The sequence below is a fragment of the Pseudomonas lopnurensis genome (genome assembly GCF_015070855.1).
Classification (GTDB): Bacteria; Pseudomonadota; Gammaproteobacteria; order Pseudomonadales; family Pseudomonadaceae; genus Stutzerimonas; species Stutzerimonas lopnurensis.
The window spans coordinates 1-45,590 of record NZ_JADDIX010000092.1 but is presented as its reverse complement, the minus strand read 5'-3'; the positions used below and the strand labels follow the sequence as shown (position 1 = coordinate 45,590).

At 66.0% G+C, this 45,590-nt stretch carries 36 protein-coding genes and 7 pseudogenes; 17 read left to right on the top strand and 26 right to left on the bottom strand.

The annotated features are described in order from the left end of the window. Positions 1 to 189: 189 nt before the first annotated feature. Positions 190 to 399, bottom strand: a complete 210-nt coding sequence (locus IN820_RS19205; protein WP_193682493.1) for a DUF3079 domain-containing protein — start codon at positions 397 to 399, stop codon at positions 190 to 192. A 184-nt stretch (positions 400 to 583) separates the two neighbouring features. Here IN820_RS19205 and IN820_RS19200 point away from each other — a divergent pair, with 184 nt between their 5' ends. Beyond that, positions 584 to 2,530, top strand: coding sequence for a DNA topoisomerase III (locus IN820_RS19200; protein ID WP_193682594.1), 1,947 nt, complete (start codon positions 584 to 586; stop codon positions 2,528 to 2,530). A 119-nt stretch (positions 2,531 to 2,649) separates the two neighbouring features. On the opposite strand, the gene IN820_RS19195 is transcribed toward IN820_RS19200, so the two are convergent. From IN820_RS19195 to IN820_RS23115, 3 genes are read right to left on the bottom strand one after another with little or no spacing between them, the layout of a single operon-like run. Next, the gene (locus IN820_RS19195; RefSeq protein WP_193682492.1) at positions 2,650 to 3,126 is read right to left on the bottom strand and encodes a GreA/GreB family elongation factor; all 477 of its coding nucleotides are present in this window, start codon (positions 3,124 to 3,126) and stop codon (positions 2,650 to 2,652) included. 51 nt (positions 3,127 to 3,177) lie between these two features. Next, on the bottom strand, positions 3,178 to 4,095 hold the full coding sequence (locus tag IN820_RS19190) for an alpha/beta hydrolase family protein (protein WP_193682491.1): 918 nt from the start codon (positions 4,093 to 4,095) through the stop codon (positions 3,178 to 3,180). 57 nt (positions 4,096 to 4,152) lie between these two features. Beyond that, the gene (locus IN820_RS23115) at positions 4,153 to 4,380 is read right to left on the bottom strand and encodes a hypothetical protein (protein ID WP_193682490.1); all 228 of its coding nucleotides are present in this window, start codon (positions 4,378 to 4,380) and stop codon (positions 4,153 to 4,155) included. A 285-nt stretch (positions 4,381 to 4,665) separates the two neighbouring features. Here IN820_RS23115 and IN820_RS19180 point away from each other — a divergent pair, with 285 nt between their 5' ends. The 4 genes and pseudogenes from IN820_RS19180 (at position 4,666) to IN820_RS19170 (ending at position 8,967) form a co-directional block, all read left to right on the top strand. Then, positions 4,666 to 5,892 carry an MFS transporter gene (locus IN820_RS19180; protein WP_193682489.1) on the top strand — a complete coding sequence of 409 codons (1,227 nt, stop codon included), beginning with the start codon at positions 4,666 to 4,668 and terminating at the stop codon, positions 5,890 to 5,892. Between the two features lie 93 nt (positions 5,893 to 5,985). Further along, positions 5,986 to 6,810, top strand: a pseudogene (locus IN820_RS23055) (cache domain-containing protein); the annotation flags it as partial. A gap of 363 nt (positions 6,811 to 7,173) precedes the next feature. Continuing rightward, positions 7,174 to 7,668, top strand: a pseudogene (locus tag IN820_RS23050) (methyl-accepting chemotaxis protein); the annotation flags it as partial. Positions 7,669 to 8,019: 351 nt separating this feature from the next. Next, the gene (locus IN820_RS19170; protein WP_193682487.1) at positions 8,020 to 8,967 is read left to right on the top strand and encodes an alpha/beta hydrolase; all 948 of its coding nucleotides are present in this window, start codon (positions 8,020 to 8,022) and stop codon (positions 8,965 to 8,967) included. Positions 8,968 to 9,287: 320 nt separating this feature from the next. Here IN820_RS19170 and IN820_RS19165 read toward each other — a convergent pair whose 3' ends face one another. The 3 genes and pseudogenes from IN820_RS19165 to IN820_RS23040 all read right to left on the bottom strand — a co-directional run. Further along, positions 9,288 to 10,301, bottom strand: a complete 1,014-nt coding sequence (locus IN820_RS19165; RefSeq protein WP_193682486.1) for an alpha/beta fold hydrolase — start codon at positions 10,299 to 10,301, stop codon at positions 9,288 to 9,290. Between the two features lie 378 nt (positions 10,302 to 10,679). Beyond that, a pseudogene (locus IN820_RS23045) lies at positions 10,680 to 11,483 on the bottom strand (methyl-accepting chemotaxis protein); the annotation flags it as partial. A gap of 51 nt (positions 11,484 to 11,534) precedes the next feature. Further along, a pseudogene (locus IN820_RS23040) lies at positions 11,535 to 12,296 on the bottom strand (MCP four helix bundle domain-containing protein); the annotation flags it as partial. A gap of 418 nt (positions 12,297 to 12,714) precedes the next feature. On the opposite strand from IN820_RS23040, the gene IN820_RS19155 reads away from it, so the two are divergent. Together IN820_RS19155 and IN820_RS19150 are read left to right on the top strand one after the other, a co-directional pair. After that, positions 12,715 to 13,419: a glutathione S-transferase N-terminal domain-containing protein gene (locus tag IN820_RS19155; RefSeq protein ID WP_193682484.1), complete on the top strand. Its 705-nt coding sequence runs from the start codon at positions 12,715 to 12,717 to the stop codon at positions 13,417 to 13,419. 108 nt (positions 13,420 to 13,527) lie between these two features. Beyond that, positions 13,528 to 13,878 (top strand): DUF6746 family protein, encoded by a 351-nt coding sequence (locus tag IN820_RS19150; protein WP_193682483.1) that lies wholly within the window; start codon positions 13,528 to 13,530, stop codon positions 13,876 to 13,878. Between the two features lie 44 nt (positions 13,879 to 13,922). On the opposite strand, the gene IN820_RS19145 is transcribed toward IN820_RS19150, so the two are convergent. Then, positions 13,923 to 14,348 (bottom strand): 3-isopropylmalate dehydratase, encoded by a 426-nt coding sequence (locus IN820_RS19145; protein ID WP_193682482.1) that lies wholly within the window; start codon positions 14,346 to 14,348, stop codon positions 13,923 to 13,925. A gap of 233 nt (positions 14,349 to 14,581) precedes the next feature. Here IN820_RS19145 and IN820_RS19140 point away from each other — a divergent pair, with 233 nt between their 5' ends. Further along, entirely contained in the window at positions 14,582 to 15,430 is an 849-nt protein-coding gene (locus tag IN820_RS19140; RefSeq protein WP_193682481.1) for an AraC family transcriptional regulator, read from the top strand. Here the strand turns inward: IN820_RS19140 and IN820_RS19135 are convergent. Next, complete coding sequence (locus IN820_RS19135) at positions 15,416 to 16,003, bottom strand: LysE family translocator (RefSeq protein WP_193682480.1); 588 nt, start codon at positions 16,001 to 16,003, stop codon at positions 15,416 to 15,418. The two genes, IN820_RS19140 and IN820_RS19135, sit on opposite strands and share 15 nt — an antisense overlap. A gap of 175 nt (positions 16,004 to 16,178) precedes the next feature. Here IN820_RS19135 and IN820_RS19130 point away from each other — a divergent pair, with 175 nt between their 5' ends. Both IN820_RS19130 and IN820_RS19125 read left to right on the top strand, forming a co-directional pair. Further along, complete coding sequence (locus IN820_RS19130; RefSeq protein WP_193682479.1) at positions 16,179 to 16,577, top strand: hypothetical protein; 399 nt, start codon at positions 16,179 to 16,181, stop codon at positions 16,575 to 16,577. 236 nt (positions 16,578 to 16,813) lie between these two features. Further along, positions 16,814 to 18,079 (top strand): DUF445 domain-containing protein, encoded by a 1,266-nt coding sequence (locus IN820_RS19125; RefSeq protein ID WP_193682478.1) that lies wholly within the window; start codon positions 16,814 to 16,816, stop codon positions 18,077 to 18,079. Positions 18,080 to 18,092: 13 nt separating this feature from the next. Here the strand turns inward: IN820_RS19125 and IN820_RS19120 are convergent, their stop codons facing one another. Beyond that, positions 18,093 to 18,530, bottom strand: coding sequence for an HIT family protein (locus IN820_RS19120; RefSeq protein ID WP_193682477.1), 438 nt, complete (start codon positions 18,528 to 18,530; stop codon positions 18,093 to 18,095). A 390-nt stretch (positions 18,531 to 18,920) separates the two neighbouring features. Continuing rightward, positions 18,921 to 19,358: a DUF6306 domain-containing protein gene (locus IN820_RS19115; RefSeq protein ID WP_193682476.1), complete on the bottom strand. Its 438-nt coding sequence runs from the start codon at positions 19,356 to 19,358 to the stop codon at positions 18,921 to 18,923. A gap of 174 nt (positions 19,359 to 19,532) precedes the next feature. On the opposite strand from IN820_RS19115, the pseudogene IN820_RS19110 reads away from it, so the two are divergent. Both IN820_RS19110 and IN820_RS19105 read left to right on the top strand, forming a co-directional pair. Next, positions 19,533 to 19,735, top strand: a pseudogene (locus IN820_RS19110) (cytochrome C oxidase Cbb3); the annotation flags it as partial. A gap of 213 nt (positions 19,736 to 19,948) precedes the next feature. Further along, positions 19,949 to 21,193, top strand: coding sequence for a M20/M25/M40 family metallo-hydrolase (locus IN820_RS19105; RefSeq protein WP_193682593.1), 1,245 nt, complete (start codon positions 19,949 to 19,951; stop codon positions 21,191 to 21,193). Positions 21,194 to 21,254: 61 nt separating this feature from the next. Here IN820_RS19105 and IN820_RS19100 read toward each other — a convergent pair whose 3' ends face one another. Beyond that, on the bottom strand, positions 21,255 to 22,622 hold the full coding sequence (locus tag IN820_RS19100) for a GntP family permease (RefSeq protein WP_193682475.1): 1,368 nt from the start codon (positions 22,620 to 22,622) through the stop codon (positions 21,255 to 21,257). Between the two features lie 207 nt (positions 22,623 to 22,829). Between IN820_RS19100 and IN820_RS19095 the strand changes: the two genes are divergently transcribed. Beyond that, positions 22,830 to 23,384 carry a COG3904 family protein gene (locus IN820_RS19095; RefSeq protein WP_193682474.1) on the top strand — a complete coding sequence of 185 codons (555 nt, stop codon included), beginning with the start codon at positions 22,830 to 22,832 and terminating at the stop codon, positions 23,382 to 23,384. Between the two features lie 302 nt (positions 23,385 to 23,686). Continuing rightward, a complete protein-coding gene (locus IN820_RS19090) occupies positions 23,687 to 24,109 on the top strand; it encodes a VOC family protein (RefSeq protein WP_193682473.1) in 423 nt (140 codons plus the stop codon). A gap of 10 nt (positions 24,110 to 24,119) precedes the next feature. On the opposite strand, the gene IN820_RS19085 is transcribed toward IN820_RS19090, so the two are convergent. Beyond that, positions 24,120 to 24,863, bottom strand: a complete 744-nt coding sequence (locus IN820_RS19085) for a Mut7-C RNAse domain-containing protein (protein ID WP_193682592.1) — start codon at positions 24,861 to 24,863, stop codon at positions 24,120 to 24,122. A 114-nt stretch (positions 24,864 to 24,977) separates the two neighbouring features. Between IN820_RS19085 and IN820_RS19080 the strand changes: the two genes are divergently transcribed. Then, on the top strand, positions 24,978 to 25,952 hold the full coding sequence (locus IN820_RS19080; protein ID WP_193682472.1) for a ribonuclease Z: 975 nt from the start codon (positions 24,978 to 24,980) through the stop codon (positions 25,950 to 25,952). Between the two features lie 59 nt (positions 25,953 to 26,011). On the opposite strand, the gene rarD is transcribed toward IN820_RS19080, so the two are convergent. The 6 genes and pseudogenes from rarD to fadD2 all read right to left on the bottom strand — a co-directional run bounded on the left by rarD (position 26,012) and on the right by fadD2 (position 36,839). Further along, positions 26,012 to 26,905 carry an EamA family transporter RarD gene (gene rarD / locus IN820_RS19075; RefSeq protein ID WP_193682471.1) on the bottom strand — a complete coding sequence of 298 codons (894 nt, stop codon included), beginning with the start codon at positions 26,903 to 26,905 and terminating at the stop codon, positions 26,012 to 26,014. Positions 26,906 to 26,964: 59 nt separating this feature from the next. Next, positions 26,965 to 31,053 carry an ATP-dependent RNA helicase HrpA gene (gene hrpA, locus IN820_RS19070; RefSeq protein ID WP_193682470.1) on the bottom strand — a complete coding sequence of 1,363 codons (4,089 nt, stop codon included), beginning with the start codon at positions 31,051 to 31,053 and terminating at the stop codon, positions 26,965 to 26,967. A gap of 180 nt (positions 31,054 to 31,233) precedes the next feature. Beyond that, positions 31,234 to 31,989 carry a methyl-accepting chemotaxis protein gene (locus IN820_RS23035; protein ID WP_408005251.1) on the bottom strand — a complete coding sequence of 252 codons (756 nt, stop codon included), beginning with the start codon at positions 31,987 to 31,989 and terminating at the stop codon, positions 31,234 to 31,236. Between the two features lie 102 nt (positions 31,990 to 32,091). After that, positions 32,092 to 32,919, bottom strand: a pseudogene (locus IN820_RS23030) (cache domain-containing protein); the annotation flags it as partial. A 315-nt stretch (positions 32,920 to 33,234) separates the two neighbouring features. Beyond that, on the bottom strand, positions 33,235 to 34,926 hold the full coding sequence (gene fadD1 / locus IN820_RS19060) for a long-chain-fatty-acid--CoA ligase FadD1 (protein ID WP_193682468.1): 1,692 nt from the start codon (positions 34,924 to 34,926) through the stop codon (positions 33,235 to 33,237). Positions 34,927 to 35,150: 224 nt separating this feature from the next. Beyond that, entirely contained in the window at positions 35,151 to 36,839 is a 1,689-nt protein-coding gene (gene fadD2, locus IN820_RS19055; protein ID WP_193682467.1) for a long-chain-fatty-acid--CoA ligase FadD2, read from the bottom strand. 327 nt (positions 36,840 to 37,166) lie between these two features. On the opposite strand from fadD2, the gene IN820_RS19050 reads away from it, so the two are divergent. After that, positions 37,167 to 37,637: a MaoC family dehydratase gene (locus IN820_RS19050; RefSeq protein ID WP_193682466.1), complete on the top strand. Its 471-nt coding sequence runs from the start codon at positions 37,167 to 37,169 to the stop codon at positions 37,635 to 37,637. A 117-nt stretch (positions 37,638 to 37,754) separates the two neighbouring features. Here the strand turns inward: IN820_RS19050 and ccoM are convergent, their stop codons facing one another. From ccoM to IN820_RS19035, 4 genes are all read right to left on the bottom strand, one after another. Then, positions 37,755 to 37,868, bottom strand: a complete 114-nt coding sequence (ccoM, locus tag IN820_RS22890; RefSeq protein ID WP_313026498.1) for a cytochrome c oxidase subunit CcoM — start codon at positions 37,866 to 37,868, stop codon at positions 37,755 to 37,757. A 270-nt stretch (positions 37,869 to 38,138) separates the two neighbouring features. Continuing rightward, positions 38,139 to 38,300 (bottom strand): hypothetical protein, encoded by a 162-nt coding sequence (locus IN820_RS19045; protein WP_193682465.1) that lies wholly within the window; start codon positions 38,298 to 38,300, stop codon positions 38,139 to 38,141. Next, a complete protein-coding gene (locus IN820_RS19040) occupies positions 38,297 to 38,905 on the bottom strand; it encodes an alpha-ketoglutarate-dependent dioxygenase AlkB family protein (protein WP_235989200.1) in 609 nt (202 codons plus the stop codon). The genes IN820_RS19045 and IN820_RS19040 overlap by 4 nt, the downstream gene beginning before the upstream one ends. A gap of 16 nt (positions 38,906 to 38,921) precedes the next feature. Continuing rightward, positions 38,922 to 39,218, bottom strand: coding sequence for an aspartate-semialdehyde dehydrogenase (locus IN820_RS19035; RefSeq protein ID WP_193682463.1), 297 nt, complete (start codon positions 39,216 to 39,218; stop codon positions 38,922 to 38,924). Between the two features lie 143 nt (positions 39,219 to 39,361). Here IN820_RS19035 and rapA point away from each other — a divergent pair, with 143 nt between their 5' ends. After that, positions 39,362 to 42,211 (top strand): RNA polymerase-associated protein RapA, encoded by a 2,850-nt coding sequence (gene rapA, locus IN820_RS19030; protein ID WP_193682462.1) that lies wholly within the window; start codon positions 39,362 to 39,364, stop codon positions 42,209 to 42,211. Positions 42,212 to 42,692: 481 nt separating this feature from the next. Here rapA and IN820_RS19025 read toward each other — a convergent pair whose 3' ends face one another. From IN820_RS19025 to IN820_RS19015, 3 genes and pseudogenes are all read right to left on the bottom strand, one after another. After that, positions 42,693 to 43,598: a CHAD domain-containing protein gene (locus IN820_RS19025; protein ID WP_193682461.1), complete on the bottom strand. Its 906-nt coding sequence runs from the start codon at positions 43,596 to 43,598 to the stop codon at positions 42,693 to 42,695. Positions 43,599 to 43,715: 117 nt separating this feature from the next. After that, the gene (locus tag IN820_RS19020) at positions 43,716 to 44,981 is read right to left on the bottom strand and encodes an Hsp70 family protein (RefSeq protein WP_193682460.1); all 1,266 of its coding nucleotides are present in this window, start codon (positions 44,979 to 44,981) and stop codon (positions 43,716 to 43,718) included. Positions 44,982 to 45,277: 296 nt separating this feature from the next. Further along, positions 45,278 to 45,590 (bottom strand): annotated as a pseudogene (locus IN820_RS19015) (hypothetical protein); the annotation flags it as partial.

Sequence of the window (45,590 nt, the reverse complement as noted above, 5' to 3'; positions counted from 1 at the left end):
GGATAATCCGCGTTCATACCCGGCAGACGCGCGGGCAAGGCTTCGCCGCGCCCGCGGTCGTGAGCATGGCTCGCTCCTACAGGAGCGCACCTTGCCCTTGCAGGAGCCGGCCTGCCGGCGATCCGTGGCCGCACGGAGCAATCGCCAGCGCCCCCTACGAAAAGCCGTGCAGCGCCGTGGATGGCACCATCAGAATGGCTCGCCCCGCGACTTGGCGATCAGTTCCGGCTCGATTTCCCCGGAGCCGTCCAGGTACCAGTCCTCGCCGAACATCTCCACCGGGTGCATGGTCCGGCCGGCGCCGTTGCCGCAAGCCAGCGAAGTCGCCGGGCAGTAACGGTCGCAGCCCCAGCAGACGCGTTCGGGATGCGTGGGATTGAGCGGAAACTTCTTGGCCATCTCGGTGCCCCGGCGCCTGTTTGCGGTAGCGACAGCCTAGGCAATGTGGCCCCTCACGGACTTGATCACGCTCAAGATTCTTCAGGCCGGGCGATTTATCTGTATGGATATACAGATAATGATTGCCTGAACGCACGTTTGTGCACATGCTTCATGCCATCGCGACGATCGAATGACGGCAAGCATGCGGCTCTTCCTCTGTGAAAAACCTTCCCAGGCCAAGGACATCGCCAAGGTCCTCGGCGCCAACCGGCGTGGCGATGGCTGCTTGCAGGGTCCGGACGCGACGGTGACCTGGTGCATCGGCCATCTGCTGGAAACCGCCCCGCCGGATGCCTACGACGTGCGCTACAAGCGCTGGGTGCTGGCCGACCTGCCCATCGTGCCCGAGCGCTGGAAGATGCTGGTCAAACCGAAGACCGCCAGCCAGTTCAAGGCGGTCAAGCGCCTGCTCGGCGAGGCCAGTGAGCTGGTGATCGCCACCGACGCCGACCGCGAAGGTGAAATGATCGCCCGCGAGCTGGTGGAGCATTGCCGCTACCGCGGGCCGATCCGCCGGCTGTGGCTATCGGCGCTGGACGACGCCTCGATCCGCAAGGCGCTGGCCGCGCTCAAGCCGGGCGCCGAGACCTTCAACCTCTACCATGCCGCGCTCGGCCGCTCGCGGGCCGACTGGCTGATCGGCATGAACATGAGCCGGCTGTTCACCCTGCTCGGCCGCCAGTCCGGCTACCAGGGCGTGTTGCCGGTGGGGCGCGTACAGACGCCCACCCTGCGCCTGGTGGTGGACCGCGACCGCAGCATCGCCGACTTCGTCCCGGTGCCCTACTGGGCCATCGACGCCACGCTGCTCGGCGATGGCGTGCCCTTCATCGCTCAGTGGCGCGCAGCGGACGCGCATTGCGACGACCAGGGCCGTTGCCTGGACCGCGAGCTGGCGCAGCAGGCGGCGGATGCCATGCGCGCGGCCGCCAGCGCGCGGCTGACGAAGCTGAAGACCGAACGCCTGCGCGAGGCCCCGCCGTTGCCGTTCGACCTGGGTACGCTGCAGGAGGTGTGCTCGAAGAAGCTCGGCCTCGGTGCCCAGGAAACCCTCGACATCGCCCAGGCGCTCTACGAGACGCACAAGCTGATCACCTACCCACGCAGCGATTGCGGCTACCTGCCGCTGAGCCAGCACGGCGAGGCGCCGGCAATCGTCGCCGCCCTGGCGCAGGCCGATCCGGCACTGGCGCCCCTGCTCGAACACCTCGATACCCGGCGCAAATCCCGCGCCTGGAACGATGCCAGGGTCGGCGCCCACCACGGCATCATCCCGACCGTCGCAGCCAAGGGCCTCGACCGCCTGGCGGGCAAGCCGCGTGCGGTCTACACGCTGATCCGCGCGCGTTACCTGGCGCAGTTCCTGCCCAACCACGAATACGACCGCACCCAGGCCGACTTCGATTGTGCCGGCCAGGCGTTGCGTGCGGTGGGCAAGCGGATCGTCGAACCGGGCTGGAAACGGGCGCTGCCCGAGGCCCTGGCCGCATCCCGCGGCGCTCGCGAAGCGCCCGCGCCGCAGAGCCTGCCGGCGCTGTGCGAGGGGCAGGACTGCGCGGTCCACGACCTGACCATGAAGGACCTCTGGACCCAGCCGCCCAAGCCTTTCACCGAAGGCGACCTGATCAAGGCGATGAAGAACGTCGCCAAGCTGGTGGACGATCCGCGCCTCAAGCAGAAGCTCAAGGACACCACCGGCATCGGCACCGAAGCGACCCGCGCCGGCATCATCCAGGGCCTGCTCGATCGCGGCTACCTGATCAAGCAGGGCAAGGCGCTGGCGGCCACCCCGGCCGCCTTCAGTCTGATTGACGCCGTGCCCAAGCCGATCGCCGACCCCGGCACCACGGCGATCTGGGAACAGGCGCTGGACATGGTGCAGAGCGGCGAGATGCCGCTGGAGGAGTTCGTCGCCAAGCAATCGGCCTGGATGAGCAAGCTGGTCGAACGCTGCGCCGGCCTGCGCCTGACCATCAGCGGCCCGGCAATTCCAGCCGGGCGTGGCGGCAAGCCGTGGAAGAAAAAACGCAGCGGCGCACCGCGCAAGGCGACCGGCCCGCGCACCAGGACGTCACGCGCGGCGGATTGATCGCTGCGTCGAATTCATGCCTGACGCCAGGGCCGTTGGGCTTCGCTGCGCTCAACCCAACGTGCAACGGCTGGTAGGTTCGGTCGGGCGGCGTTCCGCTGAGGCGCCCCACCCAACATTCATTCCACGCCGAGCACCACGAAACACTGCAACCGGCCGTTCACCCGGATTTCCATTTCGTCGCCCGCCTCGCGTCCCAGCAGCCCCAAGCCGAGGGGCGCGCGTGGCGAGATGACGAGGGTCTCGCGGTGCTCATGCTGCACCTTGAGCCCGGCCGCATCGGGGCCGAGAAAGAACCAGCGCTCGCTGTCGTCGTGTTCCAGGCAGAGCAGCGCGCCAACGCGGATACGCCCATCCTGGCATGCGCCAGGCTGCAGGTTGCGGTAGGCGGCGAGCGCCGTCTCGATCTCATGCAGGCGCCGGCGCTGGCCGTCGGCCAGGTAGGCGGCCTCCAGTGCGCGGGTGTCGTACTTGTTCTCGGCCTTGCTCTCGGCATGGGTAGCGGCCTCGTGCGAGGCGGCCAGCGCGGCCTGGGCGATCTGCCGGTCGGCTTCGAGGGTGGCGATGATCTGGCGGTGGATGGCGGTCTTGTTCATGGCCAGGCTTATAGCTCGACGACGCGACGAAGGGAATGGCCGCGCCCGGTGTCATCGCACCGCCGTTCCCATCGGCATGCCCGGCCCGGCGATTTCGGCCGGCGTCCAGGGGCTGCGGCCTTCGCCGATCCAGTCCAGGGTCGAGCGCCAGAATCCCTGGCGATGGCGGTCATGGAACAGATCGAAGTGGCCGACGCGCTCGAAGCCCAGTTCCGCCGGGCTGAGCTGCACCCGCTGGCGCGGACTGTTGCGGTAATAGCCGAGCCCGCGACGCATGGCCGCCGGCGTGGCGAATTCATCGTCGCTGGTGCTCACCGCGAGGATCGGCGCCCGGACCGCGGCGAAGCGCCTGAGCAATTCGTCGCGCTCGTCCACCGGATAGCTGTGCTCCAGCCGTTCGCGACGCCCGGCCCACTCCAGCGCGACGCCGGCCGGCAGGTCTTCCAGCCAACCGAGCCGGCGTCCGGGAAAGTAGCCGCACAAACGCGTTACGGCGGGCATGAACAGGTGCCACTTGCCGAGCATGCGCAACCGCTGCTCGGCGGCATAGTCGCGCCAGTAGGCATACTGGCCGGCGACGTTGAGATAGCGATCGACCAACGGCGCCGCCTCGGCGAAACCCGGCATGAAGCCGCCAACGCTGTGCCCCACCGCCACCAGCAGGCCCTGTGGGTCGCGCTGGCGCATCCAGCGCACGGCGGCGTCGAAATCGTAGTCGCCCCAGTCGCGCCAACGCATCTTCAGCTCGCGCAGCCGCGCCGGGCGCGAGCCGCCGATGCCCCGGTAGTCGTAGATCAGCGTGGCATAGCCATGCTCGGCGAGGAAGGCGGCGTAACGGGCGTAATAGCGCGACAGCACGCCGGTGGCGCTGCTGATGATGACGGCGCCGCGTTCCTGTCCAGTCGGGCGCCAGAGCTGGGCGGCCAATGGGTAACCATCGCGGCAATGCAGGACGAGCTGTTCGGGCATGGGCGGCAGGCCTTCGAATCATTGTCCTGCCACCTTGCCCGCCGGAGATGATTTTTACTAGAACACTCGTGCAGCGAGTTGCCGGTACAGCCCGATATATCCCTTGCGCCGGCACGCCTGGCGGCGAAACGGTCGGCCATGAAGCGGAGCCGTCATCATGCCCGGGGGTATCGAAGCCAGCTGGGCGGCGATATCGACGAACACTCCGATGATGGCCAAGATCTGCCCGGAGCGCTCGCCCAGTTCGGCGACGGTGCGCGCCGATGCTTTCGATGCCACGGTCATCTGCCCGACGCGGTCACCAGCTTGCGCGCCGAATCGGCCACGTGGTCGGACTGTGGGGTGGCGAGGTCGCCGCCGACCGGTTTCTCGCTGCCGTCACGCAGGCTGCAGATGCGGGTCAATCACCGACAGGCGGGCGCCCAGCGAGAGGTAGCCGATCACCGCCAGCAACGCCGCGATGCTCCAGTTAGGCATCCGTCGACCGCCGTCGATGCGCCGGCCCCTTTTATCCGAGCGCCAAGCTGTGAATAATGCCGCCCCCTTTTACCAATCGATCCGAGGTAGAGCATGAGCGCACCGGCCAGTGCAGCGACACCACCGCTTGGCGCACGCGCCGTGCTGCTGATCGAACTGGCCCTGGCCATGGGCGGCTTCGCCATCGGCACCGGCGAGTTCGCGATCATGGGCCTGATGCCGGACGTGGCGCAGGGTCTGGGCATCAGCGAGCCGCAGGTCGGGCATGTGATCAGTACCTATGCCCTCGGCGTGGTGGTCGGCGCACCGCTGCTGGCGATCCTCGGTTCGCGGCTGTTTCGCCGACAGCTGTTGCTGCTGCTGATGGGCTTCTTCGCCGTCGGCAATTTCGCCAGCGCGCTGGCGCCGGACTACCACGCGCTGATGGCCTTCCGCTTCGTCACCGGCCTGCCCCACGGCGCCTATTTCGGCGTGGCGATGCTGGTGGCCGCCTCGATGGTGGCGCCGGACAAACGCGCCCAGGCGGTCGCCCGCGTACTGATGGGGCTGACCCTGGCGATCCTGATCGGCAACCCGCTCGCCACCTGGCTCGGCCAGTGGCTGAGCTGGCGCTACGCGTTCGTTCTGGTCGGCGCCATCGCCCTGCTGACGGTGCTGCTGGTGGCGCTGTTCCTGCCGCGCAACCGGCACGAGCCGCGCAACAGCCCGCTACACGAGGTACGCGCCTTCAACCGGCCGCAGGTATGGCTGGCGCTGGCGATCAGCTCGATCGGCTTTGCCGGGATGTTCTGCGTATTCAGCTATATGGCGCCGACGCTGCTGGAGGTCACCCGCGTCAATGCCGGCTGGATTCCCTTCGCCCTCGCCGCCTTCGGCCTGGGCGGCATCGTCGGCAACATGGTCGGTGGCTGGCTGTTCGACAGGCTGCGCTTCCAGGCCGTCGCCTGGCTCTTGCTGTGGAGCACGCTGGTGCTGCTGGTCTTCCCGTTGGCAGCGCATTCGGCCTGGACGATCTTTCCCGCGGTGTTCGCGGTGGGCACCATGGTGTCGCTGTCGCCGGCGCTGCAGACGCACCTGATGGACGTCGCCGCTGGCGCCCAGACCCTCGCCGCCGCCTCCAACCACGCCGCCTTCAACATCGCCAACGCGCTCGGTCCCTGGCTCGGCGGCCTGGCGATCAACGCCGGTTTCGGCTGGACCTCCACCGGCTACATCGGCGCGGCGACCGCCGTGGGTGGCCTGCTGGTGTTCGCCTGGGCGTGGAAGCTGCGTGAAACGAAAGAGTGCACGGTCGGCGATGGTGTCAGCTGCTGTGACTGAGCGCACAAAACCCAACTGAATACGACTAAAGCATTAAGGTTTATCGCCATTCGGCCGCTCTAGGAGGACTTGTTTCGACTAACGGCCCTTGCGATGTCCATCTCTCTGAAGAAGAAAGTGATCCTGCTGGCGCTGATGCCGGTGCTGCTGCTCGCCCTGGTGCTCTGCGGCGGCACGGCGAAGATCCTCTCCGATCGCGCCGAATCGGAGATCGCCTATACCCGCGAACAGCTGCTGGAGCAGAGCCGCAAGGAGCTGCGGCACTACGTCGAGGTGGCGCTGACCGCCATCGACGATCTCTACCAGAACGCCGCCGACGGCGACCTGAGCGCACGCGCCGAGGCCATCGAGCGGCTGTCGCGCATCCGCTTTGGCAGTGACGGCTACTTCTACGGCCATGATTCGGAAATCATCCGGCTGTTTCGCGGCACCAACCCCGATGGCGTCGGTACCAGCATGAAGGAGCGCCGCGACCAGCAGGGCCGACCGATCAATGCCGACCTGGTGCGCGCCGCCAAGGACGGCACCCACTACCTGCAATACTACTCGTCGATGCCGGGCAACGACGCCGTGCTGATCCCCAAGCTGTCCTACAACCACTACCTGCCCAAATGGGACCTGGCCATCGGCACCTCGATCAATATCGACAACATCGATGCCGAGGTCGCCAAGATCGAGGCGCAGATCCAGGCCCGCATCCAGGCTATCGTCACCAGCACCCTGGTACTGGCGGCGATCATGCTCGCCGTGCTCGGGGTTGCCGGCCTGGCGCTGAGCAACTCGATCCTGCGCCCGCTGCAACGCATGAAGGACAACCTCGACGATATCGCCGCCGGCGAAGGCGACCTCACCCACCGCCTGGCAATCACCAGCCGCGATGAGATCGGCGAGCTGGCCAACTCGTTCAACCGCTTCGTCGAGAAGATCCACGGCATGGTGCGGCAGATGGTGGAAGTCACCACCCAGTTGACCGGCCTGGTCAGCGAGGTGGCGGCGCAGGCGCAGCGCTCGGAAACCGCCATGGCCCAGCAGCGCCACGAGACCGACCAGGTGGCCACCGCCATCCATGAGATGTCCGCCGCCGCCCAGGAAGTCGCCCAAAGCGCGCAGAACGCCGCGGATGCCGCGCGCCAAACTGACAAGGAAGGCCAGCAAGCCAAGCAGGTGGTGGAGCTGAGCATTCAGCGCATCCACGCACTGGTGGCCGACCTCCGCACCAGCGGCACCTCCATGGACAGCCTGCGCCAGGACGTCGACGCCATCGTCGGCGTGCTCGACGTGATCCGTTCGATTGCCGAGCAGACCAACCTGCTGGCGCTCAACGCGGCCATCGAAGCGGCCCGCGCTGGCGAAGCCGGGCGCGGTTTCGCGGTGGTCGCCGACGAAGTCCGTGCGCTGGCCAGCCGTACCCAGCAGAGCACCCAGGAAATCCAGGGCATGATAGACCGCCTGCAACAGGGCACGGCCACTGCCGTCGGCGCCATGGCCCGCTCCAGCGAAGCCGGCGAAAGCAGCAGCGAACAAGCCAACCTCGCCGGCGTCTCGCTGGATGCGATCGCCCAGTTGATCGGCACCATCAACGCGATGAACGCACAGATCGCCAGCGCCGCCGAAGAGCAGACCAGCGTCTCCGAGGAAATCAGCCGCAGCGTGCACTTGATCGCCGTCTCCGTCGACCAGGTCGCCGACCAGACCCAGCAGGGCGCACGGACCGCGCGCGACCTGGAGCAACTGGGGCAGCGCCTGGACGGGCTGGCCAGGCAGTTCCGCATCTGACCGCCCTCCTGTCGCCAGCGCCCCGGCGACCGTAGGCGCTGGCGCGCAATATGCAGTAACCAGCCGCTCGGCGGCCGGTCTTGCGAACAATCATGCTGGCAGGTCTTATTCAGGTGCATAAGCAAGCACCGCGTCCAGTTCCGTGCACGGTCCCGACGTGAGGCGCGCAGCACACGCGCCTGAGCCGGACGGTGCGCGGCCCGCACCTTGAAATGGGCGATTATCGGTGCCAGACATCGCCTCGGCATAGGCTGGGCGGCGACGCTACGCGTCTCGGCAGATCGCCTCCCGACGCCGGCCGGTATTCAGCCCTGCGACACCAACGTTTTCCGCTTGCGAGGTCACGACAGCATGCAGCGTTTCCCCCTGTTTTGCAGCCGAGCACGCCGGCTGTGCCTGCTGCTCGTCGCCGCATTGCTGGCCGGCTTGCCGGTCGGTTGCGCCGTGCTCGAGCAGAAGGAGCGCGAGCTGGTATTCCGCATCGAGCCCGGTACCGCGACCTGGTTCAGCGGCCTGCCGAGCGGTATCGAGGAGCTGCAGCTCACCGCGCCGGCCTTCGGCGAAGAACAGAACATCCATGCCTGGTGGTGGCCCGCCGCCCGCGCCGATGCCCCGGCGCTGCTCTATCTGCACGGGGTGCGCTGGAACCTCACCGGCCACCTGTTCCGCCTCGAGCAACTGCGCGCGCTGGGCTTTTCGGTATTGGCCATCGACTACCGCGGTTTCGGCCAGAGCCTCGGCGACCTGCCGTCGGAGCGCAGCGTCTACGAGGATGCGCGCATCGCCTGGGAACGGCTGAAGGCCCTGCAGCCCGATGCCGACAAGCGCTTCATCTACGGCCACTCCCTCGGCGGCGCGGTGGCGGTCGACCTGGCCGCCGAACTCGGACGCAACGCCGAACGCGACGACACACCGGCCGAAGCCCGCGCGCTGATCATCGAATCCACCTTCACCTCGCTTGCCGATGTCGCCGCGGTAGTGGCCGACACCACGCTGCCGGTGCGCTGGCTGCTGTCGCAGAAGTTCGACTCGCTGGAGAAGATCGACCGGATCGGCATGCCGCTGCTGGTGGTGCATGGCACCGACGACCGCTACGTGCCGGTACGCTTCAGCGAGCAACTGTTCGATGCGGCGCGGCAGCCCAAGCAGTTGCTATTGGTCGAGGGCGCCAGCCACAACAACAGCCTGCGCATCGCCCGCCAGGCCTATGGCAGCGCGCTGCAGGCGCTGCTCGAATCCAGCGGACAGCAACTGGGCGCGGAGCAGCCGCCCATCGCCGACATCTCGAAACGTGGCTAGTGGACTGTCTTGGAATTCGCTTTATCCATGCGTTGCCGCGACGCGGGAGAAGCGCAAGCGCCTTTCGAGCGTAGGAGCCTGGGGGACGCCTGGCCCTTGCTGGCGATCCCGGCCACCATTGCCGATGATCGCCAGCAAGCTGGCTCCTACAACATAACGCCCAGTGAGTTAACACACTAACTAGAACGTTGGGTTGAGCGCAGCGAAGCCCAACGGGACGTAAGCCCATCACACAACCTCGGCTTCGGAGCCACTGGGCATAGCCGCTTCGCAGCTCAACCCAACGGTTCGTCACCGGATGTTGGGTGGGTGGGCCGCCGCTAGCGCTGCGTCGCCAGCCCATCGAGCAAAGCCCGGTGAAATTCCTCGGGCGCCTCGATTTGCGGCGAATGCCCCAGCCGCTCGAAGGCCACCAGGCTCGCCTCGGGAATCATCGAGGCGGCCTGTCGCCCCAGTTCCGGATAATTGCCCAACCGCTGCGCGACGTCCTCCGGCGCACGATTGGCGCCGGGCGCGGTGCGGTCCAGGTCGCCGATCAGCAGCAGCGTCGGCATGCCGATACGCGGGAATTCATGGATCACCGGCTGGGTGAAGACCATCTCCGAGGTCTGCGCCTGGTTCCAGGCGACTCGCTGCTTGCCCTCCCCGGCGTACATGCCGGCGAGCATGCCGACCCAGCGGTCGTACTCCGGCTTCCACCTGCCGTTGTAATAGAACTTCTGCTGGTAGGCCTTGATGCTCTCGAAATCGGTCTTGAGTTCCGACTGGTAGAGCTGGTCGATCGACGCATAGGGCACGCCTTCGGCCTGCCAGTCTTCCAGGCCGATGGGGTTGACCAGTACCAGTTGCTCGACCAGCTGCGGATAGTTCAGCGCCAGCCGCGCGGCGAGCATGCCGCCCATGGAGTGGCCGATCAGCGTCACCCGCTCGATTTCCTTCTCCTGCAGCAGCGCCTGGGTGTTATGCGCCAGCTGGGCGAAGCTGAACTGGTAGCCTTCAGGCTTGGTCGAGCCGCAGAAACCGACCTGGTCGGGTGCGATCACCCGATAGCCGGCCTCGCTGAGCACCTCGATGGTGCGCTCCCAGGTCGCCGCACAGAAGTTCTTGCCATGCAGCAACACCACCGTGCGGCCGTTGGCCTCGCCCTTCGGCGCGACGTCCATGAAGGCCATGTCCAGGGCCTTGCCCTGGGAGGAAAAGCGGTAATGCTGCAGCGGATGCGGATAACTGAAGCCTTCCAGCTGCGGGCCGTAGGCCGTCCGGGTTTCGGCCTGCGCTGGCAGGGTCAGGGCAAGGCCGGCGGCGAACGCCAGGATGGGCAGGGCTGTTTTCACGCAGCGACTCCTTCGTCGGTTCGGGAAGAAAGGACGGATCCGAACATAGGAAGGCAATCGCGCGCCGAGGTTCGCCGCGGACGCGCATTATTCCGCTTGCTAACGAGAGTTCCGGGCGGGTTGCCCTATAGGCCCACCCTCGCGGTGATCGCAGCAAGTAGGGCGGGTTGTAACCCGCCGAGCGGACCAGTCCCCAGCGCCATGATCCGCGGGTTGCACCCGCCCTACGTACTGGGCGGTCCTCGCCGAGGAAGGACAAGCACATCGCCCCGGCCGGCCAGCCATAAGAGCGGCAGCCACGCACCGGACCGGGTGGCAGGCCCGCCGGCGCTGAAGGCGGCGCCCAGCGGGCAGCCCTCGCCAGGCGCATAGGCCCTGTCACAGGCGAAAGCGGCCGACCAGTCGATTCAGCTGCGTCGCCAGGCGCGCCAGCTCGTCGCTGGCCACCGAGGTCTGCTGCGCGCCGGTGGCGCTCTGCTCGGAGATATCGCGGATCGCCACCAGGTTGCGGTCCACTTCGCGCGCGACCTGGGCCTGTTCCTCCGCGGCGCTGGCGATGACCAGGTTCATCTCGTTGATCTGCCCGACCCGTTCGGCGATCAGGCCCAGCGCCTGGTCCGCCTCACTGGCCATGGTCTGGCTGCGCGTGGCGAATTCGCTGCTCTGCTGCATCTCGCGCACCGACTGCTCGGTGGAGTTCTGGATCGCGCCGATCATCCGCTCGATTTCCCGGGTCGAGCTCTGGGTGCGCTGCGCCAGGTTGCGCACCTCGTCGGCGACCACCGCGAAGCCGCGTCCGGCCTCACCGGCGCGTGCCGCCTCGATGGCTGCGTTGAGCGCGAGCAGGTTGGTCTGCTCGGCGATCGAACGGATCACGTCGACCACCTGGCCGATGCTCGCCGCCTCCTCGGCCAGGCGGGTCACGGTGGCGGCGGTCTCGCCCAGCCGGCCACTGAGCTGGTCGATGGTCTCGCGGGTGACCGCCACTTGCCGGCGCCCGGCCTCGGCGACCTTCTCGGCCTCGCGCGAGGCTTCGGAGGTACGGTTGGCGTTGCCGGCCACCTCGTCCACCGCGGCGGACATTTCGGTGACCGCGGTGGCGGCCATCTGCACTTCCTCGTTCTGCTGGTGGATGCCCTGGGCGGTGTGCTCGGTGACCGCGTGCAGTTCCTCGGCGGCGGACGCCAGCTGGGTGGCCGAGCCCTGGATGTCTGTCAGGGTGTCGCGCAGGGTACCCTGCATCCGCCGGATCGACTGCTGCACTTCGGTGATCTCGTCACGCCCGTGGCATTCGAGGGTACGGCTGAGGTCGCCCGCAGCCACCCAGGCGGCGGCCTGCTTCAGCTCGTTCAGCGGGCGACTGATGCTGCGCACCAGCACCGCCGCGAACAGGCCGCCACCGATCAGCAACGCCAGCAGCAATCCAATGCCGAGCGCGCGGTTCTGCTGGTAGAGCGCCAGCGCCTTGTCGTATTCGGCCTTGGCTTCGGCCAGCTGCAGTTCGATCAGCCCACCGAAACCGGCCGACAGCGGATCGATCAATGGGTAGAGGTCGTTGATGACGAAGGCGGCCAGGCGCTTCTCGCTGTGACGATCCAGCGTGCGCTCCAGGCCGTCGAGCGGATCGTCGGCGGCGCTCATCAGCGTCTCGATGTTCGCAGCCGCCTGGCGCTCGGCATCGGCCATGCTGGTTGCCAGGTAGTTGGCCCAGATATGGCGGATCCCGGCCCGCGCCTCGCGCACTTCGTCTCGCGCCTGGCTGTAGCTGAGCATGCCGCTGCGCGCCTTGTGGGTGGCATCGACGATCTTCACCGCGTACAGATCGGAGATCAGCTTGAGGTCGCGCAGCGGCACCACCCGGTCCAGATAGACGGTGTCGAGGCCGGCGATGCTGCGCTGCTGGGCGTACAGACCGGTCACGCCGATGACCCCGCAGGCCACCAGCATCGCAGCGACCAGAAGCAGGAGCCGGGCTCGAATAGTCAGTTGCTGCATCATTGGTTCTTTTTCCGTATGGGTTGCCGGATTCCACGGTCGGCAGTTGGCGATCAAAGGCGTATCGTTTCGGGAGGCTTCGTGCCAGGCCTGGAACGGCCAGCGTGATCCATCACTCAATCCCGTTGCGGGTCGTTGCATTCAGCCGCTCGAGGTGAGCGGAGGGGGCGCCTTGTTGTTGAATCCCCGGAAATAGAGCGCTTGCGCAGCCGTACCGGCGCAGTGTCGGCAAGCATTTTTACTATCGGCTGGGCGTCGCGACTCTTGAGCGATCGAGCGGCAAAAAGTGGCGCGACGGATGAGCCGAAAGATTCCGGGGCTGGACAGGACGCACGAACGAACGCAGTTTTCGCCAGGAAACCGCACACCTCGACACGACTCCAATCCACGACCTTCAGCAGCATTCCAGGGAGTTCCGATGCCAGACCTTTCCGCCTTCCCCATTACCCGCAAATGGCCCGCCCACGACCCCGAGCGCCTGCAGCTCTATTCCCTGCCGACGCCCAACGGCGTCAAGGTCTCGATCATGCTCGAGGAAATCGGCCTGTCCTACGAAGCGCACCGGGTGGACTTCGAGCGCAACGACCAGCTTTCGCCCGAATTCCTCTCGCTCAGCCCCAACAACAAGATCCCGGCGATCATCGACCCCACCGGCCCGGACGGCCGTCCGCTGCCGCTGTTCGAGTCCGGCGCGATCCTACTCTACCTGGCGGAGAAGACCGGCCAGCTCTTGCCGCGGGACCCGGCCCAGCGCTATCAGACGATCCAGTGGCTGATGTTCCAGATGGGCGGCATCGGCCCGATGTTCGGCCAGCTCGGCTTCTTCCACAAATTCGCCGGCAAGGATTATGAAGACAAGCGCCCGCGTGACCGCTACGCCAACGAAGCCAAACGGCTGCTCGGCGTGCTCGAACAGCGCCTGGAACACCGCCAGTGGATCATGGGTGACGCCTACAGCATCGCCGATATCGCCGTCTTCCCCTGGGTGCGCAACCTGGTCGGCTTCTACGAGGCGGGCGAACTGGTGGGCTTCGAGCACTTCACCAACGTGAACCGCGTGCTGGAAGAATTCCTCGCCCGTCCGGCGGTGATCCGCGGCCTGGAAATTCCCAAGGCAGCGTAGAACGGACTCTGCGACCAATGCCGCAGCGCAGACTGTGCGCTACGGCAACAGTGCCTGGATCGGTAGGTGATACCTTCGCGTCCCACATTTTCCAGCAAGGGACCTGTCGTGAACCTGCGCATCCAGACCGCCGCCCTGGCGCTGACCGTCAGCATCGCCACCGTCGCCTTCGCCGAGGCCGGGCCGCCCAGCACCTTGGCCGAGGCGGTCGGCCGCTTCTCCGAGTACAACCAGCGGCTCGACCAGGCCCTTGCCCAGGAACTGACGCCCGAACGGATGAGGGAAATCCACGCGCTCACCTATACCCTCCAGGCCGCGCTGGAAAGGATCAACGAGGAGTTGGACGGGCTGACCGACACCCTGGAGGAAATCCATTTCGCCTCGGAAGCCGGGAACGCCGACGAGCTGAAAGCCTACGGCAGCGATTACCTGAAAACCGCACGAACGGTTATCGAGTAGGCTTCGGCATACCTCGTCCCGCCATCCGACGCCCTCGCCGCTGCTCAGGGCTCGATCGGCAGGATGTCGAAGCCGATCTGGTTGTCGCTGATGATGCGAAACTCCACAGCCTGCCCCGCCGCCACCTGCGCCAGCTTCTCGCGGCGCAGGCTGAGCTTGCCGCATAGCGTGTCGTCCAGCGGGTCGGTTTCGATGCTGACGATCCGCGCCCCGGCCGGCACCTGGAAGCGAACCACCTCGCCGACGTGAATCCGCGCGGCCAGCTCGCGGTCGATCAGCACGGCGATATAGCAACCGCCGCCGCGCAGGCCGAAATCCCGTGTCACCACCACCTCGCCGGCATTTTCCAGCGGCTGCTGGTAGGCCAGCAGCCGCTCCTCCGGCACCGGCGTGATGTCCTCCGGGTCGGGCTGCCAGGACGAACAGGCGGTCAGCGACAGCAGCGAGGCCAGGGCCAGGATCGAACGCATAGAAACTCCATGTCGATCGCCGCGAAAGCGCGCGGCGTTGCCCTGACAGGTTTTAGCAGACCGCGAGCGGCCACGCACGATGTACGCCGGCCTGTCGTGAACGGACGGCACCGCCGAAGCCGCCGCCGATCGAGCCGGATCGCCTCGCCGCTCCGTCCACACGGTCGTTGCCCATCACGTGCGCAGGCTTGCTAGAGTGCGCGAACCTCCACCGACGATGGCCGAGAAAGGACGTGAACACCACCGGACATGACAGTACCCAGCCGCGCTTCTGGCGCGATACCGCCCTGCCCTTCATCGAGGCCCGCGCGGTCGCCGACGGGCGCAAGGTCTGCTATGCGCCGCATTGCCACGAGACCTTCTCGATCGGCGCGATCACCGCGGGTTGCAGCACCTACTTCAACGGCGATGCGCGCGAGCGGCTCGACCGTGGCGCGGTGGTGATCGTCAATCCGCAGGCCGTACATGCCTGCAACCCCATCGACGGGCAGCCCTGGTCCTACCTGATGTTCTACGTGGATGCCGGCTGGCTCGGCGCGCTGCAGAACGAGCTGGGTGCCGGCGTCGATGGCGCATTCACGCCATACTCGCCGATCCTCAGCCGCGACCCGGCGCTGTTCGCCGGCCTGACGCAGCTCTACGCCACGCTGCTCGACCCGCAGACGCAAACCCTGCACAAGCAGAGCGTTGCCATCGAGTTCTTCTCCCGCTTGCAGCAGACCCTGGCCCCAGCCCCGACGACTCCGGCCGTCGCCCCGCTACGCCGGCTGCAGCGTGCCGCCGATTACATCGCCGACAACTGCACCGGCGACCCCAGACTGGAAGACATCTGCCAGGCCGCGGGGCTGTCGCCGTCCTATCTGATCCGCGCGTTCAAGCAGCACTACGGCATGACGCCGCACGCCTACCTGCTCAACCGCCGCATCCAGCGCAGCCAGCACTGGCTCAGGCAGGGCCGCGAGCTGGCCGAGGTGGCGCTGGCCGCGGGCTTCGCCGACCAGGCGCACTTCCAGCGCACCTTCAAGCGCCAGCTGGCAGCGACGCCCGGGCAGTACCGTACCCCCGGTTCACCCCGCCAGTAGGTACAGGGCGCTGCCAGCCAGCAGCAGTGCCATCGTCCGATTCAGCCAGCGCACCCGCGCGGCCTGCTGCAAATGACGGCTCAGGCAAGTCCCCGCCCAGGCCCAGCAGGCGATCGAGGCGTAGCAGACCAGGAAGTACAGGCCGGCGAACAGCCAGACCCGCAGCACATCGCCATCCGCAGCGAACAACCCCATCCCCGCCACGGACGCCAGCCAGGCCTTGGGATTGAGCCACTGCATCAGCGCGCCGTCGAGCAACGACGGGCCGCCGCCCGCCCGTGCCGGCTCGAGCCGGCCATCGTCCACTGCCAGGCGCCAGGCCATGTACAGCAGGAAGCCGACACCGCCCCACTGGATGCCGCGCATCAGCATGGGCGCGCGTTCCAGCAACGCGTAGAGTCCCAGGCCGATCAGCAGCAGCAAGACGGTGAAACCGACCGTCGCCCCCGAGATATGCCGGACGCTGGCACGAAAGCCGAAGCGCGCCCCGCAATTCAGCGCCACCAGGTTGACCGGCCCGGGCGTGATCGACGACGCCAGGGCGAAGGCGGCCATGGAAAGATAAGGGTCCATAAGCTCTGCTTCCAATCGATAGACCGGCAGCAGGCTACGGCGCGCGACGCGGGCGTTATTGAAGGAAATTGCCCCGTCGGCGCCTCCTGGCAGTGGCGGCTCGCCGATAGCCGTTTGCACAGGCTCGCCGCCTACACCACACTGCCGTTTCCACCCAACCGCAGTCGGAGATTCCATGCAGCTACTCACCCCACAATCCCGCGCGGCCATTCTCGAAAACCCGGACGCCCTGGAATGCACCCTGTACCGCCCCGACGAATACGACGCGGAAGCGGAAGAGCAGGACCTCGGAGATGCACGCATCCTCATCACCGGCCCCTTCCAGCCGCCGCTGGAATGGGATGCCAAGGACCGTGACGACTACTTCGACGGCACCTCGCCCGAAGCCTTCGTCACGGCCCGCATCGCCTGTCAGGCGGCACCGGATTCCGGCGTCTACTTCACTGCCGTACCGGGCGACTACGCCGCCGTCACGGAAGGCCCGGGCAAGGTCTCGATGTTCTATGTCTGGGACTGCCTGAACGACGCCGAAGGCCAGTACGTACTGATCCGCGAGGAAGACGACGAGCTCTGATCCACCGTCTGCGATCACATTCACCGGGCGACCCGGTGGATGTGAAAGCGACATCCACCCTACGGCTTCATGATCAGCCGTAGGGTGGGCTTCAGCCCCACCAACGGGTCGCAACGCCAACGGTGGCTGAAGCCCACCCTACAGCGCTTTAATGCACGCGCCGACCTGATGGCCTTGCTTCGCTGTCTATCCCCGTAGAACACTCCATTCGCCCTCCATCGACGACGAGGACCTGCATGCGATCCTTGATCAGCGCCTGGCAATCGCCGGTTTCGCGAATGAAGCTGGTCGCCGGCCTCCTGCTGCTGCTCGCCGCCCTGCTCTACACCCTGGCCACCGTGATGGAAGACAGGCATTCGGCCTGGGGTTATGTCGCTTCGTTCGCTGAAGCCGCCATGGTCGGCGCCATCGCCGACTGGTTCGCCGTCACCGCGCTGTTCCGCCACCCATTCGGCCTGCCGATCCCGCATACCGCGATCATCCCGCGCAGCAAGGCGCGCATCGGCCGCAACCTGTCGACCTTCATCACCACGCATTTTCTCGCCACCCCGCTGGTACTGGCCAAGCTGCAGGAACTCGACCTCGCCGGACGCCTGGCGGGCTGGCTGCGCCATCCGACCAACGCCGAAGCCGTCGGCCGCCAGCTCACCGGCGTGGCGCATTTCGGCATCGCCGCGCTGCACGACGAGCGCGTACGGGGATTCGTGCAGAAAAAGGCCATCGACCGCCTGCGCAAGTTCGACCTTGCGCCACCGCTGGCCCAGGCGCTGCAGGTGCTGACCGGCCAGGGCCGTCATCAGGCGATGCTCGACGAATTGCTGGTGCGCCTCGACTCGATCATGCAGGACGAGGAAACCCGCGCACTGGTCGCCGACGCCATCACCGCGGAACTCCGCACCCTGCGCTACCTGGGCCTGAGCAAGCCGGTGGGCGGCTGGTCGGCCAACAAGTTCGTCGACGGCCTCTCGGCGCTGATCGCCGAAGTCGCCGCCGATCCCCAGCACCTCATCCGCCAACGCTTCGACGAACACGTCGGCGAATACATCGAACGCCTCGGGCACGACCCGAAGTACGCCCTGGAGGTCGAGCGCATCCTCGCCCAGTTGCTGGAACATCCGGCCACCGGCGCCTACTTCCAGAGCCTCTGGCAGGAACTCATCGGCTGGCTGGAACAGGACCTGGCCAGCGACGACTCGCGCATTGGCCGGCGTATCGTCACGCTCTGCCGCGGCCTCGGCGACGCGCTGGCCGCCGACAGCGCCATGCGCGGCTGGATCAACGAACAGCTGATGAACGCCGCCCCGACGCTGCTGGAGCGCTACCGCGGGCAGATCGGCCACTACATCGCCGAACGGGTGGAGAACTGGGAAAGCCGCGAACTGGTGACGCAACTGGAGCAGAGCGTCGGCAAGGACCTGCAGTACATCCGCATCAACGGCACGCTGGTCGGCGGTCTGGTCGGCCTCGTCCTGCATGCCCTGACGCAGCTGGCCGGCGGCTGAGGCCGGCCGCCGTTCAATCCCCGAGGCGCTGCACCAGCCGTGCCTGCAGCTTCTCCAGCTCGGCCGGCGCGGCCTTGTGCGCCGCATGGATGTCCAGCCCCTCGCCGGCATAACGCGGGACGATGTGCATGTGGATGTGGAACACCGTCTGCCCCGCCGGCGCGCCGTTGAACTGTGCGATCTGCACGCCGTCCGGCTGCAATTCGTCGACGATCACGCGGGCGAGGCGCTGCACCACGGCCATCACCTTGCACAGCGCCTCGGTGTCCACGTCGAGAATGTTGCAGGCGGCCGAACGCTTGGGGATCACCAGCGTATGGCCGAAGGATTGCGGGAACAGATCGAGGAAGGCGAGCACGTCGTCGTCCTCGTAGAGCCGGTAGCAAGGCGCGTCGCCGCGAATGATCTGGGCGAAGATGTTCTGTGGATCGTAGGGCGTGGTCAGGGACACCGGGCATCTCCATGGTAGGCGGGAAAGCGGAACCATAGCTGGAGGTTGGCCGGGGAGCCAAGACGGAGGGAAGAGAAATGATCGAGACCGCGCGGTTGCGCCTGCGTCAGTGGCGCGAAAGCGACCGCGGCCCATTTGCCGCATGCGCCGCGTGCGTCTGGGCATGCGCGAGACGGACACCACCTTCGCTCCAGATGAGATCGGCCTGTTAAGCGCGTTCGCCCGCTTGCGGGCTCCTACATGGATGTGTGCCGTTGCATGCTTTGGTGAACAGCGCATGCCCTGCCAGGTGCGGCCAGCTTTCGCGGTTGTGGCCCTGCCGCAATCACCTGTAGGAGCCCGCTTGCGGGCGATCATGTCCCGCTGGGAACCCGCTGATCGCGACGGCGGCTAACGCAGCTCTTGCGCCTTGGCGGCATAGTCTTCGCTGTTGATCTCATGGGTCTCGAGCACGGCTTCGAGCTGCTGGCGAATCTGCGGATGGGTAACCTGCTCGAGCAGCGCCTCGAGTTTGCGAATCACCCATTTCTGGCCACGATCGACCAGCGCCAGGCGCTCGCCCAGGTCGGCGAGCGCCATGCATTTCTCATAGAAGGCGCCGCGCTCGCGCCCGGGCTCGGCGCCGAGCAGCACCAGGCAGTCGCGCAGCCGCCGGCAGCTGTCGGCTTCGCCACGATGCACCTGCGCCAGCACGCTGCGCTGCAGTTCTCCCCTGGCCTCCCTGAGGCTGGCATTGGCGACCTGCGCCCCGGCCCGCTCCGCGCTCAGCAGCTCATCGAGCGCTTCGATCAGCCGCTCACGCTCGATCCCCAACGATTCCGCAGTCATGTTCTTCTCCTTGTTTCAGCAGCCCGCTCTCCACCCAGTCGGCCAGTTGTTCAGGGGCCGATGGTGTCCGCTTCGCCCGCAACGGATGGGCAGGTCCCCATGCTAGCCGCACGCCAGCGAAGGCCGACAATGAAAGATACTGCCGCGACAGTGCAATGTTTTTGCATTGTCGCCGGATCGGACGTATTCATCGCCGCCCAACTGGTCTGGCCGGCATTCGATTTCGACCTGCCCAGGACCAGCTTCTGACGCATCCGGCCGACCCACACCAACCGGGTGATCTTCGCCTTCGGCGGCAACGCGCTGTTCGCCGCCTTCTATGTCGTGCAGCGCACCAGCCGGGGCGGCTGATTTTCGACGGCCTGGCCCGTTTCGTGTTGCCATTGCCAAGCAGGCGGTTGCCGAAGGGCTGCAAGGCGACGAGCAGGTCCGCAACGGCGGGATCGAAACCGGCTGGCGGAGCCGGACAACTGCTCGTTTTCGAGCACCGGTCCGCCCGCGCTGGCTGCATTCCCCACGCATCCACTTCGGAACGTTGCGCACCGCAGGGGTATCTCACCCTCACCATCCACGTGATCCGAGGCCCCGTCATGCACGCTCGACGCTCACCCATCGCCGCGACAATCGCCCTGTGCCTGTTCGCCTGCTCCGCTCTCGCCGCCGACCTCGAGCCCGGCGAACTGCTCAGGCAGGCCGAAGCCGAACGCCAGCCCTATCTGGAAACGCTGAAGGAACTGGTCGCCATCGATACCGGCACCGGGCAGGAAAAAGGACTGGCCACGGTCAGCCAGATGCTGGTCAAGCGTCTCGAAGCGCTGGGTGCCGAGGTCGGCACCCGCCCGGCAACGCCGTCTGCCGGCGACAATATCGTCGGCACCCTGAAAGGCTCGGGTACCACGAATTTCCTGCTGATGGTGCATTACGACACCGTGTTCGCCGAAGGCACCGCGGCCGAGCGCCCCTTGCGCATGGACGAACAGCGCGCCTATGGCCCCGGCGTGGCCGATGCGAAAGGTGGCGTGGCGATGATCCTGCATGCGCTCGAGCTGCTGCGGAATCAGCAGTTCGATGACTACGGCACGATCACCGTGCTGTTCAACCCGGACGAGGAAATGGGTTCGGCCGGCTCGAAGAAGATCATCGCCGAACTGGCCCGCAAGCATGACTACGTCTTCTCCTACGAACCGCCTGATCGCGATGCGGTGACCACCGCCACCAACGGCATCAACGCGCTGATGCTGGAGGTGAAGGGCAAGTCGTCCCATGCCGGTTCCGCGCCGGAGGACGGCCGCAACGCGATCACGGAGCTGGCGCACCAACTGGTGCGACTCAAGGACCTCGGCGATCCGGACAAGGGCACCACGGTGAACTGGACCATGATCGCAGGCGGCGAGAAGCGCAACATCATTCCGAGCAGGGCGAGCGCCGAGGCGGACATGCGCTATTCCGACCTCAGCGAGACCGAGCGGGTACTCGCCGATGGCCAGCGCATCATCGAAGAAAAACTGATCGGGGATACGGCCGTCGAACTGCGCATCGACAAAGGCCGGCCGCCGCTGGCGAAGAACCCGGGCTCGGAGCGCCTGGCCGAAACCGCGCAGCAGCTCTATGGCGAGATCGACAAGCGCATCGAACCGATCGCCATGCGCTTCGGCACCGACGCCGGTTATGCCTACCTGCCCGGCAGCGACAAGCCGGCGGTGCTGGAAACCATGGGCGTGGTCGGCGCCGGGCTGCATTCGGACGAGGAATACATCGAGCTGTCGAGCATCGCGCCACGGCTCTACCTCAGCGTGGCGATGATCAGGACATTGTCCGCAGGCACATCCCGCTGACAGGGCCATACACGCGCTGCGCCAGGCCTCGTTGGCCCGGCGCGGCGTTGAACCGAACGCCTCAGAGCAGCACCAGCCCCAGCAGCCAGACCACGGCCATGCCCGTCACACCCTGGATCAGGGTCGCCATGGTCTGCGCGCGGTAGGCGGTGGAGACCTTCATCCGGCTGAACTGCGAGACCACCCAGAAGAAGCTGTCGTTGGCGTGGGAAACCGTCATGCCGCCCGCGCCGATGGCCATGACCGTCAGCACCCGGCCCATCTCGCTGTCCAGCCCCAGGCTACCGAGCAGCGGCGCAACCATCGCCGAGGTGGTCACCAGGGCGACGGTGGTGGACCCCTGCGCGGTCTTCAGCGCGGCGGACACCAGGAACGGCATGAACAGGCCGATCCCCAGCGCCGACAGGCTCTGCCCCAGATAATCGCCCAGCGGGGTGATCTTGAGCATGGCGCCGAAGGCGCCGCCGGCACCGGTGATGAGCAGGATGGGCGCCGCGGAGACGATGCCCGCCGCGACCTGGTCATGGAACTGCTGGCGCTTGTTCTCGCCCTTGAGCAGCGTGCAGGCGAATCCCAGCCCGATCAGCAGGGCGGCGACCGGCTGGCCGATGAAGCTCAGCACCGAGAACAGCACGCCTTCCCCTAGCGGTCTGCCGGGCAGCGCGGCGACCGAACCGACGCAGATCAGCACGATCGGCACGAAGATCGGCGCGAAGGCCTGCCAGGCGCTGGGCAGGGTGCCATAGCGGGCCCGCAGGCTGTCGAAATCCACCTCTTCGGCGAGCAGCTCGCTGGGGGCTTCGTCCAGCAGCTCGCGATCGTCGCACTTGAGGAAACGATTGGCCCACAGCAGCCCGGCCAGCGCCGCCACCGCCGACACCACCAGGCCGACGGCAATCACCAGCCCCAGCGAACCCTGCAGCCCCAGGTTGCCGGCCGCGGCGATGGGTCCCGGGGTGGGCGGGACGAAGGTATGGGTGGCGTACAGGCCGGTGGCCAACGCCACGCTCATGGCCACCACCGAGACCTTCATCCGCGCCGCCAGGGCGTTCTTCAGCGAGTTCAGGATCACGTAGCCGGAATCGCAGAACACCGGGATCGAGACCAGGTAACCGATGATCGACAGCGTCAGCGTCGGGAAGCGCTCGCCCAGCAGCCGGATCACGCTTTCGGCCATGGTGATCGCCGCGCCCGAGCGCTCGAGAATCACCCCGATGATGGTGCCCAGGGCAATGACGATGCCGATGTAGCCGAGGATGCCGCCGAAGCCGGTGGTGACCGTCGTGAGGATTTCCGCGATCGGTACCCGGTAGGCGAAGCCGGCGAGGATGGCTGCCGCCAGTAGCGCGAGGAAGGGATGCAGCTTCCAGCGCACCGTGGAAAACACGATGAATGCGATCAGCACCAGCAGGATGAGGACCAACCCCATGATTGACTCCTTGTGATTGTTCGGAACGCCAGGACGAGCACCGGCCGCAGCACGGCTCGCCCCCACGGCGTTGAGCATAGTGCAGCTTTCCCCCGGCGCCTGCTGCCTGGCCTCCCCTTGCAGCGCCAGCGTCGGGACGATGGCAGTAGGCGAAATGCCGCGCTGCGGTTATCTTCGCCAGCTCTTTCCCACAGGACCGACCGCTCGATGCTCCGTTTCGTCATTTGCTGTGCCCTGGCGTTCCATGCCTGCCTTTCGCAGGCGGATGTGACGGTCCTGGAGATGCAGCACGACACCCATGGCCAGGTGCTGGTGGCCCGCGTGACCGAGCAGATCGCACCGGGCGATTACGAAGCGCTGCTCGCGGGCATTACCGCCCACCCCGGCCGACATGCCCGCAAACTGCTGATTCTCGACAACATCGGCGGTAGCGCGCCGGAGGCCATGCGCATGGGCTACCTGCTGCGCGAGACCGGCTTCGAGGCGCTGGTGCCGCAGTCGGCCGTATGCCAGGGCAGTTGCATCTATCTGCTGGCGGCCGGCCGCCAGCGATCCATTCGCGGCCATGTCGGCCTGCACCGCCCCTACCTGGCCAATGGCGACTCGGCCCTGGCCAGGGGCCAGCGGCCACGGCGAACGCCGGAAGCCTATTTCCGCGACATGGGCGTGCACCCCAGCCTGGCGAAGGACATGCAGCGGATCGAACCCTGGCGGATGCAGGTCCTGACGCCCCGGGAGCTGACGCGCTACCGCCTGCAGTAGCGTAGGGTGGAAAATGGCGAAGCCTTTTCCACGCGTCTCTTCCAGGCTGCTCGCGGCTCCTCCAGGCCGCCTCGCAAGCTCTTCCAGGCTACCTCGCGTGCTGTTCCAGGCCACCTCGTTCCCATGGAAAACGGGCAACAGCCGCGCCCACTTTCAGCGGAAAAAATCCCTCCCTGTCGATTCACCATCCGTCCGTTCGACCAATGATCGGCACCCGCGGAAATTCCTTGCGCCGCGTCTAGGCTGATTCCCTGCGAGCATGCGAGCGGATCACCCGACAACCTCCAACTACGGAGACTTCCATGAAAATTTCCACCTACCTCACCTTCGACGGCCAAGCCCGCGAGGCCTTCACCTTCTATCAGCAGGCACTGGGCGGCACGCTGGAAATGATGACCTTCGCCCAGGCCCCGGACGCCGAGCAATTCCCCGCCGAGCACCGCGAGCGGATCATGCACGTCAGCCTGAAGCTGGGCGACGACCTGCTGATGGCCTCCGACACCCTGCCCGGCGACACCTGTGGCGGCGGCCCCTACGAAGGCATCAAGGGCTGCTCGATCACGCTCAGCCCGGACAGCGTGGCCGAGGGCGAGCGGCTGTTCGCGGCGCTGGCCGAGGGCGGCCAGGTGGTGATGGCGCTGGAAAGGACCTTCTGGGCCGAACGCTTCGGCATGCTCACCGACCGCTTCGGCGTGTCCTGGATGGTCAACTGCGAGCGGACGTGACAGGGGGCTTTCAGCGCATTCGGCCCAGCGAATCCAGCAATGCGCTCATGTCGCGCCAGTGCGAGCCTTCCCAGTAGACCTGCTGGCAGCAGTCGCAGATCAGAAAGCGCTGATGCAGCTCGCGCACCCGCGGCGGCAGCCGGTCGAGCACCGTCTGCTTGTCCACCTCCCGCAGCGGTGCGTTGCAGCTCATGCACAGGCTGAACGGCCGCGCCTCGGCGGCCAGCTCCAGCCGTTCATAGAGTTCGCGCAGCTGCATCGCCGGCTTGAGTGCATGCACGAAGCAGCCATGGGTGACGTTGCGCTGCTTGAGCAGCTCGCGATCCCGCGTGAGCAGGATGCGCCCCTCGCGGAGCGCCAGTTCGGCCATCGGCCCGTCTTCGAAGGCATTGTCGTAGAGCGTATCGAAGCCGGCCATGCGCAATAGCCGCGCCAGCCCGCCGAGGTGGGCATCGGCGACGAAGCGCGGCGTACCGGGCGGCCGATCCGCCAGGCGGCGCATGCCGCCGATGTCCAGCGACGCGAATGTGGGATACACGGCGATCCGGTCGCCGTCGGCGATCAGCCGCTCGAAGCCGGCCGGCTCGCCATTGACCAGCAGCAATTCGACCTCGGTATGCGGCACACCCAGTGCTTCGATCATGTGCTTGGTGGTCGCCGCCCGGGCGCAGCTGCAGGTGATATCCCGCCCACGATGGTCGGCAGGCAGAAAGGCGTTGAGCTGCTGGTAGAAACGGAAGGTCGCGGTGGTCATAACCATGACTATGGCAGCCATGCGGCCGGTCTGCCGCTCGATCCGACACGAGCGCCCCTCGCAGCCCGCGCCGCACGGCATACTGATGCGACACGAATCATCTGGAGCGCAGGCGTGGATCTGCTATTTCTCGGCACCTCTTCCGGTACGCCCACCAAGGCCCGCAACGTCACCGGCCTGGCCCTGCTGGAAGACACCGGCAAGGGCTGGTACCTGATCGACTGCGGCGAGGGCACCCAGCACCGCCTGCTGCGCACGCCGCTGTCGCTGCACGACCTGCGCGCGATCTTCATCAGCCACGTGCATGGCGACCACTGCTACGGCCTGCCCGGCCTGCTCGCCAGCGCCGGCATGATGGGCCGCAAGGCACCGCTGGCAATCATCGCCCCGGACGGCATCGAACAATGGGTCCGCGCGACGCTGAGCATGAGCCAGAGCTGGCTGGGGTACGAGCTGGACTTCCATGCCACCGAGTCCCTGGGCGAGTGGCGCAACCCTCAGGTCCGCGTCGAGGCCAGCGCCCTCTCCCATCGTGTGCCCTGCTATGGCTACAGCTTCACCGAGGCCCGTCCCGACCCGCGCCTGGACATCGACAGGCTCGACCGCGACGGTGTTCCCCGCGGCCCGCTGTGGGGCCAGTTGGCACGCGGCTTCGATGTGCAGCACCAAGGCCGCACGCTGCGCAGCGACGACTACCTGACCTTCACCCGCACGTCCCGGCGCATCGTCATCGGCGGCGACAACGACCGCCCCGAACTGCTCGCCGAAGCTTGCCGCGGCGCCCAGGTACTGGTTCACGAAGCCACCTACACCCAGGCCATCGCCGACGACGCGCGCAACGATTTCGGCCACAGCACCGCCGCCCAGGTGGCCGCGTTCGCGCACTCGGCAGGGGTGCCGAACCTGGTGCTGACCCATTTCAGCGCCCGCTATCAGCCGACGCCGAACCGCGGACTGTCCATCGAAGACATCCGCGCGGAGGCGGCGGCACGTTTTCACGGACAGCTGTATCTGGCTCATGACTTCCTGCGCCTGCGCCTGAGCAAGAGCGGCGAGCTGCAGCTGGTCGAGACGCCCCGCCAACGATGAGCCGTCGCCCATAGCCGCCGGCGGGGACGCCGAGTCCATGCCCGCGAACACAGGGCATGTCAGGCCCGGGACTTGCGCAGCGCGCCGAGGCCTTCGATGACCAGCACCACGATCGCCAGCCAGATCGCGCCATAGGTCAGCCACTGGTCGTGGGCGATGCTCTCCCCCAACAGGATGGCCACCACCACCAGCAGCACCGGCTCGACATAGCTGAGCAGGCCGAAGAGGGTCAGGCTGAGGTGTTTGCTGGCATTGATCATCACGCCCAGCGCGAGTGCACTGAGCGCGCCCAGCCCGGCGATCAGGAGCAGCAGCCTGGGGCTGACGGCGAGCAGCTGCAGGGTGTCGCTGTCGGAAAAGGCAAACAGCGCGGCGATGGGCAGGCTGATGACGAGGTCGAGCCAGAGGCCACCGAGGTTGGCCGTGCCGAGCCAGCGGCGCAGGACGAAGTAGGCGGGATAGCCGAGGGCCACGGCCAGCACCGGCCATGACAGCGACGAGGCCAGCAGCAGCTGGTTGCCGACGCCGACGGCGGCGAGCAGGCAGGCCAGGCGTTGCAGGCGGCTGATCGCCTCGCCGAAGACCAGGCGGCCGGTGAGCACCAGCGTCAGTGGCAGCAGAAAGTAACCGAGCGAGACGTCCAGCCCATGGCCGTTGATCGGCGCCCACATGAACAGCCAGAGTTGCATCCCGACCAGTGCCGAGGACAGCGGCAGCGCGAGCCACAGCCGCGGCTCGGCAGGCACGCGTGCCAGGATCTGGCGGACCTCTCCCCAGCGGCCGATGGCCAGCAACAGCAGCGCCAGGCAGGGTGCGGTGAGTAGGATGCGCCAGCCGTAGATCTGCTGGCCGTTCAATGGCGCGAGCAGCGAGGTGTAGTAGTACAGCGTGGCGAAGAGCGTCGAGGCTCCGAGCGAGCCTGCCACGCCTGTCATACGGTTCCGGCTGTCCATAGGCTTCCTGCAAATCAGAACGTAATGACCGTACGGATACCGAGACCGCGCCCCTGCTGTCAGGGCTCGACCTGGCTCCACTGTTTGTTCAGGCGCTTGTCCGATACCGCCATCTTCGTTCCCAATTGCTGGGCCCACAGCGAGACGCGATATTCCTCGAGCATCCAGCGGTAAAGCGCCAGCTCGGCATCGCGCTTGCCTTCCTGCAGGTGTTTCTTCAGACGCGCCTGGTATTGCTCCCAGTAGCCGGCCAGCTCGCCCGACCAGACCCGATCACGCTGCAGCTGCGCGCCGATCTTCTCGAAGCGCTGCTCGACCGCCTTCAGGTAACGGGGGTATTCCTTCAGCCACTCGGCGGGCGTCTCGCGGACGAAGCCGGGATAGACCAGGTTGGCGAGCTGCGCCTTGATGTCATTGAGCGCAACGGCCTGGGCCAGGTCGATCCTGCCCTTGAAGCGCTTCTGCAGGCCATGCCAGTGCTTGAGGATTTCCAGCGTCAGGCGCGCCAGGCGTTCGGCATGCGCGGCCCAGTCGCCACGCTTGCGCTCGGCCAGCGAGGCCAGCGCGGCACCGTCACGCGGCAGTTGGGTTTCGCCGTCGAGGATGCAGCTGTCCAGGCTGGCCAGCAGGATGTCCTCGACCAGTGCATCGACCTTGCCCATGTCGCGATAGAGCAGGCCCAGTTCGGTGAGCCCCGGCAACTTGTTGCGCAGGTACTTGGCCGGTTCCGCCAGCTGTTGCAGCAAGAGACGCTGCAGGGCGCGGCGATGCTGCCACTCGGCCTCGGCCTGGGTCGGGAAGCGCCCTTCCTTGACCACTCCAGCCTCTTCCACCAGTGCCGGATAGACGGTCATCGACAGCCCGGCCATCTTCGCCAGGGCTTTCTCGGCGACCTGAGCGAAGCCCTTGGCCTCGACCGGCTTCTGCTCGGCCTTGTGCGGCGGTGGCGCCAGGGCGGCCTGGCTGGCTTCGGCGAAGCGCGCGGTGAGCTCGGCCAGGTCACGGCCCTCACCGAGGTGCTTGCCGCGCGCATCGACCACTTCGATGTTCATCTTCAGGTGGCTGTCGAGCTGGCTGGCCGCTTCGCCCCAGGCCTCCTCCGGCACGCGGGCGCCGGTCATGCGCAGCAGTTCGCGGCCCAGCGCATCAGGCAACGCGCCTTCGCCGAAGGTAATTTTTGCCAGCGCCGCGCCGACGAAATCCGGCACCGGCACGAAGTTCTTGCGCAGCGCCTTGGGCAGGTTGCGCACCAGCGCCACGGCCTTGGTTTCCAACAGCCCGGGCACCAGCCAGTCGAGCCGTTCGCTGCGCAATTGCGGCAACAGCGGCGCCGGCACGCGCAGGGTCACGCCATCGCGCGGGTGGTTGGGTTCGAAGTGATAGTCCAGCGGCAACTGCAGCTCGCCGATGCGCAGGTGGTCCGGGTACTGCGCGGCGGTGACTTCGCTGGCCTCGCGGGCGAGCACGTCCTCCTCGCGCATGATCAGCAGTTGCGGGTCTTTGGCGCTTTCGCGCTTGTACCAGTTCTCGAAGCTGGCGGTCTGGTAGATGTCCGCCGGCAGGCGCGCGTCGTAGTACTCGAACAGGGTTTCCTCGTCGGCGAGGATGTCGCGGCGCCGCGCCTTGGCTTCCAGCTCGTCGAGGCGTTCGAGCAGTTCGCGATTGGCGCTGAGCGCACGGGCGCGGCTGTGCATCTCGCCGCGCACCAGCCCTTCACGGATGAACAGTTCACGCGCCGCCGGCGGATCGATGGGGCCGTAATGCACCGGCCGACGGCCGACGACGATCAGTCCATAGAGCGTCACCTGCTCATAGGCCACCACCTGGCCGCGCTTCTTTTCCCAGTGCGGCTCGAAGTGGTTCTTCTTGATCAGGTGGCCGGCGAGCGGCTCGATCCAGTCGGGCTCGATCCTGGCGACCATGCGCGCGAACAGCTTGGTGGTTTCCACCAGCTCGGCGGCCATCAGCCAGTTGGGCTTCTTGCGGCCGATCACGCTCGACGGATGCACCCAGAAGCGCCGCTGGCGCGCACCGAGGAAGTCGCCTTCCTCGGTCTTGTTGCCGATCTGGCTGAGCAGGCCGGCGAGGATCGCCTTGTGCACCGCGGCATAGCTCTTGGCTTTCTGCGCGGCTTCGCTGGCCTCGGCCTGTTGGGCGAGCTTGGCGTTGAGCTTCTTGTCGGTGGTTGGCGCCAGGTTGGCGTCGGCGGGCTCTTCGTAGGAGCGAGCTTGCTCGCGAAGCTTTCCAGTGGAGGCCTGTTCGCGAGCGAGCTCGCTCCTACTGGTGTTTCCGCCGTCTTTGCGGTCGGTGTTGAGCTTGAGCTCGCGCACGATCAGCGTCAGCTGGCGATGCGCATCCCGCCATTCGCGCAGGCGCAGGTAGTTGAGGAAATTCTTCCGGCACCAGCTGCGCAACGGGTTGGAGCCCAGCGCCTGGCGCTTTTCCTCGAAGCCGCGCCAGAGGTTGATCAGTGCGGCGAAGTCCGAATCCGGGTCCTTCCACTGCGCATGGGCCTGGTCGGCGGCCTGCTGGCGGTCGGCCGGGCGCTCGCGCACGTCCTGCACCGAGAGTGCGCTGGCGACGATCAGCACTTCGGCCAGGCTGCCCTGCACCGCGCCTTCCAGCAGCATCCGCCCGAGGCGCGGGTCGATCGGCAGACGCGCCAGCTGGCGACCGAGCGGGGTCAGCTGGTTCTCGCGATTGACCGCCGAGAGCTCCTGCAACAGGTTGAAGCCATCACTGATGGCCTTGCCATCCGGCGGCTCGATGAAGGGGAAATCCTGGATGTCGCCCAGGCGCAGGTGCAGCATCTGCAGGATCACCGCGGCCAGGTTGGTGCGCAGGATCTCCGGATCGGTGAATTCCGGTCGACCGAGGAAATCTTCCTCGCTGTACAGGCGGATGCAGATACCCGGCTCGACCCGTCCGCAGCGGCCCTTGCGCTGGTTGGCGCTGGCCTGGGACACCGCCTCGATGGGCAGGCGCTGGACCTTGGCGCGGTAGCTGTAGCGGCTGATGCGCGCGGTGCCGGAGTCGATCACGTAGCGGATGCCCGGCACGGTGAGCGAGGTTTCGGCGACGTTGGTGGCCAGCACGATCTTGCGCCCCGGCCGCGGCTGGAAGATTTTCTGCTGCTCGGCCGGCGTCAGCCGCGCATACAGCGGCAGCACCTCGGTGAACTTCAGGTTGGCCTTGCGCAGCACTTCGGCGGCATCGCGGATCTCGCGCTCGCCGGGCAGGAACACCAGCACGTCGCCGGGGCGCTGGCCGACGCTTTTTTCGTGGGCGGCGATCTCGTCCAGCGCGGCGAGAATGCCCTGGTCGACGGTCAGGTCGTCCTCGATGCGGTTGCCGTCCTCGTCGATCTCGGCCGCCAGCGGGCGATACCAGGTTTCCACCGGGTAGGTACGCCCGGACACCTCGACGATGGGCGCGCCGTCGAAATGCTGGCTGAAGCGCTCAAGATCGATGGTCGCCGAGGTGATGATGACCTTCAGGTCAGGCCGGCGCGGCAGCAGGGTCTTGAGGAAACCCAGCAGGAAGTCGATGTTCAGCGAACGCTCGTGGGCCTCGTCGACGATGATGGTGTCGTATTTTTCCAGGAAGCGATCATGCTGCGTCTCGGCCAGCAGGATGCCGTCGGTCATCAGCTTGATCAGCGAGCGCTCGGTGCTCTGGTCCTCGAAGCGCACCTGATAGCCGACCAGTTCGCCCAGCGGCGTGGCCAGCTCTTCGGCGACCCGCGTGGCGACACTGCGCGCCGCCAGGCGGCGCGGCTGGGTGTGGCCGATCAGCCCGTGCACACCACGACCGATTTCCAGGCAGATCTTCGGCAGCTGGGTGGTCTTGCCCGAGCCGGTTTCACCGGCGATCACCAGTACCTGGTGCTTTTCCAGCGCGGCCTTGATCTCGTCGCGCTTGGCGGCGATGGGCAGCGCATCGTCGTAACGGATGGCCGGCACGCTCTGGCGGCGCGCCTCGACCTTGGCAGCCGATGCCTGGAAGCGTTCGAGCCACTGGGCGAGCCTGGCCTCGTCGGGTTTCTTCCTCAGCTCGTGCAGCTGCCGGCGCAGGCGGTGGCGATCAGCGAACAGGGCCTGGTCGAGATTCTTCAGCAGGGTATCGATAGCGGGCGTTGCGTCGGTCATGGACAGCCGTGGGGCAATTCGTGAAGGGCGCGATTGTCGCAGATTTGCCCGGCCGCCGCGGCATCGGCCGTCGCAACAGTGCCATGCACGTCCATCGGGCCGTACCACCGGGTGGGTTTCGATGCAGGCCGGCGCTGACCGCGGCGACAGGCGTTGCACCTGCCGCCGATGGTCGCCGAATCAGATGCGGAACTGGCCCACCAGTTTCTGCAGGCGCTCGGCCAGGTCGTTCAGCTCGCGCGAGGTTTGCGCGCCCTGTGCCGCATCGCTGGCCACGCCATCCACTGCATCGGCAATGTGATGCACGCTGCGGTTGATCTCCTCGGCCACGGCGGTCTGCTCCTCGGCAGCCGCGGCGATCTGTGCGTTCATCGAGTTGATGGTGCCGATCAGCGTGGAAATGGCGTCCAGCGATTCGCCCGCCTGGTTGGCCTGCTCACGCGTGCTTTCGCCCTTCTCTCCCGCGCTCAGCATGGTGGCCACGGTGCTCGAGGTTGCGCTCTGCAGCCGATCGATCATGCTCTGGATCTCGCCGGTGCTCTGCTGGGTACGGCTGGCCAGTGCCCGCACCTCGTCGGCGACCACGGCGAAACCGCGCCCGGCCTCACCGGCGCGCGCCGCCTCGATGGCCGCATTGAGCGCCAGCAGGTTGGTCTGCTCGGCGATGGCGCGAATCACGTCGAGTACGCCGACGATGCCCTTGACGTCCTGCTGCAGGCCGTCCAGCGACTCGCCGCTGCCGCGCAGTTCGCCGACCAGTTCATGGATCTGGCGGATGCTCTGGTCCACCACGTGCTTGGCTACCACACCCTGCTGGTCAGTCTGCTGCGCCGCCTCGGCCGCACGCTGGGCGCTCATGGCCACTTCGTGGGCGGCAGCGGACATTTCGTTGATCGCGGTGGCAACCTGATCGGTCTCGCTGCGCTGGTCGCCCATGGCCCGTTCGGCACGTTGTGCCTGGCTGGCCACGGCGCCGACCAGCCCGGTGAGCTGGGTGGTGGTGCCGGCCACCTGCTGCACCAGCGAGTGGATCTTGTCGACGAAGCGGTTGAACGAACTGGCCAGCTCGCCCAGCTCGTCCCTGCTGGTGATCGGCAGGCGCTGGGTCAGATCGCCTGCGCCCTGGGCCATGTCGTCCAGGTTGTGCTTGATCAGCAGCAGCGGACGCAGCAAGGCGTTGCTCATGAATACCGCCGTCAGTGCGATCAGCACCAGCAGGGCCAGTGCCGACCCGAGCATGATCGCTATCAGGCCATCGATGCGCCCCTGGAACTCCTCGCGGATGGCCTGGACGTCACGCTCGACGCCATCCAGATTGAGTGACGTACCGAACACCATCTTCCACTTGGGCAGGAACTCGGCATAGCCGACCTTGGCTACCAGCTCGCTGCTGTCACCGAGAACGAAGCTGTAATCGACGTAATGACTGCCGTCCTGGCCGGCCCTGACCAGTTCGCGGATGGCATAGACACCATTGGGATCACGGTAGTCATGGAAGCTCTGGCCGATCTTGTCCTTGGTGTTGCCCTGCAGGATACGCACGGCCTGGGTGTCGTAGCCCCAGAAGTAACCATCCTTGCCGTAGGACATCCGCTCGAGAATGGCGACCGCCTCGTCACGTGCCCTCAGATCGCCTTCGGCGGAACGCGCGTAGATCGGGCCGATGGCGTTGCCCGCCAGCTCGACGTAATGCTTGAGCTCGGCGCGGTGGGCCCGGATCAGGTTCTGTCGGGTCTGCGCTTCCTGCTCTTCGGCGAGACTTTGCAGGGTGTAAGCAGTGACCCCGCTCAACAGGATGGCCAGAAGCAGGATCGGCCCCAACGCAAGCACCAGGAGTTTGGATCGCAGACGCAGATCAGGAAGCATGTGTTCGCACCAGAAGAAGGACAGAGACTGAAAGTGACGAGTAATGACGCCTTTACAGCGTCAATTTATCGTTACACATGTTTCGGCTGCCCCCAGGTTTTCTTTACCGCTGTTCGGCGACTTCTCGCAGAACGAGGCAAGCAGGCGTGCGGCGACACGAAACTGCCGCCCAGCAAACGGTATAGCCAGTGCTTTGCGCACCAAAGCAAACGCCCCGACAGCTGCCGGGGCGTTTGTTGTCACTGCTGACCAAGCAGACTGTTTGCACGCCGTCTGCGAAGAGGGCTTTCATCATCGCGCGCGAATGTGCGCGGACTACTGCTTGTGACCGAGCTTGCGCAACTCCTCGTCGCGCAGCTCGCGACGCAGAATCTTGCCGACGTTGGTGGTCGGCAGGCTGTCGCGGAACTCCACGGCTTTCGGCCGTTTGTAGCCGGTCAGGTTGTCGTGCATGTGCTGCATCACCTGCTCCTTGGTCAGGCTCTCACCCGGCTTGACCACCACGAACAGCTTGATCGCCTCGCCGGACTTCTCGTCAGGCACGCCGATGGCGGCGCCCTGCAGCACACCCGGCAGGTTGGCCAGCACGTCTTCCAGCTCGTTGGGATACACGTTGAAGCCGGACACCAGGATCATGTCCTTCTTGCGGTCGACGATACGGATGTAGCCATCCTGCTGGACCACGCCGATGTCGCCGGTCTTGAACCAGCCATCGGCGTCGATCACCTCGGCGGTGGCCTCCGGCCGCTGCCAGTAGCCCTTCATGACCTGCGGGCCCTTGATGCACAGCTCGCCGATCTCGCCCTGCGCCAGGTCCTGGCCATCGTCGTTGACGACCTTGAACAGCGTCGAAGGCACCGGGATGCCGATGGTGCCGAGCTGGATGTGCTCGATCGGATTGACCGAAGCCACCGGGCTGGTTTCGGTCAGGCCGTAGCCTTCGCAGATCGAGCAGCCGGTCACCTGCTTCCAGCGCTCGGCGGTGGCCAGCTGCAATGCCATGCCGCCCGACAGGGTGACCTTGAGCGCGGAGAAATCGAGCTTGCGGAAGTCCTCGCTGTTGCACAGTGCGACGAACAAGGTGTTGAGCCCGACGAAGCCGCTGAAGCGGTACCTGGAAAGATCCTTGATCATCGCCGGCAGGTCGCGCGGATTGGTGATCAGAATGTTGTGGTTGCCGCTGAGCATCATCGCCATGCAGTGAAAGGTGAAGGCGTAGATGTGATACAGCGGCAGCGGCGCGATGAGCACCTCGCTGCCTTCATCGAGGTTCGAGCCCATCAGCGCCTTGCACTGCAGCATGTTGGCGACGATGTTGCGGTGCGTCAGCATCGCGCCCTTGGCCACCCCGGTGGTGCCACCGGTGTACTGCAGCACGGCGACCTCGTCGCTGCGCGGCGCGGCGTCGCGTACCGTCTTGCCACGCCCCAGGGCCAACGCATCGTTGAGCTTGACGGCCCTGGGCAGGCTATACGCCGGCACCATCTTCTTCACGTGCTTGACCACGGCGTTGACCAGCAGGCGCTTGAGCCCCGCCAGCATGTCGCCGACTTCGGTGATCACGACGTGCTTGATGCCGGTTCTGGGCAGCACGTCCTCGGCCAGGTGCGCCATGTTGGCCAGGCAGACCAGCGCTTTGGCGCCGGCGTCGTTGAACTGATGCTCCATTTCCCGCGCGGTATACAGCGGGTTGGTGTTGACCACGATAAGCCCGGCGCGCATGGCGCCGAAGACCACGATCGGGTACTGGATCAGGTTGGGCAGTTGCACGGCGATGCGGTCGCCGGGCTGAAGATCGGTGTGGTGCTGCAGGTAGGCCGCGAATTCGCCGGAAAGCCTGTACAGCTCGCCGTAAGTCAGGGTCTTGCCGAGATTGCTGAAGGCTGGTTTGTCAGCGAAACGCTCGCACGATTGTCTGAGCACAGCCTGGATGTTCTGGTACTCGTCGGGATCGATCTCGCTTGCGACCCCGACAGGATATTTATCCTTCCAGAAGTTATCGGTCATGAACCCCACTCCTAAGCAACAGCTTTCCACTGAACACAATGGCAGCCGTTTTGTTGTGATTTGTTAACTTTTGTACCGCTATTCGGGCAGAAAGTGGGTCTGAGGTTATCAGCTTTGCATCGGAGCGAATAGAGCCCGAACAGGCAACAATCGACACAAAGTGACCAGAACACCCAACACGGTCACTATCATGCGGCTGTCGCCCGAACGCACGCGCAGCCCCCTCAGGCGATGTCGCGCAACTCCCGACGCAGGATCTTGCCGACCGGAGTCATGGGCAGCGAGTCCCTGAACACGTAGTGCCTGGGCATCTTGTAGCCGGTGAAGTTCTCCCGGCAGTAGGCCTGCAGCTCCTCCTGGGTCAGGCTCGGGTCGCTCGGCACGACGAACAGCTTGACCGCCTCGCCGGATTTCTCGTCCGCCACGCCGATGGCCGCGCAACTGGCCACCTTCGGATGCGCCATGACCACATCTTCGATCTCGTTGGGGTAGACGTTGAAACCGGAAACGATGATCAGGTCCTTCTTGCGGTCGACGATGCTCACGAAGCCGTCCTCGTCGATCACCGCGATGTCGCCGGTCTTCAGCCAGCCCTCTTCGTCCAGCACCTCGGCGGTGGCATCCGGGCGCTGCCAGTAGCCCTTCATCACTTGCGGCCCCTTGACGCAGAGCTCGCCGCGCTGGCCGAGCGGCAAGACGTTGCCGGCGTCGTCGATGACTTTCAGCATCGTGCCCGGCACCGGCAGGCCGACGGTGCCCAGGCGCGACTGCTCGCCGTGCGGATTGGCACAGACCACCGGCGCGGTTTCGGTGAGGCCATAGCCCTCGACCACGGTACAGCCGGTCACGCTCTTCCAGCGCTCGGCCACTGCCGAAACCAGGGCGGTACCGCCGGAATTGGTCCCCTTGAGCGCGGAAAAGTCGATCTTCTTGAAGTCCGGGTGCGACATCAACGCGACGAACAGGGTGTTGAGCCCGAGGAAACCGGAGAATTGCCAGCGCCGCAACTCCTTGACGAAGCCATTGATGTCCCGCGGGTTGGTGATCAGCACGTTATGGTTGCCGGTAACCATCATGCACATGCAATTCACGGTGAACGCGTAGATGTGGTACAGCGGCAACGGCGCGATCATCACCTCCTGGCCTTCGCGAATGACCGGATGGCCGTCTTCGCCGAGCTGCTGCATGTTGGCCCGCACCTGCTGCATGTTCGCCACCAGGTTGCCATGGGTCAGCATCGCGCCCTTGGCCACGCCAGTGGTGCCGCCGGTGTATTGCAGCACCGCGACGTGATCGAGCTCCAGCGGCGCGGGCCTGTGGCTATGGCGTGCGCCGTCGCGCAGCAGGTCCTTGAAGGCAACCGCCTGCGGCAGGCGGTATTGCGGCACCATCTTCTTCACGTGCTTGACCGCGGTATTGACCAGAAGGCCTTTGAGCGGCGGCAGCATGTCGCCGATCCGCGCCTCGATCAGATGCTCGATTTCGGTATCCGCCAGCACTGCCTGCACGTGGTGGCCGAAGGTATTCAGATAGACCAGCGCGCGGGCGCCCGAATCCTGGAACTGGTGGCGCATTTCCCGAGCGGTGTACAGCGGGTTGGTGTTGACGACGATGAGGCCGGCACGCAACGCACCGAACACCGTGATCGGGTATTGCAGCAAGTTGGGCATTTGGATCGCGATGCGATCGCCCGGCTGGAGATCGGTATGGTGCTGCAGCCAGGCGGCGAACGCCGCGGAGTAGCGTTCCAAGTCAGCGTAGCTGAGGGTGACCCCCATATTGCTGAAGGCGGGTCGGTCCGCATGGGCCTTGCAGGCGCGCTCGAACACCTCTACCACCGAGCGGTACGTGCCCAGGTCGACGTCGTTGGGTACGCCGGCGGGACGTTTGTCATTCCAGAATTCAGGCTGCATTGTTATTGGCCTCTTTACCTGAGAGTGTCTGGCCCACGCCAGGGTCCGTTGCCGTTCCGGCGCAACCGCGAACGAAACGTCAACAGACCCTAGGGGCTGTCGCGAACTTATCAGTTCGGCGTTGGCACGCAACACCCGCACGGCGTAATCACTGATGTGAATCTTTCGTCACGGCAGGCGCGCGTCCTGCGTTGGGACAAGTCGCCCGCATGCCTCTAGAATGCAGCCGCAGCGCGCAGGCAAAGCGATACGGGTGTCGGCGCATTTACGCATTCGAACCAGCCGGGCGCGGTGCAAGTGATCCGGCTTCAGACCCGAGGAAACTCCATGAGCAGCATCAGCAATACGCCTTACTCCGCGCTGGAAGTCGGCCAGACGGCGAGCTTCGAGAAGACTGTCGGCGAGCGCGATATCCAGCTCTTCGCCGCGATGTCCGGCGACCGCAACCCGGTGCATCTGGATGCCGACTTCGCCGCCGGCACTCCGTTCAAGGAGCGCATTGCCCACGGCATGTTCAGCGGAGCCCTGATCAGCGCGGCCGTGGCCTGCACGCTGCCGGGCCCAGGCACCATCTATCTGGGGCAGACCATGAAGTTCACCCGCCCGGTGAAAATCGGCGACACCCTCACCGTACGCCTGGAAATCCTCGAAAAGCTGCCGAAGAATCGCCTGCGCATCGCCACGCGGGTGTTCAACCAGAACGATGAGCAAGTGGTCGATGGCGAAGCGGAAGTGCTGGCCCCGCGCAAGCAGGAAACCGTGGAGCTGAAGGAGCTGCCACCGATCACCATCGGTTGATCCGCAGCAGTGCTCGCCATGCCAGCCCAGGCATGGCGGCCAACGAAGAAAAAAAGTAAAAAAAAAGGCGACCAGAAGTCGCCTAAATGCCTTGCGTGCCCTTGTGTCTGTCGGGAATCAGCCCTTTTTCTTGTGCGCATCCCGCCAAACGAAATATCCGAAACCTACGAAGAAGGCGACCATCAGGCCGACTGTGACTACCCCTGCGAGCACCACATTATCGACAAACATGAAACTCACCTCCCAACCATTCAATGTCCGATGGCTGCAAGTTAAACCGGCTCATGCCGGAAAAAATTGACCAGGGTCAATGGCCCGAAAATGCTCGCGCAAAGGGCATGCAACGACTGATCTGAGTCAAGAAAACAGGGGTATTGCGGAGGAAGTTGGCGCGAAAAAAAGCGCCACTCAAAAATGGAGGCGATCAAGGCAGGGAAATCGATCGCGAAAAGGAATGAAACGGCGCCGTCAGATGCCCCGCTCGCATCGCGATGCCTGGACTCATTGCTTTCTGGATTTGCCCTTGCCTTTCTTCTTCGCCTTGCCCAGCGGCAACGCCTGTTCGAAGGCCTGGCGCATCTCTTCGAGGCGCTTGTCTTTTAAATCATGGATGCGCTTGCTGCGCTCGGCGCTGAAATCGATCAGCTTTTCATCACTGCTCATGGATACGGACTCGGATGGATCAGGCGAAAGGTCAGATTCAGCCGCGGCATCGGGGCTCTGCGGGTACGGGGGATCTGGTGCTGCCAATGATGCTGGGTCGCCCCGCTCATGACCAGCAGCGAACCATGACCGAGCTCGAGGGAGTGTTCGATGCGGCTGCCGCCCTTGCGCCGCAGATCGAAACGCCGCACCGCCCCCAGGCTCAGCGAAGCCAGCAACGGCTCGCGCCCCAGCTCCGGCTCGTCATCGCTGTGCCAGCCCATGGCATCCTGCCCGTCACGATACAGATTGAGCAACACACCATTGAACCGCCCGTCGACTTCGACCTGCAGGCGCCGGCGGATTTCCTCCAGCAGCGGCGTCCATGGCCGCGGCTCGTGCAGCAGGCCGGAATAGCGATAACGGGCCGCGGCATCGCCATACCAGGCCACCAGCCGCGGTACCGCCAGGGTACGGCCGTAGAGCCTCACCTGCGGCTGCTCCCAGGGGGTTTCGTCGATCAGGCGACGCAGCCAGACGTCGGCCGTTGTGCGGTCCAGCCAGTGCGGCAGGTAGCGCAGCTCGGCATCGATCAGGTCGATCGAGGCATGCGGGTCGGTGATCATGGACGGCTTCGACGGCTCAGACTTCGACATCCACCCAAAGCCCCTGGCGCGGCAGCTCGTCCAGTTCCGCCTGATCGTCCTCGGCCGTGTCGCCTGTGGCCAGCTCCTCGGCCGAGTAGCCACGGCGTTGCCGCCGGCGCTGCTCGTCACGCAGCATCTGCTCGGCTTCCTGCGGGTGGCGCCGATCGAGGCTGACGGCGCTTTCGCCGGAGCTCGGCTGCACCGGTGTCACGGGGGCGATGTCCGGGCGCGGCTTGACCACGTCCTGCTGGGCAGTCACCTGGATAACGCCTGATGGAATGGGTGGCAGCATGCTCGTTCCCTCTTGAGCGCTTGATCGGCCGGACACCGTTCAACTTTAGCAGGGCCGCTACACTTCAACCGGGCCCGTATCGGACGTCGCTCTCGCCACGACGTTCCGTTAACATAGCCGGCTTTTTCACAGCGGGAGGCAGCATGGCGCAGCAGTATCTACCGGGGCAACGCTGGATCAGCGACAGTGAGGCGGAACTCGGACTCGGAACCATCCTGACCCAGGATGGGCGAATGCTCACCGTGCTCTATCCCGCCACTGGTGAAACCCGTCAATATGCGACCCGCAGCGCCCCGCTGACGCGCGTACGTTTCGTTCCCGGCGACGAGATCACCCACTTCGAAGGCTGGAAAATGACCGTGCGCGAGGTCGACGACGTCGACGGTCTGCTGGTCTACCACGGCCTCACCGCGCAGAACGAAGCCCGCACCCTGCCGGAAACCCAGCTGTCCAACTTCATCCAGTTCCGCCTGGCCAGCGACCGCCTGTTCGCCGGGCAGATCGACCCGCTCAACTGGTTCAGCCTGCGCTACCACACCCTGCAGCACCAGAGCGCCCAGCTGCAATCGACGCTGTGGGGCCTGGGCGGCGCGCGCGCCCAGCCGATCTCCCACCAGTTGCACATCGCCAGGGAAGTCGCCGACCGCATCGCCCCGCGCGTACTGCTGGCCGACGAAGTGGGCCTGGGCAAGACCATCGAGGCCGGCCTGATCATCCACCGCCAGCTGCTCTCCGGCCGCGCCGCCCGCGTGCTGATCCTGGTCCCGGAAAATCTCCAGCACCAGTGGCTGGTGGAAATGCGTCGCCGCTTCAACCTGCAGGTGGCGCTGTTCGACGATGAACGCTTCATCGAGAGCGACGCCAGCAACCCCTTCGAGGATGCCCAGCTCGCCCTGGTCTCGCTGGACTGGCTGATGGACGACGAGCGCGCCCAGGATGCCGCCTTCGCCGCCGGCTGGGACCTGCTGGTGGTGGACGAGGCGCATCACCTGGTCTGGCACCCGGAAAACGCCAGCGCCGAATACAAGCTGGTCGAGCAACTGGCCGAAGTCATTCCCGGCGTCCTGCTGCTGACCGCGACGCCCGAGCAGCTCGGCCAGGACAGCCACTTCGCCCGCCTGCGCCTGCTCGACCCCAATCGCTTCCATGACCTGGAGGCCTTCCGTGCCGAGAGCAGCAGCTACCAGCCGGTCGCCCGGGCGGTGCAGGAACTGCTCGACGAGGGCCGCCTGTCGCCGGAGGCGCACCAGACCATCCATGGTTTCCTCGGAGCCGAAGGCGAAGCCCTGCTCGCCGCCGCCACCGATGGCGACACCGCGGCCAGCAGCCGGCTGATCCGCGAACTGCTCGATCGCCATGGCACCGGGCGCTTGCTGTTCCGCAACACTCGCGCCGCCGTACGGGGCTTCCCCGAGCGCCAGTTGCATCCCTATCCGCTGCCCTGTCCGGCCGAATACCTGGAGCTGCCGCTGGGCGAGCATGCCGAGCTCTATCCGGAAGTCGCCTTCCAGAGCCAGCGTGACGAGGGCGAGGCGGCGGATCGCTGGTGGCAGTTCGATCCTCGCGTCGAATGGCTGATCGACTCCCTGAAGATGCTGAAGAAGTACAAGGTGCTGGTGATCTGCGCCCACGCGGAAACCGCGCTTGACCTCGAGGACGCCCTGCGCGTGCGCTCCGGCATCCCCGCCACGGTGTTCCACGAAGGCATGAGCATCCTCGAGCGCGACCGCGCCGCCGCCTATTTCGCCGACGAAGAATTCGGCGCCCAGGTGCTGATCTGCTCCGAGATCGGCAGCGAAGGCCGCAACTTCCAGTTCAGCCACCACCTGGTGCTGTTCGACCTGCCGGCCCACCCGGACCTGCTCGAACAGCGTATCGGCCGCCTCGACCGCATCGGCCAGCAGCACATCATCCAGCTGCACGTACCGTACTTGGAAACCAGCCCGCAGGAACGCCTGTTCAAGTGGTATCACGAAGCGCTGAATGCCTTCCTCGCCACCTGCCCCACCGGCAATGCCCTGCAGCACCAGTTCGGCCCGCGCCTGCTGGCGCAGTTGGAAGAAGGTGACGACGACGCCTACCAGCGACTGATCGACGAAGCCCGCGCCGAGCGCGAACGCCTGGAAGCCGAACTGCACAGCGGCCGCGACCGCCTGCTGGAACTCAACTCCGGCGGCGGCGAACAGGGCAAGGCGCTGGTCGAAGCCATCGAGGAACAGGACGACCAGTTCGCCTTACCGATCTACATGGAGCAGTTGTTCGACGCCTTCGGCATCGACAGCGAAGACCACTCGGAAAACGCCCTGGTGCTGCGTCCCAGCGAGAAGATGCTGGACGCCAGCTTCCCGCTGGGCGACGACGAGGCAGTGACCATCACCTACGATCGCGAACAGGCCCTGGCCCGCGAGGACATGCAGTTCCTGACCTGGGAGCATCCCATGGTGCAGGGCGGCATGGATCTGGTGCTGTCCGGTTCGATGGGCAACACCGCGGTGGCGCTGATCAAGAACAAGGCGCTCAAGCCCGGTACCGTACTGCTGGAACTGCTGTTCGTCAGTGAAGTGGTGGCCCCGCGCGCATTGCAGCTGAGCCGCTTCCTGCCACCGCTGGCGCTGCGCTGCCTGCTGGACGGCAACGGTAACGACCTGGCCGCCAAGGTCGCCTTCGAGACCCTCAACGACCAGCTCGAAAGCGTGCCGCGCGCCAGCGCCAACAAGTTCGTCCAGGCCCAGCGCGACGTGCTGGCGGCGCAGATCTCCGCCGCCGAAGCCAAGGTCGCTCCGCGCCATGCCGAGCGTGTCGCCGAGGCCCAGCGTCGGCTCAAGGCCGACCTGGAAGAAGAACTGGCGCGCCTGGTGGCACTGCAGGCAGTCAACCCCAGCGTGCGCGACAGCGAGATCGACGCCCTGCGCAAGCAGCGTGAAGAGGGTCTGGCGGCGCTGGACAAGGCGGCCCTGCGGCTGGAGGCGATTCGGGTGTTGGTCGCCGGCTGACACGTAGGTTGGGTGGGGCCGCCGAGGTTGAGCGCAGCGAAGCCCAACGAGCACGGCATCCGGCAAGGCATTCGAAATGCCGGTGACGGACACTGTGGGCCGAGACCGTGAGATCCCGTTGGGCTTCGGCGCTGCGCGCCTCAACCCAACCTACTTCCACTGAGACCTAACATGCGCATGGATACGCCCCGTGCTCGACCAGGCGCCGCACTCGCGTGGATGGCTTCGGCCATCCACCCTACGTTCTATGCCAGCACCGTAGGGTGGGCTTCAGCCCACCAAAGCCGCCCCGCCGGCGAAACATCGCCCCGAGGGCGGGCCTTCCACAAAAGCAGCCGGCCCGCACCGAGCCGGTGGGAGGCGCGCCCTCGCGGCGCTGCGGGCCGAAGGGCTGCCAGCTTGAAGCTTGAAGCTTGAAGCTTGAAGCTTGAAGCTTGAAGCTAAAAAGCATCGCCCCGCACATCTTTCTCAAAACAGCCGTTCAGCCACGCTCGGCGCGAGCGATGCCCCAGTAGGCTTCCATACGCGCCACCAGCGCCTTCGGCGGCTCGGCATAGAGCCGCCGGCCACGGGCGAAGGCGGACGCCCGCAGCTCGGCGCGGCGTTCCTCGATCAGCGTCGCGATCCGTTCGCGTGTTACCGGCTCGCCGAACAGTGCCGGCTCGGCCACGAGCAACTGGCGCATCATCGCCAGGTCATGGTCGTCGCCCAGATCGTCGGCCAGACGCTTGAGCTGCTTGCACCGGCAGTCAAAGGCTCCCGGCCAGCACGGCGCGAGCAACTGGCTGTGATACCACTGGTCCTTCACCCGTTTGCGCCATTCGTGCAGGCCTTCATCGCCGGGGTCGCGCTGGGCGCGGGCGAGATCCCGGCGCCCCTCGCGATAGCTGCGCTCCAGACCCGCTTCCAGCAGGGCGAAGCCCTTGCCGTCGAGCGGCCAGTCGTCCACCCGCACGGCCAGTTCGCGCAGTTGCCGCAGTGCCTGTTCGATGCTCGCCTCGAGCGCGCCGTCGTCTGCGGCCGGCTCGGCCCGCTGGGCCAGGCGCTGACGCACCTGCTGCAGCGGCTCGCAGGCGAAGACAGCGCGGTGCGCCTCGGCCAGCGCATCCCAGCTTTCCAGCATGGCGGTGGCTTCGCGCGACTCGGACAGCGCGCGACCGAGATCGCGCACGCAGCGGTTCTCGCGCGCGAAGGCGCCGCCCAGCGGCTCGCGCACCAGGCGCAAGAGCGCGCGCAGCTCCTTGAAGCGCTTGCGCGCCTGGTGCACGCCTTCGGCCCGCTGCGCGGCCGGTAGCGCCAGCGCCCGCATCGCCTCGCTGATGCGGTCCAGCGCGGCCTTGCGCACTTGCTTGGCGGCGTTGCGTCGAGGGCGTATTCGGTAGGCCATGATGACTTCCCCTTGGAGAAGGCCGCTCAAGCGCAGCGGCGGTCCGGGACAGGCTAAGCCCGCCGACGACGAACCGATGTGAAGTTTGTGTGACAGCGGATTTCACCGCTATCCGCCTCAGCCGTAGCGTTTGCGCGCCTCGATGGCCAGGCCGCTGCCGATGCTGCCGAAGCGGTTGCCTTCGACATGGCGCGCCCGTGGCAACAGTTTGGCGACACTGTGACGCAGCGCCGGGATGGCGCTCGAGCCGCCGGTGAAGAACACCGTGTCGACCTCGTCGTGACGCATGCCGGCGTCGGCCAGCAACTGCCCGACGCTGGCACCGATGCGTTCGAGCAGTGGCGCGATGGCGCTTTCGAAGGCAGCGCGGGTCAGCTCGGCGCGCAGCCCCGGCTCGATGCGCTGGAAGTCGATGGGATAGCACGGCCGTTCGGTCAACTCGATCTTGCCCTGCTCCACCTGCATCGCCAGCCAGTGCCCCGCGCGCTGTTCGATCAGACGGAACAGCCGGTCGATGCCGGTGGGGTCGACGATGTCATAGCGCATGCTCTGCAGCGCCCGTTGCGAGGCCCGCGCGTAGACTGCATTGATGGTGTGCCAGGTCGCCAGATTGAGGTGGGTACTGGTGGGCATCGGCGCATCGCTCTTCATCCGGCTGCCGTAGCCGAACAGCGGCATCACGCCCTGCAGACTGAGCTGCTTGTCGAAATCGGTGCCACCGATGTGCACGCCGGCGGTCGCGAGAATGTCCGACTGCCGTTCGTCGATGCTGCGCCGCTCGGGCGACAGCCGCACCAGGGAGAAGTCCGAGGTGCCACCACCGATGTCGACGATCAGCACCCGCTCCTCCTGCTCGATGCGCGATTCGTAATCGAACGCCGCAGCGATCGGCTCGAACTGGAAGGAGACGTCCTTGAAGCCGATCTTGCGCGCCGCGGCCGCCAGGGTATCCGCCGCCTCGCGGTCGGCCTGCGGGTCGTCGTCGACGAAGAACACTGGCCGCCCCAGCACCACCTCCTCGAACGGCCGCCCCGCCGCGGCCTCGGCGCGCTGCTTGAGCGTACCGAGGAACAACCCGAGGATTTCCTTGAACGGCATGGCGCTGCCGAGCACGGTGGTTTCGCTTTTCAGCAGCTTGGAACCCAGCAGGCTCTTGAGCGAGCGCATCAGCCGGCCTTCGTAGCCTTCCAGGTATTCGCCCAGCGCCTGACGGCCGTAGACCGGCCGGCGCTCCTCGGTATTGAAGAACACCACCGAGGGCAATGTCGGCTGCTCACCCTCCAGCGCGATCAACGGATCGACGCCCGGCCGCCACCAGCCGACCGTGGAATTGGAGGTGCCGAAGTCGATGCCGCAGGCGCGGGCGGGAGAAGCGTTTTGCATGGTGCGTACCGGACTGCGAAAAAACGGCCGCGCAGTGTAATGGAGGTCGCGCGCGGATGCAGGCCAGTTGTCGTATTGGCGGTGAGATAAATGGGTCTTAGGGGCTAGTGGCCTGTTTGGTTAGTTTGTTAACTCACTGAGCATTATGTTGTAGGAGCCAGCTTGCTGGCGATCCGGCGATGGTGGTCGGGATCGCCAGCAAGGACTAGGTGCCCCCAAGCTCTTACGCTCGAAGGCTCTTGCGCTTCTCCCGAGTCGAGGCAACGCATGAATAAACGAACTTCCAAGACAGTCCACTAGCGATGAGCGTTATCGAAATCGACAGCCTTGGGCGTAGCCTGAATGCCTTTCGCTTCCTGGCTGCGGTAGTAGCTCCCGATGCTCAAGCCGGGGTCGATCCTGGCTTGGAGGATGCAGGGCCGTTGTTGCCAGGGATAGGCGGCCAGCTTTTCCCGCAGGCGTTTACCGTCTTTACGCTCCCAGGCTTTGGCATCGCTGTCGCGCCAGTAACGCGGTGGGCGGTTGGTCGCTGCATCGTGGGCGGCGGTCAGCGGATCGAGGTGGCGGCTCTGCTCCAGGATGGGCATGTCCGGCAACGGTTGCTCGACG

What these genes read in the sequence shown, in the direction of transcription:
- IN820_RS19205 (WP_193682493.1), bottom strand. Translation starts at nt 399, where the DNA reads ATGGCCAAGAAGTTTCCGCTCAATCCCACGCATCCCGAACGCGTCTGC.
- IN820_RS19200 (WP_193682594.1), top strand. Translation starts at nt 584, where the DNA reads ATGCGGCTCTTCCTCTGTGAAAAACCTTCCCAGGCCAAGGACATCGCC.
- IN820_RS19195 (WP_193682492.1), bottom strand. Translation starts at nt 3,126, where the DNA reads ATGAACAAGACCGCCATCCACCGCCAGATCATCGCCACCCTCGAAGCC.
- IN820_RS19190 (WP_193682491.1), bottom strand. Translation starts at nt 4,095, where the DNA reads ATGCCCGAACAGCTCGTCCTGCATTGCCGCGATGGTTACCCATTGGCC.
- IN820_RS23115 (WP_193682490.1), bottom strand. Translation starts at nt 4,380, where the DNA reads ATGACCGTGGCATCGAAAGCATCGGCGCGCACCGTCGCCGAACTGGGC.
- IN820_RS19180 (WP_193682489.1), top strand. Translation starts at nt 4,666, where the DNA reads ATGAGCGCACCGGCCAGTGCAGCGACACCACCGCTTGGCGCACGCGCC.
- IN820_RS19170 (WP_193682487.1), top strand. Translation starts at nt 8,020, where the DNA reads ATGCAGCGTTTCCCCCTGTTTTGCAGCCGAGCACGCCGGCTGTGCCTG.
- IN820_RS19155 (WP_193682484.1), top strand. Translation starts at nt 12,715, where the DNA reads ATGCCAGACCTTTCCGCCTTCCCCATTACCCGCAAATGGCCCGCCCAC.
- IN820_RS19145 (WP_193682482.1), bottom strand. Translation starts at nt 14,348, where the DNA reads ATGCGTTCGATCCTGGCCCTGGCCTCGCTGCTGTCGCTGACCGCCTGT.
- IN820_RS19135 (WP_193682480.1), bottom strand. Translation starts at nt 16,003, where the DNA reads ATGGACCCTTATCTTTCCATGGCCGCCTTCGCCCTGGCGTCGTCGATC.
- IN820_RS19130 (WP_193682479.1), top strand. Translation starts at nt 16,179, where the DNA reads ATGCAGCTACTCACCCCACAATCCCGCGCGGCCATTCTCGAAAACCCG.
- IN820_RS19125 (WP_193682478.1), top strand. Translation starts at nt 16,814, where the DNA reads ATGCGATCCTTGATCAGCGCCTGGCAATCGCCGGTTTCGCGAATGAAG.
- IN820_RS19115 (WP_193682476.1), bottom strand. Translation starts at nt 19,358, where the DNA reads ATGACTGCGGAATCGTTGGGGATCGAGCGTGAGCGGCTGATCGAAGCG.
- IN820_RS19105 (WP_193682593.1), top strand. Translation starts at nt 19,949, where the DNA reads ATGCACGCTCGACGCTCACCCATCGCCGCGACAATCGCCCTGTGCCTG.
- IN820_RS19100 (WP_193682475.1), bottom strand. Translation starts at nt 22,622, where the DNA reads ATGGGGTTGGTCCTCATCCTGCTGGTGCTGATCGCATTCATCGTGTTT.
- IN820_RS19095 (WP_193682474.1), top strand. Translation starts at nt 22,830, where the DNA reads ATGCTCCGTTTCGTCATTTGCTGTGCCCTGGCGTTCCATGCCTGCCTT.
- IN820_RS19090 (WP_193682473.1), top strand. Translation starts at nt 23,687, where the DNA reads ATGAAAATTTCCACCTACCTCACCTTCGACGGCCAAGCCCGCGAGGCC.
- IN820_RS19085 (WP_193682592.1), bottom strand. Translation starts at nt 24,863, where the DNA reads ATGACCACCGCGACCTTCCGTTTCTACCAGCAGCTCAACGCCTTTCTG.
- rarD (WP_193682471.1), bottom strand. Translation starts at nt 26,905, where the DNA reads ATGGACAGCCGGAACCGTATGACAGGCGTGGCAGGCTCGCTCGGAGCC.
- hrpA (WP_193682470.1), bottom strand. Translation starts at nt 31,053, where the DNA reads ATGACCGACGCAACGCCCGCTATCGATACCCTGCTGAAGAATCTCGAC.
- IN820_RS23035 (WP_408005251.1), bottom strand. Translation starts at nt 31,989, where the DNA reads ATGGGCGACCAGCGCAGCGAGACCGATCAGGTTGCCACCGCGATCAAC.
- fadD1 (WP_193682468.1), bottom strand. Translation starts at nt 34,926, where the DNA reads ATGACCGATAACTTCTGGAAGGATAAATATCCTGTCGGGGTCGCAAGC.
- fadD2 (WP_193682467.1), bottom strand. Translation starts at nt 36,839, where the DNA reads ATGCAGCCTGAATTCTGGAATGACAAACGTCCCGCCGGCGTACCCAAC.
- IN820_RS19050 (WP_193682466.1), top strand. Translation starts at nt 37,167, where the DNA reads ATGAGCAGCATCAGCAATACGCCTTACTCCGCGCTGGAAGTCGGCCAG.
- ccoM (WP_313026498.1), bottom strand. Translation starts at nt 37,868, where the DNA reads ATGTTTGTCGATAATGTGGTGCTCGCAGGGGTAGTCACAGTCGGCCTG.
- IN820_RS19045 (WP_193682465.1), bottom strand. Translation starts at nt 38,300, where the DNA reads ATGAGCAGTGATGAAAAGCTGATCGATTTCAGCGCCGAGCGCAGCAAG.
- IN820_RS19040 (WP_235989200.1), bottom strand. Translation starts at nt 38,905, where the DNA reads ATGATCACCGACCCGCATGCCTCGATCGACCTGATCGATGCCGAGCTG.
- IN820_RS19035 (WP_193682463.1), bottom strand. Translation starts at nt 39,218, where the DNA reads ATGCTGCCACCCATTCCATCAGGCGTTATCCAGGTGACTGCCCAGCAG.
- rapA (WP_193682462.1), top strand. Translation starts at nt 39,362, where the DNA reads ATGGCGCAGCAGTATCTACCGGGGCAACGCTGGATCAGCGACAGTGAG.
- IN820_RS19025 (WP_193682461.1), bottom strand. Translation starts at nt 43,598, where the DNA reads ATGGCCTACCGAATACGCCCTCGACGCAACGCCGCCAAGCAAGTGCGC.
- IN820_RS19020 (WP_193682460.1), bottom strand. Translation starts at nt 44,981, where the DNA reads ATGCAAAACGCTTCTCCCGCCCGCGCCTGCGGCATCGACTTCGGCACC.